The organism is Streptomyces sp. NPDC057623 (assembly GCF_042800355.1).
Taxonomy (GTDB): domain Bacteria; phylum Actinomycetota; class Actinomycetes; order Streptomycetales; family Streptomycetaceae; genus Streptomyces.
The window spans coordinates 1-57,671 of the sequence record NZ_JBHVGZ010000049.1 but is presented as its reverse complement, the minus strand read 5'-3'; the positions used below and the strand labels follow the sequence as shown (position 1 = coordinate 57,671).

Genomic DNA, 57,671 nt, shown 5'->3' with positions numbered 1-57,671 from the left:
AGGTCGCGGTCCAGTGACAGCGAGGACAGCAGCCGGTCGGCTCCCGCGTCGTACAACTGCGCGCCCTGGCCGCACACCGCGAGCCCCTGGTAGCCGAGGTTCTCCAGGATGTCCTTGCAGGCCACCGCCGGCCGTCCGGTGACCACCAGATGATGGGCGCCGGACGCGGCGACCAGGTCCAGGGCCCGTCGGGTCCGCGCGGACACCGTCATGTCGGTGCGCAGCAGCGTTCCGTCCAGGTCGGTCGCCACCACCCGGAACGCGGGCGTACGGGCCGCTACGGCGTCCCATACGACCCGGCCGGAGCGCAGCGTGACCATGGCCACGGCGTGGCCCGCGACGGGCGGCCCGTCCAGGGTCCCGGTGAACACGCCGTCGCCGTCGGCGGTCAGCGGCCGCAGGGCGGCGCCGGTGGCGGGGGGTGCCGGTTCGTCCGAGGCGAGGATCTCGGCATCGGACTCCAGCGCGGCGACCGGCACGCTCTCGTTCGTGGTGGTCCCGGCCGGTGGCGTCAGGGGTGCGTCGGCCACCAGCTCCACCCGAGCCGCTTCGGGGTGGGCGTAGCGCACCCGCCAGGTGCCGTCCGGCTGGGCTGCGAGGCGGAAGCGGCTTTCCAGCCGGGCGCTCAGGTCGGGCCGCACGGCCCGCCGGGCCAGTTGGGCACAGCGGGCGAAGTCCGCCCTGCGGTACGCCGATGTGAACAGCCGCTCCCAGGTGTCCGGGTCCAGGTCGCCGATGTCGCACCCGAGGGCGCGGGCGAGGGCGTCGGCGTCACCGCGTTCCGTCGCCGCCCGGATGATCAGGTCCCGGTGTTCGGTGTGGGCGGCGGAGGGCAGCACGTCCAGCCAGCCCCGCTCGACCAGTTCGCGGACCGGGAGCCGTGTCCGCTCTCCGCGCAGGAGCCGCTCGTAGGCCGCGAGGCGCACCTCGGCGCTGCGTGCCCAGGTGAACGAGCGGCCCAGGCGGCGGGCGTTGCCCGACAGTCGGGCGTAGGTGTCCGGGGCCGTGCGGAAGACCGTCACGGCCTCGCGTATTCGCTCCGTGAGGGCACGGGCCAGATCCTGGTCGTCGTCGCGGAAGGAACCGGGCACCGACAAGCCGGTCGCGTCCGGGTCGTCGAGGGGCCGCTGGTGACCGAAGTGGGAGGTCACCCGCTGGGCCGTGGCGACGGGCACGGCACCGCAGGCCATGGCCTCGGCCTGGGCGATGAGGAAGCCGTCCAGCTCGTACTTGGAGGGGAAGAGGCAGAAGTCTGCGCTCGCGGCCTGGCTGAAGAGCGTCTCCTCGTCGGCGAGCCGCCAGTCCAGGTGCACCTGGCCCGGGTGCCGGTCGGCGAGCCGCTGGAACGCGGCGTTCGCGACGACCGCAGGACCGTCCCCGCCGCCCCCGGTCGCGCAGCGGATCACGAACCCGACGTCCGGGTCGTCGGCCACCACCTCCTCCACGGCCCGCATCAGCTCCAACTGGCCCTTGTGATGCACCGCGTAGCGGGCCGCGTGGTAGAAGACCGGCCCGGACACGTCCAGGCCCAGCTGACGGCGGACCGCCGCCCGGTCCACGGCCTGGGGGTCGCGTGCCAGCCAGCTGTCCGCGATGCCGCATCCGCCGGCCACGAGCCGGTCCGCGCGTTCGCGCAGCCGGCGGGCGACGGGCAGTGCGGCGAACAGGGCCTCGACCGGGGTGTCCGCCCAGGTGACGTAGTGCTCGCGCTGGCCCGGGGAGACGAAGTCGATCAGATCCGCGTCGGCGGCGATCAGCGGGAACACACCGACGTGGTCCGGGCCGTGCTCGATGTGCATCCGGGTACCGGCCAGCGCCCGGGCCATGGTGGCCGCCGGGGTGTCCTCGGCGGGTGGCGGCCCGTCGAGCGCGTCGAGGTCCGCGCCGTGTACGCCGAACAGTTCCAGGAGCCGTTCCACCTGCGGCCGGTACACCTTCTGGGTGACCGGGGCGTTCGCGGCGACCGTGCTCACCGTCCGGTAGCGGTCGTCGTCGGCGAGGACCGCGGGCAGCAGGCAGTGGTAGGCGGGCTCGAAACCGTGCACGATCGCGGGCCCGTTCCCCAGGTACCGCCGCAGGAACCGCAGGCCGTCCACCTGGAACACCAGCGGCTTGAAGAACGCCAGGTCGCGTCCCTCGGTGGCCGGGGGCGGGTAGAGCCGGTCCGGCAGCAGGTCGAGGTGGGCGTCGGACAGCAGGTACACGTCCACGCCGTCCAGCCGCAGCAGATGCGCACGGGTGTCGAGGGCCAGCGGGATCTCGGCGGGCTGGTCCGGCCACACCTTGGGGTCCGGCACCAGCGGCACCGTGTGCGTGTCGCGGTAGTCGAGTTCCCGTACGTCGTACCGCTCCCCCAGCGCCTTCAGGTGGCCGTGCGCGGGAGTGATCAGGGAGACGCGGTGGCCGCGTGCGGCGTACTCGCGGGAGAGGTTCCAGACGAGCGGGGAGAGGCCGCCGCGCATCAGCCGGTCGTCGAAGCCACCGCATTCGAAGGAGAAGTTGATGATGTGCACCCGGGGCGCTCCCTCACTCCGCCGTGCTCGCGCGGGCGCAGGCCGCGCGCAGGCCGGGCAGGTCGATGAACTCGGTGTGGGTGCCGGCGCCGGCACAGGCGAACGCTCCCGACACCGACCCGGCCAGGACGCACTCGTCCATCGGCCGGCCTTCCAGGTGGGCGTGGAGGAAGGCGGTGACGAAGGCGTCGCCGGCGCCGTTGGAGTCGACCACCGGCCGCTCGGGCCGCACCGCGGGGAAGTGCCGCACCTTCGCCTCGCCGCGCACCAGCAGATGGCAGCCGGCCGCCCCGTCGGTGGCGACGACGAAGCGGGCGCGGCCCTCGTCGAGGATGCCGTGCAGCACCTCGTCGAGCCGGTCGTGGATGGCCGCGGCGCTCATGAAGACGTAGTCGGAGGAGTGGGCGTAGGTGCGGTGGTGGGGGTTGACGCCGTCCCAGTCGTGCAGGTCGGTGGAGCTGGTCAGGCCCAGCCGGTGGATGTCCTCGTACAGGTCACGGTTGTGTCCGACGATGGACAGGTGGACATGGCGCGCCCGCTCCAGGTGCGGCAGGTAGAAGGCCCGGGGCAGCCGGAGGTCCGCCGGGTGCCGGGAGTCGTAGAAGGAGAAGCGGCGGCCCTGCGCGTCGACCAGGTTGATGCCGCGCGGCGTGCCGCTCTCGGAGAGCACGTGACTGAAGTCGAGCCCGTGCCCGGCGTAGGCGGCGAGCACCGCGTGGCCCTGCGGGTCGTCGCCGAGGAAGTCGATGAACTTCGTCGTCAGGCCCAGGTTGTGCCAGCCGAGCGCCACTCCGTTGCCGGTGTGTGCCACGTAGTCGTACACCGGGGGCACGTGCAGCGAGTCGCCGGGCGGGATCCGCAGCGCGTCGACGCGCACGACGGTGTCCACACCGGCTCCGCCGACCACCAGGACGTCGTAGTTGGGCAGGCTCATGTACGGGTTCCTTCCATGACGGCCGCGGTGTCCTCGACCCGCTGCACATGTCCGTTCTCCAGGACCACCGCCGAGTCGATGTCCTGACCGGGGCGGATCACGGCGCCGGGCAGCACCACGCTGCGCCGGACCCGTGCGCCCGCCCCGACGCGTACGCCGGGGAAGAGCACGCTGTGCTCCACTCGGCCTTCGTTGACGAGGTCCGCAGGGACCAACGACGCGACCACACCGGAGGCGTCGGCCACCCAGCCGCGATCCACCTCGGGCCGGATCGTGCGGGGCATCCGTTCACTCGGAAGCGCGGCCCGAGGTCCGGCGGCGGCGAGCGTCAGATGTGCCCGGTGGTAGCGCTCGACGGTGCCGATGTCCGCCCAGTGCCCGGCCACCTCGTGGCCGCGGATGTGCTCGCCGGCCGCGAGCATCGCCGGGATGACGTCCCGGCTGATGTCGTGCTGCCAGCCGGTGCCGTCCAGTTTCTCCAGGTAGCGGTGGAGCACCTCGGCGTCGAAGACGCAGAACGCGGCGAACACCAGGTCGCTGGTGGGTTCGGCGGGCTTCTCCACGAACTCCGTGAGCCGGCCGTCGTCGTCGAATCGGACCATCCCGAACAGGTGGACCCAGCGGCGTTCGATGCGCTGGTAGGCCACGGTCAGGGCGGCCCCTGAGGCGCGGTGCTCCGCGATCAGCGGCCCGTAGTCGTACCGGTACACATGGTCGGCGTGCAGGACGAGCACCTGCTCGCGGCCCGGGCCGAAGACATGGGCGGCCTTGCGGATCAGGGCGTCCGCGGTGCCCCGCTCGGCCGGCCAGGTGCGTTCGGGCAGTTCGCCGGGGAGCGCGCCGCCCGCGGCCCGGTAGGCGTCGTCGTACGGCCCGAAGCGCACCCGGAAACCGGCCTGACGGTTCCACACCCGGTGCAGGTCGTCCATCAGCCGGCGCTCCTCGTACTGGGACAGCAGCAGCACCTCCCCCAGCCCCGAGGCACGCGCGTTGTGGAGGCTGAAGTCGATCAGTCGGCAGGTGCCGCCGTACGGGACGAGCGGCTTGAGGCGTCCGGCGCCCAGGGACCCCATGCGGCGTCCCTCGCCGCCCGCGAGCAGGACGGCGCGCACTCCTTCCCGCTCAGCCATGCCGGACCTCGTCCCAGGTGACCCGGCCGGAGGCCAGCGTCAGCAGCAGCCTGGCTCCCGGTTCGGGCGGAGGTCCCGCGAACTCGCCGGGTGCGGTGCGCCGCAGGGCGCGCACCTCGGGCAGCGCCCGGGTCGCCGTGCCGCGCACGGCGGGCGTCACCGTCTCGACCCGCTGGGCGTGCGGCAGGCGGTAGACGAGGGTGCCGTCGGGGGCGGCCGAGCAGCGCTCCCGCAGGTTCCGCGTCTCCGCTGCGGTCGCGGCGGCCGGGAAGCGGTCCACGACCTGCTCGCAGGTGGCGAAGTCGGCCCGCTCCCAGGCGGTCCGGAAGAAGCGTCGTGCTGCCGACTCGTCGAGCGGTGCCCGGCGTTCGTACGCCGCCAGGTCACCGTGCGACAGCGCCGCCCGCGTGGTGATCTCCTCGTCCTTCAGCAGGTCGAACCAGCCGTGCCGCAGGGCCCGTTCGGCGGGCAGCACGGCCGGCTCGCCCCGCCACAGCCGGCCGAACGCGGCCAGGTGCAGGTCCGCGCAGTGTTCCCAGGTGAACTGCCGGGCGACCGTCGCCGCGCGGGCCGACAGCTCCCGGTGGCGGGCCGGGTCCGCCGACCACAGTGTGACCGCCTCGCGGATGCGCGCGACGAGCGCGTCGGTGAGCAGGGGGTCGTCCTCGGTGAAGGAGCGGTTGACGGCGAAGCCGGTGCTCTCCGGCTCCGGCCGGGCGTGCAGGAAGTGCGCCATGCCCTCCTGGGCCGTGGCGACGGGCACCGCGCCGCAGACCATCGCCTCGCCCTGGGCGATGAGGAAGGTGTCCATCTCGAACTTGGACGGGAAGAGGCAGAAGTCGGCGGCCGCCGCGTACTCGAACACCCGTCGCTCGTCCACCCGCTCCGACTCCAGGTGGAGCCGTCCGCGATGGCGTTCGGCGACCTCGCGGAAGTACGGGTCGTCGAGGGGGGCGCCGGAGATGCAGCGCACCACGAAGTTGGCGGCGAGCCCCTCGCCCAGTACCCGGTCCACGGCGCGCATCAGCTCCAGCTGGCCCTTGTGGTTCAGGGCGTAGCGCGCGTTGTGGAAGAAGGTCGGCAGCGCGGGGTCCAGCCCGAGGTCCCCCAACACCCGTGCCCCGTCGACCTCTTGCGGATCCCGGGCGAGCCACTCGTCGGAGATCGCGCAGCCTCCGACGAACATCTTGTGCGCGTTCTCCCGGACGGTGCGGGCGATGGGGAGGTGCGCGAAGAGTGCTTCGAAGGGGGTGTCCCGGAAGGAGGCGTAGAAGTCGAGCTGGCCGGGTGAGAGGAAGTCGATCAGATCGGCGTTCTCCAGGACCAGCCGGTAGGGGGCGACGTGGTCGGGCGGGTACTCGTAGTGCAGATGGGTCAGTTGCTGGTACTGGCGCACCGCTTCCAGCTCCGGCCCGGCCGCGGGGTCCTCGGGCGGGAGGTGGTGTTCGGCGCCCAGGAGGCGGAGGAGTCCGCGGACCTCGGGCGCGTAGACCTTCTTGGCGATCGGCATGTTGCTCTGGACCGTGCTGACGACGAGTTTCAGCGGGTCGTCGCGCAGCGCGGGCGGCAGCAGGTAGTGGTAGTAGGGCTCGTGGGCGTGGACCAGCGCCTTCTCCTCGCCGAACCAGTGGCGCAGGAAGCGCACGCTGTCCACCTGGAAGACCAGCGGTTTGAAGAAGACCAGGTCCCGGCCCTTGGTGGAGTACGGCGGGTAGAAGGTGTCCGGGAGCCGGTCGAGCTGCTCGTTGGAGAGGAAGTACAGGTCCACCCCGTCGAGCCGGATGCGGTGCGCGGTGGTGCGCAGGCGCAGGTGCTCCTCGGCGGGGAATCCGTGCCACACGTCCGGGTCGAGGGCCAGGGGCAGTTCGTACTCGTCGGCGTAGTCGAGGTCCTCCACCTGGTACCTGCGGCGCAGGTCGTCGAGCCTGCCGTGTGCGGGGGTGACGAGGGAGACCCGGTGGCCGCGGGCGGCGAACGCCCGGGACAGGTTCCACAGGTACACCGAGGTGCCGCCCTGGAGGAAGGTGTGGTCGAAACCGCAGCATTCGAAGTAGGTCTCGATGATGTGCATGCGGGACTCGGTCACGTTCACGTCCTAGCTGGAATGGTCGAGGCCGGGGTGCGGGCGCCGAGCGTGCGGGCGTGGCGCAGGTCGATCGCGGCGTGGTAGGGACGGGCGTGGTCGATGTTGTAGGCGAGTTCGTGCAGCAGTCGGCCCAGGTACAGCAGGCGGCGCAGGGGGTCGGTGGCCGCCGTGCCGAGGAGCAGCCGCAGGACCCGCGCCCGCCAGACGTCGGCGGCGTGGAAGACCTGCCGCAGCACGGCGCGGGGTTCGGGTGGCCAGTCGTCGGCGCCGTCGAGCGCGCCCCGCATGGTGTCGAAGGAGTCGATGCCCAGGCGCCGCGCGCTCTCGAAGGCCGCCTCGTCGGCGGTGAAGTACTCCAGTGCGCGCTGGACGGCGACGAGGTCCTGTACCGGCGATTGCGCGGCCCATCCCGCGTCGTGCGGGTCGAGGGCGGGGGTGGACAGGTCGATCACGTTCATCGACCAGCTCCCGTCGTCCCGGGGCCGGCACAGCAGGTGTGACAGGTGCAGGTCGCCGTGGCAGGGTCCGGAGGCGAAACCCGCCGGGGCGGCGTCGAAGGCGGACCGCAGGTCGGCGGTCTCCTCCGCCAGGGCCGTGAAGGCCGCGGCGCGGGCGGTGGGGGGCAGGCCGATGTCCGCTGAGGCGAGTTCGGCCGTACGGGCGGTGGTCCGGGCGAGCACCTCCCGTACCGGATACGGCGGTGCGGTACGCGCGCCGAGGCCGGCGGCCAGATCGCGGTGGAACCCGGCGAGGAACCGTCCTGCCTCCCGCAGGTTCCGCTCCAGTGGGCGCAGGTGTGCCCGTACCGCGTCGTCGAGCACGTGGGGGGCCCGGGCGCCGGTCAGCTTCGGCCACAGCGAGCGCATGCTCTGCCGGAGCGGCAGGTCCAAGCCGTCGCCGGGCGCGTACCGGTAGAAGACGCCCAGGGGGTGGTGGGTGCCGTCGGCGGGGTCGACATACGTGTAGTCGCCGGCCCAGTCGGGGGTGCGGCCGGTGCCGTTCAGCAGCCGTAGCAGTTCCGGTTCGCGGACGGTCTCGTCCAGGCGCCGGTAGGTCTTGTGGACGTAGGCGGTGCCGTCGTTCTCCACCAGCGACAGGGCGTTGGAGGACCAGCCGCGCTCGAAGGGCAGCGGGCGCACCTTGCGCGCGGTGAGTCCCGCGCCGCGGAACAGCACGAGGCCGCCGCGGTCCGTGCGCAGCCGGTCCCCGGCGCAGACGGCGTCCAGTGCGGCGGCGTCGAACGCCTGTGAGCCGTGCGCCTCTTCGAGGCCGATGCCGCCCGTCAGCTGCCTGACCGGCACGAACCAGCGCTGCCCGGAGGCGGGTCCGCCGACCGCTGCCACGACCAACAGGTGGGCGGCGGCGGTGAGTTCGACGTGGTCGTCCCGCTCGAAGCGCTCGGCGCGCCGGCCGTCCTCCGGCATCCACGGGGCCGTGCGCAGCAGGGCGCCCAGATCGTCGTTCCGTATCACGCCCGGCTCAACTCCCGGTCATCTCGTATCGGTTGACGCCGCGGCGCCAGACGGTCAGGGCGAGCGCCAGGGCGCCGGCGGTCACCACCGGCATCCAGCCGAGCAGGCCGGTGGTCCCGGTGAGCAGATAGACGCTCGGCACGTAGGCGGTGAAGGCGAAGGGCAGGACCCAGGTGAGCAGGGCCTTCAGCGAGGGGTGGTAGATGTCCAGCGGGTAGGCGGAGAACTCCGACACCTGGTTGGCCGCGTACATCGCCGGCAGGCTCGTCACGGTCCAGAAGGACAGCGAGGCGAAGAGCAGTTTCACCGCGGTGTGCAGCAGGGCGCCGCACAGCACCAGCGCGGGAGCCAGGGCCCATTGGAGGGGGGTGAGGGACAGGTCCAGTTCGGCTCCGGCGTAGCCCACCAGTACGGCCCCGACGACGAGTTCGCCGAGCCCGTCGGGGTGGAAGAAGCGCTCCGACAGCAGGGAGAACAGGGGGTCGACCGGCCGGACGAGATAGCGGTAGAACTCGCCGCGCTGGATGAGCTTGCGGCCCAGTTCCCACAGCTGGTCGGTGAAGAGGTGGTCCAGGCCGCGGGGCAGCAGGGAGAACCCCAGCAGGAACAGCACCTCGTGGTACGACCAGCCACCCACGGCGGGCACCTGCCGGAACACCAGGCCGACGACCGCCGTCTGGATGCCGACCCGCACCAGGAAGGCGCCCGCGCCGAGGAAGAAGTCGGTGCGGTAGGCGGCCAGCCGGTGCAGGCCGACGCCGCCGAGGAAGAAGGAGAGCCGCAGGTAGCGCGCCATGGTGCGGGTCATCCGCCGAGCACCTCCAGCCGTCCCAGGGCGGCGCGCCACAGCGCGGCGCACAGCAGCGACAGTCCGGCTGCCCAGGCCACTTGCCGGGCCAGCAGCCACATGGCGTCGGCCCAGCCGCCGTAGCGGCCCAGCAGCAGGGTCAGCGGGCCGTCGACCATGCCGCGGAAGGGCAGGACCCGCGCGATCGTCGCCAGCGCGTCCGGCATCAGCGCGATGGGGACGAGCTGTCCGGCGAAGAAGGCGACGACGCTCTGCTTGACCATCCGCACCCCCCAGGTGTTGGTGGTGAGGAACCCGGTCATGCCGGTCAGCAGGTTCACGCAGAACGCCAGCAGCACCGAGAGCGCGGTGGAGACGGCGAACAGCAGCAGGTCCGCCGGCCTGGGCGCGGTGAGCGGGACGAGCAGGGCGAACAGGGCGAGCACCGGCAGCGCGACCAGCACGGCGTTGGCCCCGACCACGGGCAGGCAGGCGAAGAACCGCATCACCGGGTAGCTCACGGGGCGCACGAGCATGACCGCGACGTCGCCCCGGTACACCTCGGCCGCGACCTCGTCGTCCACCCGGTTGGTGTGCAGCACCTGAAGGATCTGGGCCATCAGCAGGTAGGTGGTGATGTCCCCCACGGTGAAGCCGCCGGGGCCGCGGCCGGGGGTGCCCTCGTACACGGCGCGCCACAGGAAGACGGTGACCGCCGCCCCGGCGGCCGCCGTCACGGCCGTCATCGCGAACATGGAGCGGTACTGGAGCAGGGACTGAAGGCCGCTGGTGGTGAACGGCAGATAGCGGCGGGCGCGAGTGATCATGCCGCGTCCTCGTGTGCGGGTCCGGGCACCCGGGAGCGGCCGTAGATCTCGCGCAGCACATCCTCCAGGCCGGGTTCGGGGGCGTACCAGTCGGCGAGGTCGAAGCGGTCCAGCAGGAAGGCGAGGACCTCCCGGGAGGTGTAGCGGCCGGTCGGGTAGTCGACGCGGATACGGCCGCGGTCGTCCGGTGCGGCACGCACTCCGGGAAGGCCCACCTCGATGCGCTCCCGGGCCGCCGCGGGTGCGGTGCCGTCCCGGTGGTCGAAGACGACCGAGCGGTGGTCGGCCGTGCGCAGCAGGTCGGTCAGGGTGCCCTGGTGGACGACCCGGCCGTGGTCGACGACCAGGGCGTCGTCGCAGATCGCCGCGATGTCGGCGATGTCGTGGCTGGTCAGTACGACGGTGGTGCCCAGCTCCCGGTGGGCGCGGTTGACCAGATGGCGCACCGCGTCCTTGAGCACCATGTCGAGGCCGATCGTCGGCTCGTCCCAGAACAGCACGGCGGGGTCGTGCAGCAGGCTCGCCGCGATCTCCGCGCGCATGCGCTGGCCGAGGCTGAGCTGCCGTACGGGCGTGGTGCCCAGGGCGTCGATGTCGAGGAGTTCCCGGAACAGCGTGAGGTTGCGCCGGTAGACCGGTTCGGGGATGTCGTAGATGCGGCGCAGGATGCGGAAGGAGTCGGGTACCGACAGGTCCCACCACAGCTGGCTGCGCTGGCCGAAGACGACGCCGATGGCGCGGGCGTTGCGCTGCCGGTGCCGGTAGGGCTCCAGCCCGTTGACCAGGCAGCGGCCGGAGGTGGGGGTCATGATGCCGGTCAGCATCTTGATGGTGGTCGACTTGCCCGCTCCGTTGGCGCCGATGTAGGCGGTCCTGGTGCCGGCCGGTATCTCGAAGGAGACGTCGTCGACGGCGCGTACGACGCGGTACTCGCGGGTGAAGAGGGTGCGCAGGCTGCCGCGCAGACCGGGTTCGCGTTCGGCCAGCCGGAACTCCTTGACGAGGCGCTCCGCCACGATCACGCGATCACCTTCTCGATGGCCTGTCCCAGCAGGCGTAAGCCCTCGTCGAGCAGGGCCTCGTCGAGGGTGAACGGCGGTGCCAGGCGCAGGATGTGGCCGCCGAGGGAGGTGCGCAGGCCAAGGTCGAGGGCGGTCGCGTAGACGGCGCGGGCGATGTCAGGTGCGGGGGTGCGGCCGGCGGGGTCGGTGACGAACTCCAGCCCCCACAGCAGCCCGAGGCCGCGGACCTGGCCCAGCTGGGGGATGCGGGACTCCAGGGCGCGGAGGCGGTTCTCCATGATGTCGCCGAGGACCTGGACGCGCTCGATCAGCCGGTCGCGTTCGACGACTTCGAGGGTGGCGCGGGCGGCGGCGATCCCCAGCGGATTGCTCGCGTACGTCGAGGCGTACGCGCCCGTGGTGGCGGCTTCCGGTCTGCGCAGCAGTTCGCCGCGGCCGGCGAGGACGGCGAAGGGGAACCCGCTCGCGGTGCCCTTGGACAGCATCGCCAGGTCCGGCTCGATGCCGAACCGTTCGCTGGCGAGGAAGGCACCCGTGCGGCCGCCGCCGGTCAGGACCTCGTCCGCGACGAGGAGGACGCCGCCGTCCGCGGCGGCCTGCGTGATGCGCTCCCAGTAGCCCGGGGGCGGCACGATCACTCCGGCCGCGCCGAGGACGGGCTCGAAGACCAGCGCGGAGACGTTGGGCTTGTCGGCGATGTGCCGGCACACGAGCGCGGCGCACCGCACGTCGCACGAGGGGTACTCCAGGCCGAGCGGGCACCGGTAGCAGTACGGGCTGTACCCGAGCACGCTGTTGCCGCTGAAGGACTGATGGCCGATGTCCCAGTGCACGAGCATCCGGGCGCCCATGGTCTTGCCGTGGAAGCCGTGCCGCAGTGCGCCGACGCGGTTGCGGCCGGGTGGCGCGGTCGCCTGCACCACGCGCAGGGCGGCCTCGACCACCTCCGCGCCGGTGGAGAAGAACGCGAAGGTGTCCAGGCGCTCGGGCAGCAGCCTGGCCAGCAGTTCGAGGAGTTCGGCGCGCTCGGGTGTGGCGCTGTCGTGGACGTTCCACAGCCGGCGGGCCTGTGCGGTGAGCGCCTCGACCACCTCCGGGTGGCCGTGGCCGAGGGACTGTGTGAGCGTCCCGGCGGCGAAGTCGAGGTACTGGTTGCCGTCGAGGTCGGTCAGGACGGGGCCGCGTCCCTCGGCGAAGACCCGGCGTCCGTGGACGGCCTCCTCGGAGGCGCCCGGCGCCAGATGCCGGGCCTCCCGGGCCAGTTGCTGTGTCTGCCGTTCCCGTCGCTGTGTCTGCCGGACATCTGTCACTGCTGCCCCCGTTCGTCGGCCCGACTGGGTCCGCCTGTCGGCGAACTGCGGTGTGGCACACCCCCGTTGGCGGCACGGCGCCGAGTCAAACACCGGACCCGAGCGGTTCGCAAGCTTTTGCGGGATGTTTCAGAAAGAGCTTGCGGGGTTTTGTCGACCTCTGATTGAGTCGAGGTGCTTGCGGCGACACCCACGCCTCATGCTCCGAGGAGGGACCTGTGAGGACACGCCCCCAGATCGGCCCGCCCCGCCGGAGGTCGAGGTGAAAGCACTGGTCCTGGCGGGTGGCACCGGCAGCAGACTCAGGCCGTTCACCCACACCGGCGCCAAGCAACTACTCCCGATCGCCAACAAACCCGTGCTGTTCTACGCCCTGGAGTCCCTGGCCTCGGCCGGCATCCGCGACGTCGGCATCGTGGTCGGCGCGCACGCCCGGGACATCCGCGAACTGACCGGCGACGGCACCGGGTTCGGCTTACGCATCACCTACCTGCACCAGCCCCGTCCGCTCGGTCTCGCCCACGCGGTGCTCATCGCCCGGGACTTCCTGGGCGACGACGACTTCCTGCTGTACCTCGGGGACAACTACCTCCAGCAGGACGTCACCGACTTCGCCCGTCTCGCGGCGGCCACCCCCTCGGCGGCCCGGCTGCTGCTCACCCCGGTCGCCGACCCGTCCGCCTTCGGAGTCGCGGAGGTCGACCCCGAGGGGAACGTGCTGCGCCTGGAGGAGAAGCCCGACGCCCCCCGCAGCGCGCTCGCGCTCATCGGCGTGTACGCCTTCAGCCCCGCCGTGCACGAGGCGGTACGGGCCATCACACCCTCCGCGCGCGGCGAACTGGAGATCACCCACGCCGTGCAGTGGTTGATCGACCGCGGGATGCGGGTACGCGCCGACACGACCACCCGGCCCTGGCGCGACACCGGCAGCGTCGAGGACCTGCTGGAGGTCAACCGGCATGTCCTGGACAGCCTCGAAGGCAGCGTCGAGGGCAAGGTGGACTCCCGCAGCACCCTGGTCGGCCGGGTGCGTGTGGCCGAGGGCGCGATCGTGCGCGGGTCGCGCGTGGTGGGGCCGGTGGTCATCGGCGCGGGTGCCGTCGTCAGCAACTCCAGCGTCGGCCCGTACACCTCCATCGGGGAGGACTGCCGGGTCGAGGACAGCGCCATCGAGTACTCGGTCCTGCTGCCCGGCGCGCAGGTGGAGGGGGCGTCGCGGATCGAGGGCTCCCTCATCGGCCGTGGCGCCGTCGTCCGTCCCGCTCCCCGACTCCCGCAGGCTCACCGGCTGGTGATCGGCGACCACAGCAAGGTGTATCTCCCTTCATGAACGCAACGATCCTCGTCACCGGCGGAGCGGGTTTCATCGGCTCGGCCTATGTCCGTCACCTCCTGTCCCCCGCGGCCTCGGGGGTCACGGCGGTGACCGTCCTCGACAGACTCACCTATGCCGGCAGCCTCGCCCGGCTCCGCGCGGTGCGCGAGCACCCGGCCTTCACCTTCGTCCAGGGCGATGTGTGCGACACGGAGCTGGTGGACGACCTGGCCGCGCGGCACGACCAGATCGTGCACTTCGCCGCCGAGTCGCACGTCGACCGCTCCATCACCGACGGCGGCTCCTTCACCCGTACCAACGTGCTGGGCACCCAGGTCCTGCTCGACGCCGCGCTCCGCCACGGGCTGCGCACCTTCGTGCACATCTCCACCGACGAGGTGTACGGGTCACTGCCGCACGGGGCTGCGAAGGAGAGCGACCAGCTGCGTCCGACCTCGCCGTACGCGGCGTCGAAGGCGGCCTCGGACCTGATCGCTCTCGCCCACCACCACACGCACGGCCTGGACGTGCGGGTGACCCGCTGCTCGAACAACTTCGGCCCCCACCAGCACCCCGAGAAGCTCATCCCGCGCTTCCTGGCCTGTCTGCTGTCCGGGGCCGGCGTCCCGCTCTACGGCGACGGACGGTACGTACGCGACTGGCTGCATGTCGATGACCACGTCCGGGCCGTCGAACTCGTCCGGTCGGCGGGGCGCCCCGGAGAGATCTACAACATCGGCGGCGGCACCTCGTTGCCCAATCTGGAGCTGACGCACCGGCTGCTGGAGCTGTGCGGCGCGGGTCCCGAACGGATCGTGCACGTGCGGGACCGCAAGGGACACGACCGGCGGTACGCGGTCGACCACGGCAAGATCACCGCCGAGCTCGGGTACCGGCCGCTCATCGACTTCACGACGGCCCTCGCCGACACCGCGGAGTGGTACAAGCGTCACGCGGACTGGTGGCGCCCGTTGTTCGCGGCGCTCTGAGCGTGTGGCGCTATGGGACTGTGGCGGACGGCGGTCGTCGATCCGGCGCGTGTCAGTCGGCCGTGTACCTGTCCGGCCCGCGCCGGTCCCCGGAGAGCTGCCCGTTTCGCGGACCGGCGGCGGTGGAGCCTCGTACGACCAGTTCCGGCATGAAGACGAATTCGGTGCGGGGCGGGGGCGTACCGGCCATCTCCTCCAGGAGCGCGTCCACAGCGACCTGCCCCATGGACTTGACGGGCTGTCTGATGGTGGTGAGGGGCGGGTCGGTGAAGGCGATGAGCGGCGAGTCGTCGAAGCCGATGACCGAGATGTCGCCGGGCACCCGCAGACCCTGCTGCCGTGCGGCCCGCACGGCGCCGAGGGCCATCATGTCGCTGGCGCACACGACGGCCGTGCATCCTCTGCCGATCAGGGCGGCGGCCGCGGCCTGACCGCCCTCCAGGGAGAAGAGGGAGTGCTCGACCAGGTCATGCGACTCCCCCGCGGACAGCCCCAGTTGCTCACGCAGACCGGCCAGGAACCCCTCGATCTTGCGCCGCACCGGCACAAAGCGCCCGGGCCCCACGGCAAGGCCGATGCGCCGGTGCCCCAGCTCCGCCAGATGTGCCACGGCCAGCCGCATGGCCGCGCGGTCGTCCGGGGAGACGAAGGGTGCCTCGATCGCCGGCGAGAATCCGTTGACCAGCACGAAGGGCACGCGCTGTTCGTGCAGCCGGTCGTACCGCCCGCTGTCGGCACTGGTGTCGGCGTGCAGTCCCGAGACGAAGATGATGCCGGACGCCCCTCGGTCGACGAGCATCTCCGTGAGTTCGTCCTCGGTCGACCCGCCCGGCGTCTGGGTCGCCAGGACGGGCGTGTACCCCTGCCGGGTCAGCGCCTGCCCCATCACCTGGGCCAGCGCGGGAAAGACGGGATTGTCGAGCTCCGGGGTGATCAGGCCGACGAGCTCCGCCCGACGCTGCCTCAGCGGATGCTCGTAGCCCAGTGCGTCGAGTGCCTCGAGGACGGAATCGCGGGTGCCCGAGGCCACTCCGCGCGCGCCGTTGAGCACGCGGCTGACGGTGGCCTTGCTGACGCCCGCCTGGGTTGCGATGTCGGCAAGCCGCGTGGTCATGGCATCGCACTGTACCCGTCGGCCGTCACCGCGCCCACTACGCCTGGGCATGGGGCGACTACACGCGATGCCCGCGAGTCCGGCTCCCTCGTCCCCGCCGCTCCGCCCGTCCGCAGGTGTCACAGAGCGCAGCACAATGGCTGAAACTGCTTGCAGCAAAATGCAGCAAGGTCTTTCGGTGTGCTTTTCGATCCTGTTACGTTCCTGACAACCCCGGCGCCGCGCAGAAGCGGCCGCGTGAGGCGTCCACGCCTCCGCCCATTTCCGGGACCACCCCTAGGAGTTCATATGCGGCGTGGCATTGCTGCCACCGCGCTGTTCACGACCCTGGCCATGACGACGACGGCGTGCGGCGGGAACGACGACGGTCAGGGCGGCGCGGGCGGCTCGGGCGGGGAGCTTTCGGGAACCGTCACCTTCTGGGACACCTCCAACGAGGCGGAGAAGGCGACCTACCAGGCCCTCGCGGAAGGCTTCGAGAAGGAACACCCGAAGGTCGACGTCAAGTACGTCAACGTCCCCTTCGGCGAGGCGAACGCCAAGTTCAAGAACGCGGCCGGCGGCAACTCCGGCGCCCCGGACGTGATGCGCACGGAGGTCGCCTGGGTCGCGGACTTCGCGAGCATCGGCTATCTCGCGCCGCTCGACGGCACCGCCGCCCTCGATGAGGAGACGGACTACCTCCCGCAGGCCGCGGCGAGCACCGAGTACGAGGGGAAGACCTACGCGGTTCCCCAGGTGATCGACACCTTGGCCCTCTTCTACAACAAGAAGCTGTTACGCGAGGCCGGTGTCGAGGTCCCCGCCTCCGTCGCCGAACTGACGGCGGCGGCCACGCGGATATCCAGGAAGACCGGCGCGACCGGCCTCTATCTGCGCGGCGACGACCCCTACTGGTTCCTTCCCTACCTGTACGGCGAGGGCGGCAACCTGGTCGACGCCGAGAAGAAGACCGTCACCGTCGACGACGCGGCCGGGGTGAGGGCGTACCAGGTCCTCAAGGACCTGGTGGACAGCAAGGCCGCCATCACCGACGCGTCCGACGGCTGGAACAACATGGAGAACGCCTTCAAGTCGGGCAAGGTCGCCATGATGCTCAACGGTCCGTGGGCCATCGAGGACGTCAAGGCAGGAGCCGAGTTCAAGGACGCCGCCAACCTCGGGGTCGCCCCCGTCCCGGCCGGCAGCACCGGACAGGGCTCGCCCCAGGGCGGATGGAACCTGTCCGTGTACGCCGGGTCCGAGAACCTCGACGCCTCCTACGCCTTCGTGAAGTACATGAGCTCGGCCAAGGTGCAGCAGCAGACGACCGAGAAGCTGAGCCTGCTGCCCACCCGCGCGTCCGTCTACAAGGTTCCGGCCGTGGCGGACAACCAGATGGTGAGGTTCTTCAAGCCGGCCGTCGACAAGGCCGTCGAACGACCGTGGATCGCCCAGGGCAACGCGCTCTTCGAGCCGATCCGCCTGCAGATGGCCAACGTGCTGTCCGGCAAGACCAGCCCGGCCAAGGCGGCCGCCGCCACCGGCGACGCCTATCGCAAGATGCTCAAGGACTACAAGTAGCCACGGGAGGCTGACCCATGGCTGTCGAGACCGGCCGACCGGTGGCGGAGGCCGCCGGCACACCAGACCCCCACGGCCACGGCCGGCACCGCACCGACCGCAAGGTTCCGGGCCGGCTGCGGCGGGGCCTGACCACCCACTGGTACGCCTGGAGCATGGTCGCCCCCGTGGTGGTCGTGATCGGCGTGATCATCGGATACCCCCTGGCACGCGGCGCCTGGCTGTCCCTCACGGACGCCAACGAGGCCAACGTGGAACGCACCATCGGCGTCAACCACATCCCCGCCACCTACGACCACGTCGGCCTCGCCAACTACCAGGCGATCCTCGACGACGGCGTCTTCTGGGACCGCCTCGGCTGGACCGTGGTGTGGACCGTCAGCTGCGTGGCGCTGTCCTTCGCCCTCGGCCTGGTCCTGGCCGTCATGCTCAACCGCACGTTCAGGGGCCGCTCCCTGTACCGCACCGCGCTCGTCCTGCCCTGGGCCGTGCCCGCGTTCGTCTCCGTGTTCACCTGGCGCCTGCTCTTCAACGAACGCAGCGGCCTGTTCAACCAACTGCTGGCCGGCGGCGGCTTCGACCGTATCTCCTGGCTGACCGACCCGACCTGGGCCAAGGTCTCCGTCATCGCCGTGAACGTCTGGCTGGGCGTGCCGTTCATGCTCATCGCCCTCCTCGGCGGCCTCCAGTCCATCCCCGGCGACCTGTACGAGGCCGCCGAGATGGACGGGGCGACAGCCTGGCAGCGCTTCCGTCACATCACCCTGCCCGGACTGCGGTCCGTCTCCAGCACGGTCGTCCTGCTCAGCGCGATCTGGACCTTCAACATGTTCCCGGTCATCTTCCTGCTGACGCGCGGCGGTCCGGGAGACGCCACCGAGATCCTGGTGACGTACGCCTACCGCCTGTCCTTCGTCATCAGCCCCCGCGACTACGCCGGATCCGCCGCCTGGGGCGTGCTGATCCTGCTCCTTCTCGCACTCTTCGCGACGGCCTACCGCCGCTCGCTGCGCAAGCAGGGAGACATCTGGTGACCCACGCTTCCACGACCGCCCGCAGGCACGACCGCGGCCCGCTGGCCTCGCTCGGACTGCATCTGACCCTGCTGGTCGCCTCCGTGGTCGCGGTCTTCCCGCCGCTGTGGCTGCTGATCACGTCCTTCAAGCCCAAGACGGACGCGTTCGACACCTCGCTCGTCGAGGACTTCACGTTCGGCAACTACCGCCACGTCGTGGCCGACACCGCCTTCCTGTCCTGGCTGCAGAACTCGCTGGTCGTCGTCGGCCTGACCACGGTGATCGGCGTCTTCGTCGCCGCCACGACCGGCTACGCCGTGAGCCGTTTCCGCTTCCCCGGCATGCGGCCCCTGATGTGGCTGCTCCTGCTGACCCAGATGTTCCCGGTCGCGGTGCTCATCGTGCCGTTGTACAACCTGCTCGCCGACCTCGGGCTGCTGAACCAGCCCGCCGGCCTGGTCGTCACCTATCTCACCGTCGCGGTGCCGTTCTGCGCCTGGATGATGAAGGGCTACTTCGACGGCATCCCGGTCGAGATCGACGAAGCGGGCCGGGTCGACGGCCTCACCCCGTTCGGCACGTTCTGGCGGCTGGTGCTGCCCCTGGCCAAGCCGGGACTCGCCGTCACCGCCTTCTACACCTTCATCACCGGCTGGGCCGAAGTGGCCTACGCCTCTGCCTTCATGACCGGCGAGGAGAACCTCACGCTCGCCGGGGGGCTCCAGACGTTCGTCAACCAGTACACGAGCGACTGGGGTTCGCTGACGGCGGCCGCCGTGATCATCGCCGTCCCCGCCGCCATCGTCTTCGGCATCGTCCAACGCCACCTCGTCTCCGGTCTGACCGCAGGCGCCACCAAGTCCTGACCCCCACCCATAGCAGGCAGGGAAGACATGACTCAGCACCTCGCCGAGCCCGGCACCGCCACCACACACCCCGCTCCGGGCGAACGCCCCGACTGGTGGCGGGAGGCCGTGATCTACCAGGTCTACCCGCGCAGTTTCGCCGACAGCGACGGCGACGGCATCGGTGACCTCCAGGGCATCCGCTCGCGGCTGCCGCATCTCAGGGAACTCGGCGTCGACGCCGTCTGGATCAGCCCCTTCTACGTCTCCCCCCAGGCCGACGGCGGCTACGACGTGGCCGACTACCGGGCCGTCGACCCCGCCTACGGCACGCTGCTCGACGCCGACGAGGTCATCCGGGAGGCGCACGCCCTGGGGTTGCGGGTGATCATCGACGTGGTCCCCAACCACTGCTCGGACCAGCACGACTGGTTCCGGCGCGCGCTGAGCGCGGGCCCCGGGTCCCCCCTCCGCGACCGCTTCCACTTCCGGCCGGGACGCGGCCCCGACGGACAGACGCCGCCCAACGACTGGGAGTCCGTCTTCGGCGGCCCCGCCTGGACCCGGACCGAGAACCCGGACGGCACGCCCGGCGAGTGGTACCTGCACCTCTTCGCTCCCGAGCAGCCCGACTTCAACTGGGAGCACGCGGCCGTGCGGGACGAGTTCCGGTCCGTCCTGCGGTTCTGGCTCGACATGGGCGTCGACGGCTTCCGGATCGACGTCGCCCACGGGCTGGTCAAGGCCGCCGGACTGCCCGACACGGGCCGTACCGGACAGCTGCGACTGCTCGGCACCGAGCCGCTGCCCTTCTTCGACCAGGACGGCGTGCACGAGATCTACCGCTCGTGGCGGACGGTCCTCGACGAGTACCCCGGCGAGCGCATCGGCGTCGCCGAGGCATGGACACCGACCGTCGAACGCACGGCCCGGTACGTGCGGCCCGACGAACTGCACCAGGCGTTCAACTTCCACTATCTGAGCACCGGTTGGGACGCCGGCGCGCTGCGCCGGGCCATCGACGACTGCCTCGACGCCATGCGCCCGCACGGTGCGCCCAGCACCTGGGTGCTGTCCAACCACGACGTCGTACGGCACACCACCCGCCTCGCGCCGGACGACCCCGGACAGGGGCTGCGCCGGGCCCGCGCGGCGGTCCTGCTGATGCTCGCGCTGCCGGGCTCCGTCTACCTCTACCAGGGCGAGGAACTCGGCCTGCCGGAGGTGACCGACCTGCCGGACGAGGTACGGCAGGACCCGTCCTTCTTCAAGGACCACGGACAGGACGGCCTGCGGGACGGCTGCCGGGTGCCGATCCCGTGGTCGGGGACCGGGGCGCCGTACGGCTTCGGACCCGTCGCGGGCGGACCGAGCTGGCTGCCGCAGCCGCCGGGCTGGGCGCGTCTGTCGGTCGAGGCGCAGTCCGGTGACCCGGATTCGACGCTGGAGCTCTACCGCAGCGCGCTGGCTGTGCGCCGGGAGCATCCCGCACTCGGCGCCGGCGACCGCGTCGAGTGGCTTCAGGCCCCGGACGGCGTACTCGCCTTCCGCCGTTCGGCCCGGGGCGACGGCGGCGGACCATGGCACGGCGACCTGGTGTGCACGGTGAACACGACGGGCGCGCCGGTGCCGTGGACCGTGCCGGGGCGGCCGTTGCTCAGCAGTCAGGGGTCGCTGCCCGACGGCGACGCGGCCGAGCTTCCCGCGGACACCACCATCTGGTGGGCGGTGTGACCTTCTCCCTCACGCGGGGTACCGAGACCGGTGCCCCGCGGCTCACCGACATCGCCGCCCAGGCCGGTGTCAGCGAGGCCACGGCGAGCCGGGTGCTCAACGGCAAGCCCGGCGTCGCGCCCGGCACCCGGCGGCGCGTGGTGGCCGCACTCGACATCCTCGGCTACGAGCGGCCGGTGCGGCTGCGCCAACGCAGCGCCGGTCTGGTCGGGCTGGTCATCCCCGAGCTGACGAACCCCATCTTCCCCGCGTTCGCCCAGGTCATCGAGCAGGTGCTGGCCGGGCACGGGTACACACCCGTGCTGTGCACGCAGATGCCCGGCGGATCCACCGAGGACGAACTGGTGGAGCAGCTGGAGGACCGGGGCGTCACCGGCATCGTCTTCCTGTCCGGCCTGCACGCGGACACCACGGCCGACCCCCCCCGCTATCACCGACTCGGCTCCCGCAAGGTGCCCTTCGTGCTGGTGAACGGCTACAACGAGCACATCACTGCGCCGTTCGTCTCCTCCGACGACCGGTCCGCCGTGCACATGACGGTGCGTCACCTGGCCGAACTGGGCCATGTGCGGATCGGGCTCGCCGTCGGTCCGACCCGGTTCGTGCCGTCACGACGCAAGGCCGAGGGCTTCGCCGCCGCCGTGCACGCCCTGTGCGGTACTCGGGCCGGGGAGGCGGAGCGGCATGTCGAGCGCACCCTGTTCACGGTGGAGGGCGGCCATGCGGCCGGATCGGCGCTGCTGGACAAGGGATGTACGGGCATCGTCTGCGGCAGTGACCTCATGGCCCTGGGGGTGATCCGCGCGGTGCGTGAGCGCGGCCTGGAGGTGCCGCGTGACGTCTCGGTGATCGGTTTCGACGACTCCCCGCTGATCGCCTTCACCGACCCGCCGCTCACCACGGTGCGTCAGCCCGTGCAGGCGATGGCGACCGCCGCGGTGGGCGCGCTGCTGGAGGAGATCGGCGGAAACCCGGTGCAGCGCACCGAGTTCGTCTTCCAGCCGGAGCTGGTCGTGCGCGGTTCCACGGCGCGACGGCCCGGATGATCGCACCGGGGTTGTGCCGCTGAGAGGCTCCGCAGCCGGCCCTGGTCGGGGCAGCGGGGCGGCGCGAAGGCTGCGGAGCCTCGGCTGGAGGTCCGGTCCGGTGGGCCGGGCGCGTGGACCCGGTCGGTTCTCCCGGGTCTCCGATCCGCCGGACCGGACGATGATTGAACGTAACACGAATGAAACGCTTGCGAAAGGGATTGCAGCGTTCCAACTCTCCAGTAGATCGGCGTAGTTGGCGGTACAGCACCGAATGCCGCACGTCTTGACGCAGAGGGTTGACCGATGCATCAGCGGATCGTACGGTCTCGTTTGCAAACAGTTTCTGCTGTGTTTCAGCAAGAAGCTTCAAGGGCCTGTCGGCACGGCGCGTTGCTGCGTGAGGCCTCTCGTCCGCATCTGGTGGATCAGGAGGAACGATGGCGAACAAGACCGTCGCCGCTGCACTCGCCTTGGTGGCCGGAGCCGCCGTGCTCGTCGCGTTACCGAGTAGCGCACCGGCGGCGCCCCCCGGCGACAAGGACGTCACCGCCGTGATGTTCGAATGGAAGTTCAGCTCCGTCGCCCAGGCGTGCACGAACGCGCTCGGCCCCGCCGGGTACGGGTACGTCCAGGTGTCACCGCCGCAGGAGCGCGTCCAGGGCGCGGCCTGGTGGACCGCGTACCAGCCCGTCAGCTACAAGATCGACACCCGGCTGGGCGACCGGACCGCCTTCAAGTCCATGGTGGACACCTGCCACGCGGCCGGAGTCAAGGTCGTCGCGGACACCGTGATCAACCACATGGCCAACAGCTCCGGGACGGGCTCGGGAGGCTCCAGCTTCTCCAAGTACGACTACCCGGGCACGTATTCCGTGTCGGACATGGACGACTGCACGGCGTCGATCAGCAACTACCAGGACGCCTGGAACGTCCAGCACTGCGAGCTGGGCGGACTGCCCGACCTGGACACCGGCGAGGAGTACGTCCGCAAGACGATCGCCGGCTATCTGAACGACCTGCTCTCGCTCGGCGTGGACGGCTTCCGCATCGACGCGGCCAAGCACATCGAACCGGCGGACCTCGGCAACATCAAGTCCAGACTGACCAACCCCGGCGTCTACTGGAAGCAGGAGACCATCGGCGTCGCCGGTGAGGCCGTGCAACCCAGCCAGTACACGGGCACCGGGGACGTCCAGGAGTTCAGCTACGCCCGGGACCTCAAGAGGGTCTTCACCAGCGAGAAGCTGGCCTACCTGGAGAACTACGGTGAGGGCTGGGGCTACCTCCCCAGCGGCAACGCCGCCGTGTTCGTCGACAACCACGACACCGAGCGGACCGGCGCGACCCTCACCTACAAGGACGGCGCGAACTACACCCTCGCCCATGTGTTCATGCTGGCCTGGCCCTACGGGTCACCGGACGTCCACTCCGGCTACGAGTTCAGCGACCACGACGCCGGCCCGCCCAACAGCGGTCAGGTGAACGCCTGTTACACCGAGGGCTGGAAGTGCCAGCATGCCTGGCCCGAAATAGCGAGCATGGTGGGGTTCCGCAACACCGCCGGTGACGCCGCCGTCACCAACTGGTGGGACAACGACAACAACGCCATCGCGTTCGGCCGGGGCAGCAATGCGTACGTGGTCATCAACCACGAGTCGTCCGCCCTGACCCGTACCTTCCAGACGTCGCTGCCCGCGGGCACCTACTGCGACGTACAGAGCAACCAGCCCGTCGCCGTGAACGGCTCCGGCCAGTTCACCGCGACGCTCGGCGCCAACACCGCCCTCGCCCTGCACACGGGCGCGACCTCCTGCGGTTAGGACGACTGGAACACCGCCACCGTCCCGTGGTCTCGCCCCCTGACACCGCACCGCACGCCGCAGCACGACGGCGTGCGGTGCGACCCGGCACCACCCGCGCCGCCCGCCGCCCGCGGGCGGCTCCCTGCGTGAGCCCGTTGAGGAGAAGGACTTCGTGACCGTGTCCCCGCCCCGGCGAAGAACCGCCAGAGCTCTGGCCCTGGCCCTGGTCGTCCCGTCGATGGCCGTCCTGCCGTCCGCCGTCTCACCGGCGTCCGCCACCGTCCACGACCCTCCGTCCGACGCGGTGCTGGCGCGTGAACCGGCCCGCCCCGCGCCTTCCCGCGAGCAGTTCTACCTGTTACTCCCCGACCGGTTCGCCAACGGCTCCGAGGCCAACGACCACGGCGGCCTGAGCGGGGACCGCACACGGACCGGTTTCGACCCCACCGACAAGCACTACTTCCAGGGCGGCGACCTCAAGGGGCTGACCGACAGGCTGGACTACATCAAAGGGCTGGGCACCACCGCGATCTGGATGACACCGGTCTTCAGGAACAAGCCGGTGCAGACCCTGGACGGTCACCAGTCGGCCAGTTACCACGGTTACGCGATCACCGACTTCACCCAGGTCGACCCGCACTTCGGCACCAACGCCGAACTGGCCCAGCTGATCGACAAGGCCCACGCCAAGGGCATGAAGGTCTTCTTCGACGTCATCACCAACCACACCGCCGACAACGTCGACTACGCGGAGCAGCAGTACGGGTACCGCTCCAAGGGCGCCTACCCGTACCTCGACACCGAGGGACGCCCCTTCGACGACAGCGAAGGGATGCGGCCCGTGGACGCCGACGGTCTCCCCTATACACCGCTGCCCCGCACCGGTGCCGACCGCATGGTGCCCGACTGGCTCAACGACCCCACCATGTACCACAACCGCGGAAACTCGACCTTCGCCGGCGAGAGCGCCCTGTACGGGGACTTCCTGGGCATGGACGACCTGTGGACCGAGCGTCCCGAGGTCGTCGAGGGCATGGCGCGGATCTACGAGACGTGGGTGAAGGACTTCGACGTGGACGGGTTCCGCGTCGACACCGCCAAGAACGTGAACATGGAGTTCTGGACCCAGTGGGCCACGGCACTCGACGCGTACGCGGCCCGGCAGGGGCGACCCGACTTCTTCGTGTTCGGTGAGGCGTACTCCGGCGACCCCGTCGTGATGGCCCCGTACCTGGTCCAGGGCCGGCTCGACAGCACGCTCGACTTCCCGCTGCAGGCCGCCTTTCGCAACTACGCCTCCAGGGGCGGCCCGGCGACGGACCTCTCCCATGTCCTCGCGCAGGACTACCGGTACACCACCGACAAGGCCAACGCCTACGGCGAGGTGACCTTCCTCGGCAGCCACGACATGGGCCGCATCGGCACCTTCGTCGCCCAGGACAACCCGGACGCCCAGGACGCGGAACTGCTCAAGCGGTCACGGTTCGCCCACGAGTTGCTGTTCCTGTCCCGCGGCAACCCGGTGGTCTACTCGGGCGACGAACAGGGCTTCACCGGTCCCGGCGGCGACGTCGACGGCCGCCAGACGATGTTCGCCTCCCAGGCCGCCGACTATCTGGACGACGATCAGATCGGCACGGAGCGTACGCACGCGACGGACGCCTACGACACAGGGCATCCGCTGTACCGGGCCGTCGCCTCGCTGTCGCAGCTGACGAAGAGCCACCCGGCACTGCGGGACGGGGTGCAGACGGAGCGGTACGCCGACCGCGGGCAGGGCGTGTACGCCTTCTCGCGTACGGACGCACGGGAGCGGGTCGAGTACCTGGTGGCGGCGAACAACTCCCCCGCGGCAAGGACGGTAGAGCTGGAGACCGGTTCGGCACAGACCGAGTTCCAGGGCCTGTACGGCACTTCGGCGACCGTGCGCAGTGACGCGGCCCGCGGGGTCGAGGTGACCGTGCCGGGGTTGTCGGCGGTGGTGCTCAAGGCCGAGCGCCCGCTGCCGGCACCGGAGATGATGCCGACGGTGTCCCTCAGGGCGCCGGACGCGGGAGCCACCGGTGATGTGACGATCTCCGCCGACGTGTCGGGCGGTCAGCTGAACCGGGTGGTGTTCGCCGCACAGGTCGGCGACGGTCCCTGGACGACGCTGGGTTCGGCCGATCACGCGCCCCACCGGATCACCCAGCACCTCCCCGACACGGTGCGGTCCGGAACTCCGCTGCGCTACAAGGCAGTTGTGGTCGACAGCCTCGGCCGCACCGCCGGTGACCTCGCCACCACGACCGCCGGACAGCCCCCCACCCCCGCCAAGCCCACGGTGCAGCGCAGCTACGGCGTCATCCACCACCGACGGGCCGACGGCGACCACGACGACTTGGTGCTGAGGACCTCCGAAGGCAGGACCGTGCCGTTCGCGGGCCGCGACTCCTACGGTGCCTTCGCCTGGATCCCGCCCGGCGCGGGCCCGGTCCGGTTCACCGTCGAGAAGGGCGGCGTCGCCGACGCACCGGAGCGCTCGGTCGACTTCGCCGTGGCCGGCGAGGTGTGGACCGAGGAAGGCAGTGAGACGGTCCGCACGGACAGGCCCCGCGACACCGGCCCGCCGCAGGACACCACGAAGGCCGTCCTCCACCTTCACCGGCCCGACGGGGACTACGAGGGCTGGGGCCTGCACACCTGGACCGGCTCGGCGTACCCGCCGGAGTGGAACGATCCCGTGCGGCCGGTCCGCCGGGACGCCTTCGGCCTCGTCTTCGAGGTTTCGCTGAAGGACGGCGCGCCCACTCTCAGCTACGTCTTCCACAAGAAGGAGGAGAAGGACGTCGTCGCCGACGAGGCGCTCGACTTCTCCCTGTACGGGCACGAGGTGTGGCGCGTAGCGGGCGACCCCGCCTATCTGGCCCCTTCGCTGGGCGGTGCCTTCGGCCTCGACCTCGCGCGCTCGGAAGCCACCTGGATCGGTGACGACACCGTCGTGTGGGCGGGCGAGGGCACGGGCGTCGCGAGCCAGCAGTTGGTGTACGCCCCCGAGGGCGGCCTGACGATCGAGAACGGCGCCCTGTCGGACGAGGGCCACTGGCTGCGTCTTGCGCCGACCGAGCTGAGCGAGGCACAGAAGGCCCGCTACCCCGAGTACGCACACGCCTCGGCGTTCCGGGTCGACCCACGGGACCGCGACCGCGTCGACCAGGCCCTCGCGGGCCGGCAGCTCATCGCCACCCAGCGGACGGACGGCGGTGCCCTGCTGGGCGCCACCGGCGTCCGCATCGCAGTGAACCGACCGGAAGGATCCAGCAGGTGACCGTCTCGTCCACGGAGCGCACAGACCGCGCAGGCCGAAGAACAGGCAGAGGAAGGCCAAGCGGCCGCGTGAGGGGCGCTACCGCCACGGCCGTCGTCACCGCCGTGCTGGCGACGGCACTCGGCACGGCGTCACCGGCGAAGGCGGCGCCCCGGCCGCCCGCGCCGCCGTCCGACGCCCGGCTGGCCGCCGAGCCGGCTCGCCACGACCTCACCCGGGAGCAGTCGTACTTCCTGCTGCCCGACCGGTTCGCCAACGGTTCGGCGGCCAACGACCGCGGAGGTCTCACGGGCGACCGGACCACCACGGGCTTCGACCCGACGGACAAGGGCTTCTACCAGGGCGGCGACCTCAAGGGCCTGATCAAGAAGCTCGACTACATCACGGGGCTCGGCACCACCGCGATCTGGATGGCGCCGATCTTCAAGAACAAGCCGGTACAGGGCGGCGGGGAGTCCGCCGGCTACCACGGCTACTGGATCACCGACTTCACCCAGGTCGACCCGCACTTCGGCACCAACGCCGAGTTGGCGGAGCTCATCGACAAGGCCCACGCCAAGGGCATGAAGGTCTTCTTCGACGTCATCACCAACCACACCGCCGACACCGTCACCAACACCGAGAAGCAGTACGGATACCGCCCCAAGGGCGCCCACCCCTACCTCGACACCGAGGGACGCCCCTTCGACGACAGCGAGGGGATGGCCGAGGTCGACGAGGACAGCTTCCCGTACACCCCGGTGGTGGCGGAGTCGGAGAAGAACACCAAGGTCCCGGCGTGGCTGAACGACCCCGCCATGTACCACAACCGGGGTGACTCCACCTTCGTCGGCGAGAGCGGGCTCTACGGCGACCACACCGGTCTGGACGACCTCTGGACGGAACGCCCGGAGGTCGTCAGGGGCCTGGAGACGATCTACCAGAGGTGGGTCAAGGACTTCGACGTGGACGGCTTCCGCGTCGACACGGTCCGCAACGTCGACATGCCGTTCTGGACCCAGTGGGCCACGGCGATCGACGCGTATGCCGCCAAGCGGGGCCGCGAGGACTTCTTCGTGTTCGGCGAGACCCTGTCGTCCGACCCGTCCGTCACGGCGCCGTACGTGACCCGGGGCAGGCTGGACGCCACGCTGGACTTCCCGTTGCAGAACGCCATCCGCGGCTACGCCTCCCAGGGCAAGCCGGCGAACGCGCTCTCCGAGGTCCTCGCCGAGGACTACCGCTACACCACCGACAAGGCCAACGCCTACGAGCAGGTGACGTTCCTCGGCAACCATGACATGGGCCGGATCGGGAGCTTCCTCCGTCAGGACAACCCCGGCGCTGACGACGCCGAGTTGCTGCGCCGTGACCGGTTCGCGCACGAGGTGATGTTCTTGTCCCGGGGCAACCCGGTGATCTACGCGGGCGACGAACAGGGCTTCACCGGCCCGGGCGGCGACAAGGGCGCCCGCCAGACGATGTTCGCCTCGCAGGTGGCGGACTACCTGGACGACGACCTGATCGGCACCGAGCGCACCCACGCGTCGGACGCCTACGACGAGAACCATCCGCTGTACCGGTCGATCGCCGCGTTGTCGCAGCTGACGAAGCGGCATCCGGCGCTGCGCGACGGTGTGCAGCAGGAGCGGTACGCGGACGACGGGCAGGGCGTGTACGCGTTCTCCCGCACGGGGTCGAAGGAGCGGGTCGAGTACGTCGTCGCGGTGAACAACGCCGAGCGGACGCGTACGGTCGAGGTCGGGACGTACTCGGCGGGGATGGACTTCCGCGAGGTGTACGGGTCGTCGGCGCGGGTCACCAGTGGCGCGGACAAGAAGATCACGGTGGAGGTGCCGGGCCTGTCAGCGGTGGTGCTGAAGGCCGCGAAGCCGCTGGGTTCCCCCTCGGCCAGGCCGTCGGTGTCAGTGCGGGCTCCCGCCACGGGTGCCACCGGTGACGTGGAGATCTCCGCTGACGTGGACGGCGGGCAGCTGAACAGGGTCGTGTTCGCCGCACAGGTGGGCAACAGGCCGTGGCGCACGCTGGGTTCGGCCGACCACGCGCCGTACGGGGTGACGCAGCATCTGGCGGACACCGTGCCGGCGGGAACGGCTCTGCGCTACAAGGCCGTGGTGATCGACAGCGCCGGACGCACCGCGAGCGCCACCGCCACGACCAGCGCCGGACCACCACCGGCGAAGCCCAGGCCGAACGCTGTGGACCGCGACTACGCCGTCGTGCACTACCGGCGCACGGACGGCGACTACGACGGCTGGCAGCTCAAGTCGCCTGCGGGCACCACCGACTTCACCGGCCGCGACGCCTACGGGGCCTTCGCCTGGATCAGGCTGGACGACGGGGCCGCCGACGTGGCCTACACCGTCGAGAAGGACGGCACCGCGGACGGCCCTCGACGCACGGTCGAGATCGCCAGGACCGGTGAGGTGTGGATCGAACAGGGCGAGGACGGGCAGGCGGTGACGGCGCCCGAGGGCGCGTACCCGCCGCAGGACGAGAAGAAGGCCGTCATCCACTACCACCGCGCGGACGGTGACTACGACGGCTGGGGCCTGCACACCTGGAGCGGCGCCGCGAGCCCGACGGACTGGTCCAAGCCGTTGCTGCCGGTGGGCGAGGACGCCTTCGGAGTGACCTTCGAGGTGCCCTTGGCCGACGGGGCGAAGTCCCTCAGCTACATCGTCCACAAGGGTGACGAGAAGGACCTCCCGAGCGACCGGTCGCTGGACTTCGCCGCGCACGGCAAGGACGTCTGGCTCATCGGCGGCGACAGCGGCTACCTGCTGCCGGCCGTGGGCGCTGCCCCGGACCTGGACCTCGGCTCGTCGAAGGCCCAGTGGATCGACGCGGACACCGTGGTGTGGCAGGTGAAGGCCACGGACGCCACCAGCCAGCAGCTCGTCTACGCGCCCGAGGGAGACATCACCGTCGTGGACGGCGCCCTGTCCCACGAGGGGCACTGGCTCCGGCTGACACCGGCGCCCCTCACCGACCGGCAGAAGAGCGCGTACCCGCACCTGAAGGACTACCCGGCCTTCGCCGTCGACCCACGTGACCGCGACCGGACCCGTACCGCACTGCGCGGCCAGGTCATCGCCACCCAGCGGGCCGCGGACGGGGCCCTGCTCGCGGCGACGGGCGTACAGATCCCCGGTGCGCTGGACGACCTCTACGGCGCGGCGCGGGACGCCGACCTCGGTCCGGTGTTCCGCAAGGGCCGTCCCACCCTGTCCGTCTGGGCCCCCACCGCGCGGAACGTGTCGCTCGACCTGGACGGCAGGCGGATCCCCATGCGCCGCGACGGCGGCACGGGTGTCTGGTCGGTCACCGGATCGCCGTCCTGGAAGAACAAGCCGTACCGGTACGCCGTCACGGTGTGGGCGCCGACGGCCGGAAAGATCGTCACCAACGAGGTCACCGACCCGTACTCGGTGGCCCTGACGGCCGACTCGGCCCGCGGTCTCGTCGTCGATCTGGACGACCGTTCCCTGGCGCCCGCGGGATGGTCCACCCTGCGCAAGCCCGAAGCCGTTCCGCTGAAGGACGCGCAGATCCAGGAACTGCACGTGCGTGACCACTCCGTCGAGGACACGACTGTCCCGGCGGCCGAGCGTGGCACGTACGCGGCCTTCACCGAGAGGAACTCCGCGGGCAGCAGGCATCTGCGTGCCCTGGCCGAGGCCGGAACCTCGTACGTGCACCTGTTGCCGGTATTCGACTTCTCGACGGTGCCGGAGAAGACGGCCGACCGGCAGACGCCCGGATGCGACCTGGCCTCCCACGCGCCCGATTCCGGCCGGCAGCAGGAGTGCGTGGCGAAGACCGCCGCGAAGGACGCCTACAACTGGGGCTACGACCCCTACCACTTCACGGTCCCCGAGGGCTCGTACGCGACCGACCCCGACGGCACGCGGCGCACCGTCGAGTTCCGTCGGATGGTGCAGGCGCTGAACCGGGACGGCCTGCGGGTGGTCATGGACGTCGTCTACAACCACACGGTCGCGGGCGGCCAGGCGGACACCTCGGTCCTCGACCGGGTGGTTCCGGGCTACTACCACCGTCTCCTCGCCGACGGCGCCATCGCCACCTCGACCTGCTGCGCGAACACCGCGACCGAGCACGCGATGACGGGCAAGCTGGTCGTCGACTCGATCGTCACCTGGGCCAGGCAGTACAAGGTCGACGGCTTCCGCTTCGACCTCATGGGCCACCACCCGAAGGCCAACATCCTCGCCGTCCGCAAGGCACTCGACGCGCTGACCCTCGCCAAGGACGGCGTCGACGGCAAGAAGATCATCCTGTACGGCGAGGGCTGGAACTTCGGCGAGATCGCCGACGACGTCCGCTTCGTCCAGGCCACCCAGAAGAACATGGCCGGCACCGGCATCGCGACCTTCTCCGACCGGGCGCGCGACGCCGTGCGCGGGGGCAGTGCGTTCGAGGCCGACCCGGGCGTGCAGGGTTTCGCGAGCGGCCTCTACACCGACCCCAACTCCTCCGACGCCAACGGCACTTCGCAAGAGCAGAAGGCCCGCCTCCTGCATTACCAGGACCTGATCAAGGTCGGGTTGAGCGGCAACCTGGCGCGGTTCCGCTTCACCGACACCAGCGGCAAGGAGGTCACCGGCGCCCAGGTCGACTACAACGGCAGCCCCGCGGGTTACGCGGCCGCCCCGGGCGACGCCCTCGCCTACGCCGACGCCCACGACAACGAGACCCTGTACGACGCCCTCACCTACAAACTCCCGGCGGACACCTCCGCCACCGACCGGGGCCGGATGCAGGTCCTCGCACTGGCGACGGCAGCCCTGTCGCAGGGCCCGGCCCTGTCCCAGGCCGGCACCGATCTGCTGCGGTCGAAGTCACTGGACCGCAACTCCTTCAACAGCGGCGACTGGTACAACGCCCTCCACTGGGACTGCCGGGACGGCAACGGGTTCGGCCGGGGTCTGCCGCCGGCGGCGGACAACGAGAGCAAGTGGCCGTACGCCAAGCCGCTCCTGGCCTCGGTGCCGACCCCGGCGTGCGAGACCATCAACGGCACCTCCGCCGCCTACCGGGACCTGCTGCGGATCCGTACGACGGAGAAGGCGTTCTCCCTCGACACGGCCGCGCAGGTGCAGTCGGCGCTGGCCTTCCCCCTCTCCGGCAAGGAGGAGACACCCGGCGTGATCACCATGGAACTCGGTGACCTCATCGTGGTGTTCAACGCCACCGACGAGCGCCAGGCCCAGCGGGTGAAGGAACTGAGCGGCAGCGCCTACCGGCTGCATCCGGTTCAGGCCTCCGGTGCGGACCGGGTCGTCAAGTCGGCCTCCTACACCAGGAGCACGGGCACCTTCGAGGTTCCCGGCCGCTCCGTGGCGGTCTTCAAGCGCTGACCCGACCGTTCAGGACGTTCCCGTGCCGGGCCGCCCGGCACGGGAACGTTTTGTTTTGCCGCCCCGGCACCGCTACACGCGGCGGGACACCGATCACTTTCGGTCACATCGCCGTCTTCGCCGGTTGATGGCGTCGGTGTTTTGGTGGCAGGTGTCAGTCCTGCTCTGTCGCCGCCGACGCGGCCGCGCCCGACTGCGGGCGCCCGCTCCCTTCCGCCGGGGCCGACAACTGCCGCCAGAGGCCGACAGCCCTGAGGCAGCCGTCCTGAACTGGCCATTCACGACACCGACGACCCAGCGCCAGACAGTGAAAGCCGTTCCATGATTTTGCGAAACTTGCCGCAAAACTTTTCACACCACCTTCACCGTCTCCTAGGCTGAGGCCACACGTTCATGAAGTGAAGGGAATCAGCACCATGATGCGGATCATGCGTTCAACTTTCATAGCCCTCACGGCGGCCCTGTGCGTCCAGGCGGCCTGCACGGCGGCATCGGCGGCACCTCAGGCGGCGGACTCCCGGGAATCGGCGCAGTCGACGCAGGAGCCGGTCACGGCGCCCGACTGCGTGCACCTCACCGTGGACTGGCGATACACCTTCGCCACCAACGACTGCTCCAGTACCTACACCCTCAGAGTCGTCTACCTGGACGGCACCGACGTGCCCTGCCGGACGGCGGCTCCCGGCGCCCTGATCACCTTCCCGGGGCGCGGAACCCAGGGCAACGACGTCCTGCGCGCCGTCCTGTGCGACAGCGACGCCTGACAGCACTGCTGAAAGGCTCTGCCCCTCCGGCGCCGCCCAGCCCTAGTAGGCGGCGCACTGCCAGACATGCAGTTCGTTGCCACCCAAGTCCGGAAGCGCTGTGGTGCTCGGTTCGTCGTCTCGCGCGGCCGGCAGCCGATGCCCAGACGACTGGTCAGCTCATCTGCCGACGGGCTCGCTTCACCTCACGGTCGATGGCCCAGGCATCCGCGACCGGCCCGAGGTGGCCGAGCTTGTCGGGATTGATGACCGCGCGGATGGTCTGGATCTGCCCGTCGAGCACTTCGAGGACCATGGCATGCAGGATCTTGCCGTCCCGGTCGCGGAAGATCGCGCCGGGCTGGCCGTTGATCTCGTGCGGCTCGAACGTCACATCGATCCGGATCATCAAGGGGAAGACCGTGCCCAGCACCCGGGCCACGTTCACCATGCCCATGACGGCCTTGGCCAGCTGCGGGGCCTTGCCGCCGCCGTCCCCGACCAACTGCACGTCGGCGGCCAGCAGATTCTGCAACCCGCCCATGTCCCCGTCCTTCAGCGCGCCGAAGAACCGCGTCGCCAGCTCCTGCCGCTCCTGCCGGTCCGCCGCGAACCTCGGCCGCCCAGCCTCCATATGCCTCCGCGCCCGCACCAGCAGTTGCCGGCATGCCGCCTCCGACCGCCCCACCGCCGCGGCGACCTCGCCGAACTCGAAGGCGAACACCTCCCGCAGCACGAACACCGCCCGCTCCAGGGGGCTGAGCCGCTCCAGCAGCAACAGCGCCGCCATCGACACCGAGTCGGCCAGCTCCACCGACCGCGCCGGATCCTCATACGGATCGCTCAGCAGCGGCTCGGGAAACCACGGGCCGACGTACTCCTCTCGGCGCACCCGTGCGGAGCGCAGCACATCGATCGAGATCCGTGTCACCGTGGCCGACAGGAAGGCCTTGGTCGACGTGGGGCGGGTCGATGAGCCGTCAAAGCGCAGCCATGTCTCCTGCACCGCGTCCTCGGCCTCACCCACGCTGCCCAGAATGCGATAGGCGATCGAGAACAGCAGCGGCCGTAGCTCCTCGAACTCCTCGACCTTGGCCACGCCGGATCCCCTCCCTCGAGCCCGCCCACCGGGCTCTCCTCGTCCGCACAGCCGGCTTCTTGTGATCAGCGGGGCCACCGGCAGGCCAGAGTAGTGCCCCGGCACGGGGGCCCGGTGGCCCGCAGCCGGGCCCCGAGCCAGTTGCTGATGCCGCTCAGTGGAACTGTCCGACCTCGTACGTGCCGGCCGGCTGCCGGGTGATGATGTTCAGCCGGTTCACCGAGTTCATGAAGGAGGTCAGGAGCACCAGGGCGGTGAGCTGCTCCTCGTCGTAGTGCTTGGCGGCGTTCGCCCACACCTCGTCGCTGACCCCACTGGCCGCGTCCGCGACCCGGGTCCCCTGCTCCGCCAGCTCCAGCGCGGCACGCTCGGCGTCGGTGAAGACCGTGGCCTCCCGCCACGCCGCGACCAGGTTCAGCCGCACAGAGGTCTCGCCGGCGGCGGCGGCCTCCTTGGTGTGCATGTCGAGGCAGGCGGCACAGCCGTTGATCTGGCTCACGCGCAGCGCCACCAGTTCCTGCGTCGCGGCCGGCAGGGGCAGGTCCTTGAGCGCCCTGCCCGCCGACATGAAGTACTTGAGGGCCTTGCCGGCGGTCGGGCTGGCGAAGTAGTTCAGTCGCGCGTCCATGGTGTGGCTCCTCCGTGGTCGTCAGTGGCTACACCCCCGAGACGAGATGACCCGGCCCCCTGTGACACGCACGAATGTGACCTGCGTCTCCCCCCCTGGCGCGAGCATCAGCCGCCAACAGGTGCTGCGGGTGAAGAGACCCAACCAGCAGGTCTCTTCACCCGACTTCAGCCCCAGACCCGACGCGAAGGGGCGGTTCACCGCCGAGCTGTATTTGGCGGTTGAGCAGGGCCAAAGCCCATGTCAATCGCCGTGACGGCCGGGCAGCACGGCGGCTGGCAGCAATTCGAGTGCCGTCTCAACGGCCCTCAGACGACGTCGAATTCGTTGCCCTCGGGGTCCTGCATGGCGGCGGCGTAGAGTCCCATGCCCGGCTCATCCTTGATCCGCAGCACGGTGGCACCTGCTTTGACCAGCCGTTCCACCGTGGCATTGACCCGCTGTACGCGGACGTCCAGTGGGACGTCACGGCCCCCACCGACCTTCAGGTCGAAGTGCCACCGGTTCTTGGCGACCTTCGGCTCCGGAACCTGCTGGAACCACACCCTCGGTCCACGTCCCGCGGGATCGATGACCGACTCCGGAATGTCCCCGGCACCGGCCGGCAACTCTGCCTCGGGCACCCCCGCCGCCGCCCAGTAGGCACGCCACGTGGCGTGCCCGCCCGGCGGAGGCTCAGGCACATAGCCCAGGGCCTCGGCCCAGAAGGTCACCATTCTCTGCGGATCGGAGCAGTCGATCGTCAGCTGCACTGTCATCTCCATCCTCGGAGCATCCCAGGCGGGTCTGACAGCCGATCCACCCTCGCGGCACGCCCTGATTCGACCTGCTGCACAACACCCTCGGGGGCGGGCGACGCAAACCACCTCAGGAACCCGAGCGATCAACGTCCTACGAGCACCGCACGGCTCATGACCCTGCTGCGTTGCCTGGCCACGGCGAACAGGAAGGGAGCCATGAACAGGCAGGCGGCGAAACCTCCGACGCGGATCGCGAGCGTAGTGGTGGAGGTATCGACGTTGGACGTGGCGACCGAGATCACGGCGCACAGGACATTGCCGGCGAGGACACCTCTGATGGGCCGGCTGGCGGTGGCCCGCAGTTCCTGGGCGCTGGCCCCGGGATCGGAACTCGGGTTCTTGCGGTACGCGTCCACGAGGATGAGGATCGCCGTGAGCCACGAGAATATGTTGGACCACACCTCCCCGCTGAGGGCATAGGGCAGAAAGATCGCCGCCAGGCAGGCGACCATGCACACGAGATTGACCTGTCGTACCCGGACGACGTCCTCTCTCCGCACGACGTAGAGGAGATCGAGGTTCGCTCTGGCCAATCGACCGTACGGCGCGTCGCTGTCGTCGTCCGAGAAGACCACGGCGTACTGGCTGGGCGCCTCCCGGATGTCGCTGTGGGGCCAGTGGTGGCGGTTCGAGTTGCCTGCCAGCGTGTGCGGAACCTCGCTCCTCATGTGAACGTCCGCGAGTTCGAGGCCGTCGAGCCTGGGAAGTTCCAAGCGGTTCTTGATCTGGCTGGGGAGGACCATCTCCAGGTTCACCACCACGCCGCACAACCCGAAACGCCTGACCTTGTACGGTCCCTCATAGTCGTACTGCAGCTTCTGCGACGTGCCGGAGTTCGCGTCGAGGACGGCGACGAGAGGCAGGTACGTCGTCACCGACTGAATGCGGCGGTGCTGAGGCCCGTCCGACTGGTCCGCGGCCGTCTGAAGGAGCTGACCTACCGTTTCGTGCTCCCGGTTCTGGAGTGCCGACACAAGCGACCGGGATATCTCCCCCCTGCGCGCCGGGGCCATGGTTTCGCTCCGTGGTTCCTCACCAGCCGCCTCAGTGAGCCAGGAAGACACCGCACTGGCCATGTACATCTGGGTTTCGACGACTTTCAGTGCGTGAACGGCCCAGCCGTTCGCGTCCGTCACCTCCAGTCCGTCCAACGTGTCGCCGGACTCCACCGGGAAGAGGTCCACGGGTTGGTGCGTCGCGGTGCCTGCCGCCTGGGTGTAAAGGGACGTCTTGATGCAATGCCGTACGGTGCCGGCCTCGCGGAATTCCACCTTGTGGGCGCGACTCATGACACCGCTCGGGAAGTGGGCGACCGCCTCGGCCAGGGCGAGGGCCGTGGAGACCTCCGGCAGACCGCCCTGTGCCGCGCCGGCGAGCACGGCCGGGGCAACGGCCGCGCTCATGCGTGGCATCGGCGCGAGACGCACGCTGTAGTAGGTGACCAGATCGCGGGCGAGCTGGGAAATACGCAGAGCGGCCAGGTCGTTGCTCGGTCGCGACGTCGTCAGAACTCCGTCCAGGTGAATGAGAGCCTGCTCGTCGACCTCGGCGGGCGAGGCCAAGATCGCCGACACCGAGAGGACGACTTCCGCCAGCGACTTCAAGTCGTCGCTCACACCGTCCGCTCGCGCTGTCTCCGCCGCGCCCCGGCTGGCCGCCTCCGGGTGCCCGGCCATCAGAGCGGCGTGGGAGAAGTCGGCCAGTCGGGAGAACGCGCGCCCCGGATGCGACATGGTCAGATGGTGGATCTCCTCGACGTACCAGCCCAGTGTGCCGAGTCTCAACGGATCGAGGGGCTGGTTGAAGTACCCCGCGGCCAGCCGGTGTGCCCGGTGGTAGTTGACCGGGTCCTCGTCGTGGAGTCGGGTGAGCAGGAGCTGACGAATCATGGGACGCAGGCGGAAGGCGCGGTCACCGAGCCCGCTTCGCGCTTCGACCATGGGAAGTCGCAGGATGTGTGAGCTGTCCTGGTCGATCCCCAGCGCTCGGCCGGTGTAGTCGACGATGCCGGGGTCCAGCATGCGGTACACGCTGAGCAGTTCGATCACCGATCGTTCGCCGCTCGGCAGACGGTGAAACGCAGCGAGGATCCGTTGTTCGACGATGTCGGAGTTCATTCGGTCACCCATTGCCAGCGCTGAAGTTCGACAGGAATTCGCTGATTCTGGCCGGGAGCCCGGCCGTTCCGCGCCAGATGACAGACCCGAGGCCCTTGAGGTCCTCAATGCCCGTCAGTTCGATCCATTCCTCGACGATGGCCGTGTCGAACGGATTGAGAACCAAGGTGCGGGTCCGCCTGGCAGCATCCGGGTGAGTCAGTGTCGGCACACTTCGGCCGGCCAGGAAGACGGTCACCTCGGGTGCCGCCAACAGCCCGTTCAGGAAGCCGCACAGCCAGTCACGCATGGGTTTCTGGCACTTCTCGAAACTGTCCAGGAGGAGGACCGGTGCCTGTTCCGCCCGTGCCGCAGCGAGTGTCGCGACCAGTTCGTCGGTCAGGACGGAGTTCTGCAACTTACGGTCGCCATTGACGTTGAACGCCATCTCGACGTTGGACTTCTTGATCTCCGAGTCTCTGATCACGACGGAGGGAAGTTCCGCGTACCGTTGCTGAAGGGTACGGAACGAGTCCGTACGCAGCCCCTTAACGGATGCCTCCCGCGCGATCGTGGCAAGCACATCGGTTTGGTCGTAGGCGACTGCGAGGTCCACGTAGAGGGTGATCCGGTCGGAGTGCCTGCGGTGCACCTCGGTCAATAAGGATGTCTTTCCCACGCCTTCCGCGCCCTCGAAGAAGACTGCCCGGTGAGGACCGTTCCCCCCGATGGCGCGAGCGGCATCATTCAGTTGTTCACTGCGGTCAATGTGCACGCCGGATCTCCGACCAGCCGTCTGCCGTTCTGTTCAGGCCCTTGTCACTGGGTGGGCTGGGCGGGCGGCGGATCCTCTGTTTCGCGTACCTTGATCGTGCTCTTGGTGACCTTTGAGTCGACGACCGAGGTACGGCTCCTTCTGACGACGTCGATGAGCGACCGCTTCACCTTTGAGCGCCTGAGATGGACTTCGTGGGCTTTGAGTTCCGGATCGGCATGACTCTCCACCTGGACGCTTCCCGGTCCCACCTTCAGGTTCTTGAACCGTTTCCGAACGGCTATCACGATGACTACGAGTGCCACTACTCCGCAGACAATGAGCACTACCTGCCAGGTTTCGATGGCCATACCCGCCCCCCGAGTGTTGTACGGCGAAGCTCAGGATGGCACAAAGGCCGCTTTCGTGAGGAGAGTTGCGACAACACAGAGATTCATCGAAAGGTCAGCGTTCCTTGGGAGCCGGAGATGCTCGCCATGACAGGGGTGTTACCGACGATGGAGGTATGGAGGGCCGCTTTGATACCTGTGCTGTCATCATCACTGCCGCGAGCCGCCCATGCACGACCGCCGGGTGATGGACACAGCTCGCCCGGACGTCCGTCGACTGCCCCATCGCCCAGGTGGCGAAGGCAGGCCGTCGCGAACGGAGGCGAGCAGACGCCAGACCTGTGTGTGGCCGAGCGAGGGGAACCGGGACCAGGCCGTCACCGTGTGTGTGGGGACCTCGTTGGTGCCACTTCTCCGATCCACTACGGGTCCGTCTCCGGGGTGATCATGCGCCGGCCCAGCGTCGTGGAGCACGGCTCAGCCCGGGCGACGAGGAAGGGTCAGTCATGCTCGGACAGCGCACAGGGGCGCAGGTCATCGATTCCGCTCCGCCCCTCCATGGCGATGGAGGCATCGCCCGAAGCGAGAGGCGAGGGCCCCCTGGATGTAGCCCGCGGACCGGCCGCCTCCCCCCGCCCACACACTCACCGCCGCCCGTCGACGAGCTGATGCCGTAGAAAGGCTGCGTCGCAGGTCTCGGCCAGGTGGTCGACTCCCATGACCCCGTCGGGACGGCCGCCCACGACGTGGCCGATCTTCGCTGCCCTCGGCCCCACCATGGACATCGGCGTCCGGCTGCCCGCCAGGTCGTCACCCACAAGGAACCGAGGCTCCAGCGGCCCTTCCTCGGCGCGACGACGAGCGGGCACCCTGCGGTACGCCTGGGTGCTCGCTTGTTGCGCTGTGAGTGCCGGAGCACACTGAGCACATGGAGCCCGCGCGTGAGGACCATGACCGTGCGCTGGTGGAGCAGGCCTTTCGCCAGGCGACCTTCTCGATGTCGATCTTCGGTACGGACCAGCGCTACCTCAGGCTCAACGACGAGTCCTGCCTGGTCATGGGGGTCGAGGAAGACGCGCTGCGCGACCAGATCTACCCCTACGGCGTTCCAGCGGACGTGGATCAGCAGGGCATGCTTCAGGCACTGCGGGACGTGGCCGCGACCGGCAAGCCTGCCTACTACGAGAGCTTCACCAGGGCCCCGTCCGGCATCCGGGAGCACGCCTGGAACGTGAAACTCTGGCCCATCCGTGGCGCCGCGGGTGACGTGTGCGCGGTGGGCATGGCCGCCTTCGACAGCAGCGAGCAGCACTGGGCGCGACAGCGCCTCGCGGTGCTCGACGAGGCGGCGGTCGGCATCGGCAGGAACCTCGACCTCACCCGTACCGCGCAGGAACTCGTCGACCTCGTGGTACCACGGTTCGCCGACTTCGCCAGCGTGGACCTGTTCCAGCCGGTGATGGAGGGCGACGAGCCCACGTCGGTCGACGGCTGGGCCGACCTCGTCACACTGCGCCGCGTCGCCCACCTGTCGCTCGAATCCGGCACGCCGGAAGCCGTGATCGAACTGGGTGGAACGGACCGCTACCCGCCGCACTCACCGCTCGTGCGGGCGCTACGCACCGGGCAGGCGGTACTCAGCGCCGGCAGCGACCCGGACCTCGAACACTGGTTGCAGGCCGTGCCCGCACGGGCCGCGAAGCTGCGCGAAGGCAGGGCACGGGGCGTGACCGTCACATCGCTTCTCGCGGTCCCGCTCATCGCGCGCGGCACGACCCTGGGCGTCGCGACCCTTCTGCGCACCAGGCCGGACCCGTTCAACCAGGACGACGCCACACTGGCCAAGGAACTCACCGGGCGGGCGGCCCTGTGCGTGGACAACGCCCGCCGTTACACCCGTGAGCGCACCACCGCGCTGACTCTCCAGCGCAGTCTGCTGCCGCGCGGCTCGGTCCGGCAGTCCGCCGTGGACGTCGCCTGCCGGTATCTGCCCGCCGACGCACGTGCCGGCGTCGGCGGTGACTGGTTCGACATCATTCCCCTCTCCGGCGCGCGCGTCGGTCTCGTGGTCGGTGACGTGGTCGGCCACGGCATCCAGGCGTCGGCGACCATGGGCCGACTGCGTACGGCCGTCCAGACCCTGGCCGACGTCGACCTTCCGCCCGACGAACTCCTCGCGCACCTGGACGACCTGGTACTTCGGGTGACCGCCGACGACGACATCGGCGATCGCACCGGGGCCGACGGGTCCGGCGCGATCGGCGCGACCTGCCTGTATGCCGTCTACGACCCGGTGTCGCGCACGCTCACCACCGCCAGCGCCGGGCACCCGCCGCCCGTGGTCCTGGAGCCCGGAGGCACCGCCCGCGTCCTCGACGTCAACGCCGGCCCCGTCCTCGGTGTGGGGGGTCTGCCCTTCGAGGCCACCGAGGCCGAACTGCCGGCGGGCACGCTCGTCGCGCTGTACACGGACGGTCTGGTGGAGGCCGCCGACCACGACCCGGACACCGGGATCGCTCAGCTGCGTGAGGTGCTCGCGTCCTCCGCCACCGCGCTGGAGAGCGGCTGCGACGCGGTCCTCGGCGCGTTGCTGCCGGAGCACCCCCGCGACGACGTGGCCCTCGTCCTCGCGCGCACGAGAGCGCTGGACGCCGGTCAGGTCCAGGTGTGGGACCTGACCGCCGACGTGGAGCGGGTGGCCGAGGCTCGTCGGCTCGCCTTGACCCAACTGGAGGCGTGGGGCCTCGAAGAGACCGCGTTCGTCACCGAACTCGTGGTGAGCGAGCTCGTCACCAACGCCATCCGCTACGGCGCCGAGCCGATCCAGCTACGTCTCATCCACGACCGGACCCTCATCTGTGAGGTCTCCGACAGCAACTCCACATCACCTCACCTGCGCCGGGCCCGCACGTTCGACGAGGGCGGCCGTGGGCTGCTGCTGGTCGCCCAGCTCACCACCAGCTGGGGCACGCGGCACACAGCGACCGGCAAGACGATCTGGGCGGAGCAGGCACTGCCTTGACTGCCCGCTCCGCTCCCGCTCACCCCCTGGCTCGTGGTCGACCTCCGCCGTGGTGTTGGGGGGCACCTCGATGCGCAGCTCGAAGTTGTAGAAGGCGTCGTTGGTCGAAGACCCCAGACGCCGGGTTGCGGCTGCTTCAAGCTGACGGGCCGCAGCGCATCGACGATCTTGAGCGGCTCCGCGGTTCGCCAGGCCAGTTGGGTAACGTTTTCCACGATGTGCGCCAGACCCTGGAGTCGCGGTCGTGTGACGTCAAGGACCCGTGCGCCCACGATGACCGCAGAGCATGAGCAGAGCCGGGAGGACCGCTGAACAAGGTCACGATTCGGGACGTCGCCGAGGCCGCACGGGTGTCCCAGTCCACGGTGTCCAACTACTTCCACAAGCCTCGCAAGCTTTCGGACGCCACCAGGGAGCGGATTCGCCAAGCGGTGGAGACGCTCGGGTTCGTGCCCAACGACGCCGCGCGCATGCTGCGCACCGGGGCGAGTCCGGTCATCGGCTACGTGGCGTTCGAACTCGCCAGCGCCACCACGCCGGAGATCGCCACCGCCATCGAGCAACGCGTGTCCGCCGAGGGCATGTATCTGCTGATGGCCAATGACGCCGGTTCGCGACAGCGTGAGCGTGAGTACCTCCAGCTGTTCGAGCAGCAGCGGGTGGCGGGGATCATCATCGCGCCGGTCGGCGAGGTGGAGGACGAACTGGCACGCCTGCGCCGACGCGGAGTCGCCAGCGTTCTGAGTGCCCGGCGGGCGGTCTCCCCCTCCCAGGCGTCCGTGTCCATCGATCATGTCGCCGGTGCCCGGCTCGCGGTCCGCCACCTCGTCGGACTCGGCCGCCGCAGGATCGGGTTCGTCACCTCCTCCCTGGATCTCCAGCAGATCGCCGACCGTCAGCGCGGGGCGCTGTCCGTGATCGAGGAGGTGCCTGACGCCACCCTGGAGCTCATCTCCGTCCCCGAACGAACCGTGGAAGCCGGCATCGCCTGCGCCAACCGCCTGGCCGACCGCGCTGCCGCCGACCGGCCCGATGCGCTCTTCTGTGTCAACGACCTGCTGGCCATCGGCATCATCCAGTCCTTCGTGGCGGGCCGGAAGATCCGCGTCCCCGAGGACATCGCGGTGGTGGGCTATGACGACATCGAGTTCGCCCAGTCGACGATCGTTCCCCTGAGCACGGTGCGAACGCCGCACGCACAACTGGGAGCAGCCGCGGCGCAGCTGCTGTTCGACGAGATCGCCGCCCTGCGTGTCCCCGCCGGCGAAGGGGGCGGGCGGGTGACGCCTCAGGTCGAGTTCGCCCCCGAACTGGTGGTGCGCGACTCGTCCGCCGGAGCCTGAGCGCCGGAGCCCGTGCCGAGTCCCGCGCCACGTTCAAGACCTACTCGGAGGGTCGGCCGAGCTCTGGAGGTCGGTCCTGGCCCCGCCCACCGGAACCGGGCGGGGCCAGGCAGAGGTGTCAACGCACGGTACTCGTCAGGGAATAGTGGCCTGACGGCAGCTGGAACGAGGCCGTGCTGTCCGCGTGCCCGAGCAGCCGCACGCCGTCCACCCGAGCCAGCGGGGTTCGCCCTTCTCGGACGGAATCCGCGGAGAGAGCCGGGACACGCAGGGTGGCCCGGCTGTTCGCGGGAACGGTCACCTCGTAGGCGAGGGTCTTGCCGCCGTCCTCAAGCCTCCACTCACTGCGGATCTCGCCGTACGGCGACTCGTGCGAGCCCCTGACGTGCGTGATCCTCCCGGTCGGATCCAGGTGCGGTTGCAGGACGAAGTCCTTGAAGCCGGGGCCGGCCGGATCGGGCGCGATGCCGGCCATGTAGGCGTACATCCACTCCATGATCGCGCCGTAGGCGTAGTGGTTGAAGGAGTTCATGCTGACCGGGCCGAAGCCGTCCGTCTCGGAGTAGGAGTTCCAGCGCTCCCAGACCGTGGTGGCACCGTTCTTCACCGAGAACAGCCAGGACGGCATGGCGTCCTGGTGGAGCAGTTCGTACGCCAGGTCGGCGCGGCCCTCGTCGGTGAGGACGGGGGCGAGGACGTTCACGCCGAGGAAGCCGACGGACAGCGTGTTCTCGGCGTATCTGACGCGGCTGCTCTTCGGGTGGGCCGCCTTGTAGGCCGCGTCGTTGCCGATGTTGTCCGCCAACAGGCCGACCAGAGTGCCGCGTTGGGCCTCGGTGTCGTAGAAGCCGAGTTTCAGCACCCACAGCAGGGCTGACTGCGTGTTGTCCTCGGTCTTCTCGTCGGGATCCGCGCCCGGTTCGATCGGTGACGCCTCGCCGAGGCTGGACTTCACGGTGACCGTTCCGCCCTCGGTGCTGAGGTACTTCTTGACGAACGCCTTCTTGATGTCGGCGAAGAGCTGTCCATAGGTCACCGCCTCGGTCGGGCGGCCGATGGCTCGGGCCATCTTCGCCATGAGGTGGGCGACATAGCCGTAGCAGACGTCGCTCATCAGCTGGGCGCTGGTCTTCTGCGGGGCGAGCCAGTCGCCGGTGAGGGAGCCCTGGCCGGCGTAGGTGTCGCCGGTCTGCTGCCGGATCCAGTCGAGGTAGCGGGTCATGGCCGGCCAGCTGTGCTCGACGAAGGCCGGGTCGCCGGTCATCTGCCACAGGGTCCAGGGCAGGATGACGCCGGAGTCCGCCCAACCGCTTCCACCCCCCGGGAAGTTGTAGCGACCGCCCGGTGCGACCCCGGTGAACTGGGCCTTGTCCATGCCGTAGATGGTCTGGGAGTCGACGGTCGTGTCCTGGAAGTGGCTGAGGAAGGGGCCGGCGGAGGCGTTGTACAGGCCGGTGGCGGCGAAGATCTGTGTGTCGCCGGTCCAGCCCAGGCGTTCGTCGCGCTGTGGGCAGTCGGTGGGCACCCAGAGGTAGTTTCCGCGCTGGCCCCAACGGATGTTGCTGATCAGCTGGTTGGTGTCGGGGTCGTTCGTGGTGACGGTCCCGATCTCCTCGGTCGCGGAGGTGGCGACCTTGCCGGTCAGGCCGGTGACCGTCACTGTTTCGTCCGCGGTGACGGACACGTAGCGAAAGCCGTAGAAGGTGAGGGAGTCCTGGTGGGTCTCCCCGCGCCGGTCGCCCTTGAGGATGTACGTGCTGGTCGCCTTGGCGCTGCGAAGGTTGGCCCGGTAGAGGGAGCCTTCGGGACCGTCCGCGCCGGCGCTGCTGTCGTTGAGCATCTCCCCGAACCGGAAAACGACTTGGGCGCCCGCCGGGCCGCGCAGACTGTAGCGGGGGATGCCGACCATGTTCTGGCCCAGGTCGAAGAGGGCGGTGTCCCCGGCGCCGATGGTGACCGGCGTGGAGGGCGCCTTGTGCGGGTCGGTCACCGTCCGGTCGGGGTCGACGACGATCCGGCCCTTGCCTTCCCCGGTGGCTCCCGTGAACACGGTGATCGACTGCGGTCGGCGGTCCCAGCGGCTCATCAGGCGGGCGGTCTCGGCCGGGTAGGCGAGGAGCTGTGCATCCGGGTACTTGGTCTCGAAGGGGACGCGTGTGGTGTCCGACCAGCCGGTGTCGTCGAAGCCGACCGACGTCCAGCCCGGCAGTTCCCTGCGCGCGTCGTAGGTCTGGCCGTCGTAGATGTCGTCGGCCCGGTAGGGACCGGTGTCGGTGGCCTTCCACGAGCCGTCCGGCCGGGTGACGACGGACTGGGTCGTCCCGTCGGTGTAGCGGATCAGCAGCTTGGCCTTGAGGGCCAGGGCGTTGCCGTTCTCGGAGTAGTAGGTGCTGCCGTCGGAGACACGGCCGTTGTACCAGCCGTTGCCGAGCACGGCAGCAAGAGTGACGGCCGGCTCCCGGGCGACGAGGTGCGTGACGTCGTAGGTGAGGTAGTTGACACGCGCGTCGTAGTTGGTCCAGCCCGGGGGCAGCAGTTCGAGGGTGGTCTCGCCGTCCTGCGGGACGGTCACACGGTGGCCGCTGACGAAGGCGTCGTACACTCCGAGCGCGGAGATGTACAGCCGTGCTTCGCGAACCCGGCCCTTCAGTGGTACCTGCGTGCGCAGCATCGGCGCGCCGGGCGAGTTGGGTCCCTTCCCCCGCATCCCGATCCACTGCGCGTCGTCCCAGCCGGTGACGCCGTCGGTGCTCATCAGGCCCGTCTCGAACCAGGCCACGGGGCCGCTGCCGATCCAGCGGCCCGCGGTGTCCCAGACGGTGACGGTCCAGTAGTAGCGGGTCGATGCCTTGAGAGGCTTGCCGCCGTAGCGGACGGCCACGGACTCGGAGGAGCGGACCCGGCCGCTGCTCCAGACGTTCGCGCGGTCACCGGTCAGCTTGCCGGGCGAGCCGGCCACGTGGATCTCGTAGGCGCCCTGGGCTCGCCCGCGTCCGGCGGACCGCATGCGCCAGCCGAAGCGGGGCTGCGCGGCGTCCACGCCCAGCGGATCGGTGCGGTGTTCCACGGTCAGTCCGTACACCGCGCCGTCCTCTCCAGGGTGCTTCGGCCCGGCCTGCGTGGTCGGGACGGCCTGCGTGGTCGCGACGGCCGTCGCCGCGAGCACGGTCCGGCGGCGGGGGCCCGTCCATTGTCTGCCGGCATCGTCACTCTCCTGGTTCTCGGGCCCGTGGTCCTGTGCGTCACGTACCGCATCACTCACACCGTCCTCCCTTCGGTTGCGACGCCACACTCACGAGCCGGTCCTGTACTCGGTGTCCATCTCCTTCAGGACGGTCCGCGGTGTCGACTGCCCGCTGAAGATCTCCTGAAGGCCGCTGAGCATGGTCTGCTGCACCTTGGCGTTGGGCCAGAGCTGGTCCATGAACGGCACGGTGCGGTTCGCCTGGATGAACTTCGACAGCTCCGTGAGCGACGGGGCCGCCGCGAAGCCCGTGTCCGGGAGGGAGGGCAGTCCGCCCTGCTTCTCGGCGAAGAGGTTCATGCCCTCGGGCGACATCACGAAGTCCACGAACCTCAGGGCCAGTTCCGGGTTCTTCGCCTTGGCGTTGACGCCGTAGCCGGCGCCCGCCGCGGCCGGGATGATGGTCCGGGACGGATCATCGGTCGCCGGAAGCGCCCTGAGTGTGAAGGTGCCCTGCGGGTTCTTTCCCTTGAGGAGGGCGATCACCCAGTTTCCCTGGATGATGCCCAGGGTTTTCCCGGTGGCGGCGAGTTGCTGGCTGGACTCGTAGTTGGTGCCCAGCGGGTTCTTCTGGAAGCAGCCGCTCTTCTCCATTGTCAGGTACTTGCCCAGGGCGGTCGTCCAGGGTGACTTCGCGAACGTGGCCTGTCCGGCCTGCATCTTCTGGACGAATTCGCGGTCCTGGCTGTAGACGGTCGTGGCGACCAGGGCGTATTGCACCAGCTGGGTCACCCAGTTGTCCTGGATGCCCAGCGCGAAGGCGGGCGTTCCCTTGGCCTTGGCCGCCCGGCAGAAGTCCAGAAGCTTCGTCCAGGTGTCCGGCGGGGTGAGACCGGCCTTGGCCATGGCCTGCTCGTTGTAGACGGCGCCGATGCCGTTCTGCCCGAAGATCGCGTTGTACGTCTTCCCCTCGTACTGGGCGACGCTCTTGATCGCGTCGGGCATCTTCGCCGCCCATGCCTGGTCGGAGAGGTCACGCAGGTAGCCCGGCTTGGCGAGGACCTGGTTGGCGGCGGGGTTGCCGTTGCCCGGCCACACCGACATCACATCGGGTGCGGTGCCTGAGGAGAGTTGGGTGCGGATCTGCTGCTGGTACTGGTCGGCGCCGCTGGTGGTGTAGCGGACCTTGACGCCCGGGTTCGCCTTCTCGAAGGCCTTGACGACGTCCTCGACCGAGCCCTGGTCGATCGAGGCCAGCGTCAGGGTCTGGGAGCCACCCCCGGAGTCGTTCGCCTTCGTGCCGCCGCTACAGGCGGCCAGGAGAGCGGCGGCTGTGACGGCCGCGACCAGAGTCATGGGAGTACGTGTCTTCATCTTGTCCCCCTCGGGGAAGTGGCAGTGGGCGTGGGGTGAAGGACGGGAGCCGGGGTCATCCCCGCAGCCCTCCCGTGAAGCCGTTGATGATGCTGCGCTGCAGCAGGAAGTAGACGATCAGGACGGGCAGGACGCTGATCACCAGGGCGGCGAAGATGAGGTTCCAGTCGGTGACGTACTGCCCTACGAACCCGGCGATCGCGACCGGCATGGTCTGCTGGGCGCTGCCGCTCAGATACAGCAGCGGGGTGAAGAAGTCGTTCCACACGGCCACCGTGTTGAGCACCAGCGCCGTCACCGTGACGGGCTTCAGCATGGGCAGCACCACGCGCCGGAAGGCCTGCAGCGGTGTGCAGCCGTCGATCAGGGCCGCATCCTCGAAGTCACGGGGCAGCGCGCGCAGGAAGCCGACGTACAGGAAGACCGTGAACGGCACTTGCAGCCCGGAGTGGAAGAGAACCAGCGCCCAGGGGGTGCCGAGCAGACCCAGGTCGCGCATCGTCTGGTAGAGCGGCAGTGAGGCGAGCTGGAAGGGCAGCACCAGCCCCAGCAGGACGAGCAGATACGTGCCCCGCGACCAACGGGCCGTGATCCGGGCCAGCGGATACGCCGCCAGGGAGGACACGGCGAGTACGACGGCGACACTGAACACCGTCACCAGCAGGCTGTTGGCCAACGCGCCGCCCAGCGAGCCCTGTTGCCAGGCCTGGGTGAAGTTGTCCAGGGTCGGCGAGCTGGTCGGCCGGATCGGTGAGGAGGTGTCGGATGACGGACGTACGGCCAGGTTGACCAGGACGTACAGCGGGAAGGCCACGAACAGTGCGGCGGCGATCATCGCCAGTTCCAGGGCGAGCGTGCGGGGGCGGTAGCGGTTCATGACGCGGCCTTCTCGTTGCGGGAGAGCAGCAGGTACTGGCCCGTGGAGGCGACCGCCACGATGATGGTCAGGACCACCGCGAGGGCGATGCTGTAGCCGAACTCGCCGAGGGTGAAGGCGTCCTTGTAGATGAGGGTCGACAGGGTGTCGGTCGCGTGGCCGGGCCCCCCGCCGGTCAGGGCGTACACCTGGTCGAAGAGTTTGATACCGCCGATGATCGACAGCATCAGATTGATGGTGAGGGCGGGGGCCATCAGCGGCCTGGTCACCGACCAGAACCGCCGGACCGGGCCGGCGCCGTCCATCGCAGCGGCCTCGTGTACCTCCTTGGGCACCGACTGGAGCCCGGCCACGAAGATCACCATGGAGTATCCGGCGTACTGCCACACGACGACTCCGACGACGGCCCAGAGGGCGAGGTCGGGATCTCCCAGCCAGTCCTGCTGCCAGCCGCCGAGCCCGACCACGCCCAGAAGACTGTTCACGGCGCCGTCCGGGCCGAGCAGGTTGCGCCACAGGTAGGCGGTCACGATCTGGGCGACCACCGCCGGGGCGAACAGGAACACCCTGAGCAGGTTCCGGGACTTGATGGCCGAGTTGACGCCGAGGGCCAGCGCCAGTCCCACCGCGTTCTGTGCGACCGTGATCGCCACGGCGATCAGCAGGGTGTGCCAGACGGCCTGCCGTGCGTCGGCATCGGCGAGCATGTCGGAGAAGTTGCCGAGACCGACGAAGGAGAAGTCGCGGCTCAGGCCGTCCCAGTCGGTGAACGCGTAGTACACGCCGCGGACACTCGGCACCAGGACGACGAAGGCGAACAGCAGCAGCGCCGGCAGCATGAACCACCAGGGCGGCGCGTTGCGGGACCGGCGGACACGTGCCGCCGGGGCCGGACCCGGGAGTGGGCCGCGGTCCGGAAGCCGGTCGTGCGGAGCGAGGATCACGGGTGGACCTACTTCCTTGAAACGTTTCACACAGTCGCCGGGGCAGGCTCGGTCAGCTCGACGCAGAAGCGGGAGCGGTATCGGCTGCCGGCACGCGGTGAGGTGAAGTCCGGCGTCGGCGACCCGCCACCGGAGGCCAATTTGGGTAACGTTTCCCACGGGGTGTTGCCAGACCCTAAAGAGCCTCCACCGTGACGTCAAGATGCCGCACAAGCTGGACCCGTGTTACGCGACCTGGGCTGTGAGGAGCCTCGCGAGCAGACGCGGACAGAAGTCGTGGCTACCCTCGCCGGGGCGTCCACTCGTACACTCCCTCGACAACGTTCCCCATCATCGGAAAGGGCGCCGGATGGAGCCGCCAGCACCGCAGCGCCGTGTCACCATCGTCGATGTCGCACGGCACGCCCAGGTGTCCACCACCGCCGTCTCGAAGGTGCTGCGCAACGCCTACGGAGCCAGCCCCGAGATGCGCGCGAAGGTACGTCGGGCCATCGACGACCTGGGATACCGGCCCCTCGCGGCCGCCCGGGGCCTGCGCGGCCAGACGTACACCATCGGCGTGATGCTGCCCGACATCCGCAACCCCTTCTTCCCCGAGATCCTCGACGGGATCACCGACCACCTGGCGGACACCGACTACCAGGTCTTCCTGGGGCCCGGCGGCTGCAACAACGAGAAGGCGGAAGCACGCGTCACCGACGCCATGATCGACCGCGGGATGGACGGCATCGTCCTGATCGCACCCGTGTCATCGCGCTCCCGTATCGAACGCATCGCCTCCGCCGTACCGACCGTGGTCGTCGGCCGCCATGGGCATTCCGCGGTGTACGACACCGTGACGGACGACGACGTCGCGGGGGCGTCCCTGGTCGTCGGCCATCTCGCCGCACTGGGACACCGGCGGATCGCCCACATCGAGCATCGCGAGACCGACGCGGCGCGCATCGCGGAGATGCCCAACGCCCAGCGCGCGGACGGCTATCGGCGCGCCATGCAGGCCCTCGGCCTCGCGGAGGAGATCGATGTCGTCTCCACCAGCTACACCCAGCAGGGCGGCTACGAGGGGGCCAGGCAGCTGCTGGCTCGTCCTCGACGGCCCACGGCCGTCTTCGCCGGCGCGGACATCGTCGCCATGGGGGTGCTGGAGGCCGTCACCGAGGCCGGGCTGTCCGTTCCCGGTGACATCTCGTTGGCCGGTTACGACAACACGGCCTTCGCGGCCTTCGGTCCCATCTCGCTGACGAGCGTCGACCAGGCGGGGCACGATATCGGCTCGAACGCGGCGCGCCTCCTGCTCGAACGGATCGCCGATCGTCAGAAGACACCGGTACAGGTCAAACTCTCGCCCACGCTGGTACCGCGCCGCACCACGGCCGCTCCCCGGGCATAGACCGGCAACACCTGGACGAGAAGGCCGCGTTCAACCATTCAGTTGAACGCGGCTCACTCGGGCTCCCATGGCCGGGGACGAGGGGCTTGGCGTAATCGGGAGGCAGCACGGGCCCGGGATGCGGAACACTTCGCCGGGTGATCGTGATGCATCCCGTCCTGGAGATATACGCACCTGACGGCTTCGACCTCTGGCCTGTCGCCGAGATCAAGTCGTTCGGCCGGCTGCCCCTCAGCGGTGAGCTCTCGCCCGCCGAGGTCGGGACGGCCATGATGCGCATCGCCGGCTGCAATGACATCGACCCCGACGGCGATCGGCCACCGCGGCCTGCCGCCGCACTTGACTCGTTCCTTCACGGACTGCTGACATTCGACAACCTCTTCGCGGCCGGCGGCCTGCGGGTCACCGACCACTCCACAGGCGTCACCTTCCTGCCCGGTTGCTGTGATGGGCTGGAGGACTGGCGCGACTGGTACCAGTTCGTCGACGGCGGCAGCCTGCTCCGTTTCGGCCACGACCCCGTGTCACCGGTCGCGGAGCGCTTCGGCGACACCGTCCGGCTCACTGTCGACGCCGAGCAGAGCGACAGCCCGGTGATCGAACTGTCCGTCGCCGAGCTCCGCGACCTGCTCGCCGGTGCCGAGCGCGACCTGGCCGACTTTCTGGCGCTGGCAGCCGATTGGTCCGCAAGGCACCTGCCCGGCCATTGCACCGCCGTCACAGCTGCCCTCGCCCGCGTTCTCGACCTTCCCACGCCGGCCATGCCACCGGAGCCGTAGGACGGCACTGGTTCGCCGGCCGCGAAGGCGGGCCCCTGGACAGCAGCGAACTCGCCGGTAGCCGCTCTGGCCCGGACGGCCCATCAAGGGCACCGGCGTCCAGCCGCCCGCCCGCTTCACTCGCCCAGCAGTCGGCGCAGCCAGCGGATCCGGGCCTCGCGGGCCTCCACCGAGAGGACGGCCTGCGGTACCAGGCTGTCGAACCCGTGGAAGCCGCCCGGCCACACATGCAGTTCGGCGACGCCGCCCGCCTGCCAGATGCGGCTCGCGTAGGCGATGTCCTCGTCGCGAAAGGTCTCGGCCGAGCCGACGTCGATGAACGCCGGAGGCAGACCCGACAGATCCCCGGCGCGGGCTGGGGCGGCATAGGGCGAGACATCGCCGGTTCCGCGCGCCTCGCCCAGCAGCGCGCTCCACCCGGTCTCGTTGGACGTGCGGTCCCACACACCCAGGCCCGCCATCTGGTGGGCGGACGGGGTGTCGTTGCGGTCGTCGAGCATCGGGCACATCAGCACCTGCCCGATCACGCGCGGGCCGCCCCGGTCCCGGGCCAGCAGAGCCACCGCCGCGGCGAGTCCGCCTCCCGCGCTGCCGCCCGCGAGAATGACGCGGTCCGGATCGCCGCCGATCTCCTTGGCGTGCTCGACCGTCCACAGCAGGCCCGCGTAACAGTCCTCCACCGGGGCCGGGTGCGGATGCTCGGGAGCGAGCCGGTACTCCACTGACACCACGACCAACCCGAGCTCCTCGGCCCAGTCGAGCGGGGTCCCCAACCGGTGGCTGCCCGCCACCATGCCGCCACCATGGATGCTGTAGACGATCGGGCGTCGATCAGCCGCGCTCGTGGGCCGGCAGATCAGCAGCGCGACATCGGGCGCATCCGGCGGCCCGGGCACGACCCGCTCCTCGACCTCGAAGAGACCGTCACAGGCCAGCTCCTCGTTCGTCGGAGGCACGAACGAGCCACCGTTCATCTGCCGCCCGGCCGGAATCATGTCCGGGGTGATCGTGGGGGGCAGTGCTTCGTGGATCGCCTCGAGATGTGCGGCGAGCTCCGGGTCGAAGGGGGGTGGAGTCATGACCATCGGGGACCTCCTGGTAGCTGGTACGCGGACGTGGCCTGCGCCGTGCCACGTCCGGCTCCCGGATCGGCGGAACAGACCAGCCCACTGCTTGCGCGGCCCCGTCGGGGAAGGAGACGGACAACCCCCGTCCCGAGCCTGGATGAAGGCACGCCGTCGACCCCGGACAGGGGCGTAGGCGCCGCCGTTGCTTCGCGCGTGATGGATCACGCAGCCGGCTGCCGGGGTATCGCGGGTGCGGGCGTGACCGGTGCCATCGGCTTTTGGGTCGACAGGGCCGCCTTGGGCAGGTGGGGCACCCAGACCAGACCGATGAGCGCCGCGACCAGCATCAGGGCGAGGAGCAGGCCGAAGAACAGCTGGGTGTGGCCGAGCGCGAAAGCGGGCGTGCCCAGCGCCGCAAATCCGGCGACGGCCCGGGTGAAAGCCATCGTCACACCCTGGGCTGTGGCCCGCAGCAGGGTGGGGAACAGCTCCTGGGACCAGACCTTGTAGATGGACTCGCCTGCGAATGAGTTGCCGAGGCCGGAGATGAGCATGACGGCGACAAGGGTGAACCTACTGGGACCGAGCAGCGCGGGAAGCAGCCAGGCGATCACGATGAGGGCGGTTCCGGCGGCGAACCAGGCATGCCTGGCGGGCCGGTCGACGACCCGCATGAACAGCAGGCCGGCGAGGAAACCTATGGGCAGTCCGAGGAGGGTCAGCTGGGAGAACTGGGCGACCTCTCCGTTGGCGAGCGCGGTCCACAGGAAGGTGCCGAACTGGCCGAGGGTGTTCGCACCGAGGTTCCAGGTGGCGTAGTACAGGCCGGTGGCGAGCAGGGCGTAGACCGTCGGTGCCCGGAAGAGATCACGGACGCCACTGAACTCGTTGGTCTCCGAGACCGCCGTGGGACGCGCGTCGGCGGCCCTGCGGGCGGCCGCCCATTCGGCCGACTCCCTGAGGGTGAGACGCAGCAGCACCACCACAACCGCCACGACCAGCAGGTGGGCGAAGAGGATTCGGCCGCCGAGGATGCCCTGCGCCCCCATGAAGGAGCTCAGCCCCAGCACGACCACGATGCCGGCGAGCCACAGCATGCCGGAGAACACGACCATGGTGCCCTTCTTGCCCGGCGGTGCCTCCTCGTTGACGAGCGCGAGCGACACGGGCAGGTCCGCGCCGATGGCGAGACCGGTCGCGATGACTCCGGCGTACAGCAGGGCAGGTCCGCCAGCCACGAGGAGTAGCAGGACGCCTGCGGCGTAGAGGACGAGGGAAAGGGTGAAGACCTTCCGGCGGCCGAACCGGTCGCCCAGTCGGCCGCCGAAGAGCGCACCGGCCGCGAACGCCAGCGTCTGCAGGCCGAGCAGGGATGCGATGGTGCCGGCGCCGAGCTGGAGCGGCCCGGCATAGTAGCCGCCGATGGCGATTCCCGACGTGACCAGGGCCGCGGCGTCCAGATAGGAGGCCATACCCGCGAGGATCGCGGTCTTCCACGGGCTTCTCGTGGCGTCCTTGATGCCGGACACGAGTCCTCCTCTACGAGCACCGGGAAGGGCTGACAAACCTGGCGGCCTGGCTGCGAGTCGTCCGGACGACGGTGAGGCCAGGCAGTGAGCTTTACCGCTCCGGGCGAGAGGTACCCACCCGTCTCACTTACGCGTGCCAGTTAAGTGATCTGGCGGGTAAGCTAACGGCGGCCGTGGGCTTTGACAAGAGGTGCGACTGAGGGCGGCGGGTGACCGGGGTGTCCGGCGGCAGGCGGGTGACCAGCGCGGATGTCGCGCGGGAGGCCGGGGTTTCCCGCGCGACAGTGAGTTATGTCCTCAACGACGTTCCCCATCAGAAGATCCCCGAGGCCACGCGACAGCGGGTGTGGGACGCCGCCGCCCGGCTCGGCTATTCACCCTCGGCCGCGGCTCGGGCCCTGCGCACCGGGCGCTCGGAGATCGTGCTCGGCCTGCTGCCGGACTGGCCGATCGAGCATGTCATCGGACGACTCATCCAGCAGCTGACCAACACCTTCGCCGAGAACGGGCTGACCTTCGTGGTGCACTCGTCAGCTCATCCCGCGCGCCCTCTGCGGGACATCTGGAAGGCCATGACCCCGGCGGCCGTGTTGGCCCTCCAGGAGTTCGACGACCGGGAAGCCGACGAGATGCGGGCGGCAGGGATCGAGGTGGTCATGGCGATGCACGGGTCGCTCCGGGGTGAGCCCCGGCCTCCGCTGGTGTCCGAGCAGCCGATCGGCGCACTGCAGGCACGGCACCTCGCCGCACCCCATCGCCGGCTCGGCTACGCCTACCCCGATCTGCCGGGACTCGACGTCCTGGCCCAGCCGCGACTGGACGGCGTCCGCAAGGTGTGCGCCGAGCTGGATCTCCCGGAGCCGGATGTCCGGACGGTACCCCTGGACGCGCCGGGCGCCGCCGAAGTGGTGAAGGCGTGGCTGGCGTCCGACCCACCGGTCACGGGCATCTGCGCGTTCAACGACAATGTCGCCCTCGCCGTGCTCGCAGGCTTGAGCCACCTCGGGCTGCGCGCTCCGCAGGACCTGGCCGTGATCGGCGTCGACGACATCCCGGGCGCATCGCTGGCACACCCACCGCTCACCACGGTCGTCCGCGACACCGACGCCATCGCACGGGGCCTGGCCCGCCGCGTCGTCGACACGCTGGCCGGAAAGGAGATCCCCGCCGCGCCCGTCCGGGACGACCTCCTGCTCCGCGTCCGGGAATCCGCCTGACCGGCGCGCGCTGGTCCTTTTGAGAATCGGCGGCCCGCCCCTGCTCAGCTGCTGCGGCCTCAGCTTGATCCTCTCGGGGAACCTGAGCGACAAAATGGCTCCCGCGACCTCACTGCGGGGTTTGTCCCGCCCGGGCGACTGCACTCAGCGCGTCTCGCGCACCACTGCAACGCCCCCGGCGGGAACGGTGACCGATCCGTGGACGGATGTGCCGGTGAGGAGTTCCACACCGCGGGCGGGGATTTCGGCGCCGGCTCCGGAGTGGTCGATCAGGAACAGGTAGTCCGCGTCGGTCCCACTGCGCCGAACGGCCTCGACGCCGTCAGGTGAGGTGGCGAGGACGGGACGGACGCCGGCCTCCTCCCGGATACGGCCGAGCAGCGCCGCCAGCGTGGCCGGGTCGGGTCGGGTGGCCAGGTACCAGGCGGTGCCGGTGCCGTGGGCGTTCCTCGTCACGGCCGGTACGCCGGCCAGTGGCCCGTCGCTGTAGGTGGCGATGGCTTCGGCGCCGGTGAGCCGGACGCGTTCGGACCACAAGGTGGCGGTGGCGTTCTGGGGAACCTGGCCCATGAGTTCTCGGGTCTCGTCGGGGAGCAGCGGGAAGAGTTCGTCCGTCACCACACCGAGGGCGTCCCGGAACGCGCCGGGGTATCCGCCGAGCCGGACGTGGCAGTTCTCGTCGACCGCGCCGCTGTGGAAGCCGACGGCCAGGGTGCCGCCGCGCTCGGCGAAGGACGTGAGGTTGGCGGCGCCGGCGTCGTCGATCAGATAGAGGCTGGGGGCGAGGACCAGGCGGTAGGGGGAGAGATCCGTGTCGGGGCGTACGAAGTCGACGGCCACGCCTGCGCGCCACAGCGGTGTGTACCAGTCTCGGACAAGATCCTGGAAGCGGAGTTCGGAACTGGGCTGGGAGGGGAGTTCCAGGGCCCAGCGGGCGTTCCAGTCCCAGACGATGGCCACGTCTGTCGCTACCGTACTGCCGCGGACCTCGGCCAACGCGTCCAGGTCCGCGCCGAGTCGGACGACGTCCCGCCAGATCTGGCTGTCCGTGCCCGCGTGCGGCAGCATCGCCGAGTGCCACTGCTCGGCACCCGCCTTGGCGGCCCGCCACTGGAAGTAGGCGATGCCGTCGGCGCCGCGCGCGACGTGAGCCAGGGCGTTGCGGCGCATCTCGCCCGGCTGCTTGGCCCGGTTGACGGGCTGCCAGTTGACGGCACCTGTGGAGTGCTCCATCAGCAGCCAGGGTCCGCCCGCCATGGAGCGCACCAGGTCGCCGCAGAGAGCGACGTCGATCTCCGACTCCGGGTCGGTGGAACGCAGATAGTGGTCGTTGGAGACGATGTCCAGCTCGGGGGCCCAGCGCCAGTAGTCCAGTGCCTCGATGCTGAAGTTCACCATGAAGTTGGTGGTGGCGGGGATGCCCGGTGCGGCGTGGCGAAGCACGTCGCGTTCGGCGGTGAACAGCGAGAGCAGTTCGTCCGAGCAGAAGCGGCGCCAGTCCAGCTGGTGGGCCGGGTTGGGGTCGGCTCCGGTGGCGCGGGGCGGCAGGATCTCGTCCCAGTCGTAGTACCACTGACTCCAGAAGGCCGTGCCCCAGGCGTAGTTGAACGCCGCCAGGTCGTCTGCGTACCTGGCGCGCAGCCAGCGCCGGAAGGCGGCCGCACTGGTGTCGCAGTAACAGGCGGCGTTGTGGCAGCCGTACTCGTTGTGCACGTGCCACATGGCGACCGCCGGGTGGTCGGCGTAACGTCGACCGATCTCGCCCGCGATGCGCAGCGCCGCGGTCCGGTAGGCAGGGCTGGACGGGCAGAACGTCTGGCGGCTGCCGTACGACAGGCTTCGGCCATCCCGGTCGACGGGCAGCGCCTCGGGGTGGGCGCGGAAGAACCAGGCGGGCGGGGCGGCCGTCGGAGTGGCGAGGTCGGCGGCGATGCCGTTCGCGTGGAGCAGGTCGAGGATCTTGTCCACGTGGGAGAAGTCGTACACGCCCTCGGCGGGTTCCAGCAGGGCCCAGGAGAAGATGCCCACGCTGACCATGGTCACGCCTGCCTCGCGCATGAGGAGCATGTCCTCGGCCCAGACCTCCTCGGGCCACTGCTCGGGGTTGTAGTCGCCGCCGTAGGCGATTCCGGGCAGGCGAAGGCGGCGTTCGGTACTCACTGGTGTTGCTCCGGGAGGTAGCAGGAACAGTTGACTTGAGGGGGTGTCAGCCCTTGTTGGCGCCGAGGGTGAGGCCGCTGACGAACTGGCGCTGGAGCACGAAGTAGACGATCAGCGTGGGGATCGCGGTGAGCAGGGCG

The 57,671-nt window shown here is 69.9% G+C and carries 38 protein-coding genes and 3 pseudogenes (1 of these 41 running past the window's edge); 16 read left to right on the top strand and 25 right to left on the bottom strand.

Annotation, left to right across the window (positions count from 1 at the left end):
* The 9 genes in view from ACFU95_RS35320 to ACFU95_RS35280 are tightly spaced (at most 13 nt apart) and all read right to left on the bottom strand, a layout consistent with a single transcriptional unit that may run on beyond the window.
* A protein-coding gene (locus ACFU95_RS35320; RefSeq protein ID WP_383836520.1) for an HAD-IIB family hydrolase crosses the window boundary here: on the bottom strand, positions 1-2,513 show its 5' portion. It extends 544 nt beyond the left edge of the window; 2,513 of the gene's 3,057 nt are visible here — the first part of the coding sequence; the start codon lies at positions 2,511-2,513; its stop codon lies off the left edge, out of view.
* Between the two features lie 13 nt (positions 2,514-2,526).
* Positions 2,527-3,447 (bottom strand): carbohydrate kinase family protein, encoded by a 921-nt coding sequence (locus ACFU95_RS35315; RefSeq protein ID WP_383836517.1) that lies wholly within the window; start codon positions 3,445-3,447, stop codon positions 2,527-2,529.
* Positions 3,444-4,577 (bottom strand): sugar phosphate nucleotidyltransferase, encoded by a 1,134-nt coding sequence (locus ACFU95_RS35310; RefSeq protein ID WP_383836514.1) that lies wholly within the window; start codon positions 4,575-4,577, stop codon positions 3,444-3,446. The genes ACFU95_RS35315 and ACFU95_RS35310 overlap by 4 nt, the downstream gene beginning before the upstream one ends.
* Positions 4,570-6,663 (bottom strand): glycosyltransferase, encoded by a 2,094-nt coding sequence (locus ACFU95_RS35305; RefSeq protein ID WP_383836512.1) that lies wholly within the window; start codon positions 6,661-6,663, stop codon positions 4,570-4,572. Before ACFU95_RS35305 ends, ACFU95_RS35310 begins: the two co-directional genes overlap by 8 nt.
* Before the next feature lie 2 nt (positions 6,664-6,665).
* Complete coding sequence (locus ACFU95_RS35300) at positions 6,666-8,135, bottom strand: hypothetical protein (protein WP_383836509.1); 1,470 nt, start codon at positions 8,133-8,135, stop codon at positions 6,666-6,668.
* 7 nt (positions 8,136-8,142) lie between these two features.
* Complete coding sequence (locus tag ACFU95_RS35295; protein ID WP_383836506.1) at positions 8,143-8,943, bottom strand: ABC transporter permease; 801 nt, start codon at positions 8,941-8,943, stop codon at positions 8,143-8,145.
* Positions 8,940-9,749 (bottom strand): ABC transporter permease, encoded by an 810-nt coding sequence (locus tag ACFU95_RS35290; RefSeq protein WP_383836503.1) that lies wholly within the window; start codon positions 9,747-9,749, stop codon positions 8,940-8,942. The genes ACFU95_RS35295 and ACFU95_RS35290 overlap by 4 nt, the downstream gene beginning before the upstream one ends.
* The gene (locus tag ACFU95_RS35285; RefSeq protein WP_383836500.1) at positions 9,746-10,771 is read right to left on the bottom strand and encodes an ATP-binding cassette domain-containing protein; all 1,026 of its coding nucleotides are present in this window, start codon (positions 10,769-10,771) and stop codon (positions 9,746-9,748) included. The genes ACFU95_RS35290 and ACFU95_RS35285 overlap by 4 nt, the downstream gene beginning before the upstream one ends.
* A complete protein-coding gene (locus ACFU95_RS35280; protein ID WP_383836497.1) occupies positions 10,768-12,081 on the bottom strand; it encodes an aspartate aminotransferase family protein in 1,314 nt (437 codons plus the stop codon). The genes ACFU95_RS35285 and ACFU95_RS35280 overlap by 4 nt, the downstream gene beginning before the upstream one ends.
* 262 nt (positions 12,082-12,343) lie before the next feature.
* On the opposite strand from ACFU95_RS35280, the gene ACFU95_RS35275 reads away from it, so the two are divergent.
* Both ACFU95_RS35275 and rfbB read left to right on the top strand, forming a co-directional pair.
* A complete protein-coding gene (locus tag ACFU95_RS35275) occupies positions 12,344-13,411 on the top strand; it encodes a glucose-1-phosphate thymidylyltransferase (protein ID WP_383836494.1) in 1,068 nt (355 codons plus the stop codon).
* On the top strand, positions 13,408-14,385 hold the full coding sequence (gene rfbB / locus ACFU95_RS35270; RefSeq protein ID WP_383836491.1) for a dTDP-glucose 4,6-dehydratase: 978 nt from the start codon (positions 13,408-13,410) through the stop codon (positions 14,383-14,385). Before ACFU95_RS35275 ends, rfbB begins: the two co-directional genes overlap by 4 nt.
* 52 nt (positions 14,386-14,437) lie before the next feature.
* Here the strand turns inward: rfbB and ACFU95_RS35265 are convergent, their stop codons facing one another.
* On the bottom strand, positions 14,438-15,499 hold the full coding sequence (locus ACFU95_RS35265; RefSeq protein ID WP_383836488.1) for a LacI family DNA-binding transcriptional regulator: 1,062 nt from the start codon (positions 15,497-15,499) through the stop codon (positions 14,438-14,440).
* Positions 15,500-15,787: 288 nt separating this feature from the next.
* On the opposite strand from ACFU95_RS35265, the gene ACFU95_RS35260 reads away from it, so the two are divergent.
* The 9 genes and pseudogenes from ACFU95_RS35260 to ACFU95_RS35220 all read left to right on the top strand — a co-directional run bounded on the left by ACFU95_RS35260 (position 15,788) and on the right by ACFU95_RS35220 (position 32,939).
* Entirely contained in the window at positions 15,788-17,062 is a 1,275-nt protein-coding gene (locus tag ACFU95_RS35260) for an extracellular solute-binding protein (protein WP_383836485.1), read from the top strand.
* Positions 17,063-17,079: 17 nt separating this feature from the next.
* Positions 17,080-18,096 (top strand): carbohydrate ABC transporter permease, encoded by a 1,017-nt coding sequence (locus ACFU95_RS35255; RefSeq protein ID WP_383836482.1) that lies wholly within the window; start codon positions 17,080-17,082, stop codon positions 18,094-18,096.
* Positions 18,093-18,944 carry a sugar ABC transporter permease gene (locus tag ACFU95_RS35250; protein WP_383836479.1) on the top strand — a complete coding sequence of 284 codons (852 nt, stop codon included), beginning with the start codon at positions 18,093-18,095 and terminating at the stop codon, positions 18,942-18,944. The genes ACFU95_RS35255 and ACFU95_RS35250 overlap by 4 nt, the downstream gene beginning before the upstream one ends.
* A gap of 27 nt (positions 18,945-18,971) precedes the next feature.
* Positions 18,972-20,657, top strand: a complete 1,686-nt coding sequence (locus ACFU95_RS35245; RefSeq protein WP_383836476.1) for a glycoside hydrolase family 13 protein — start codon at positions 18,972-18,974, stop codon at positions 20,655-20,657.
* Positions 20,645-21,703 (top strand): LacI family DNA-binding transcriptional regulator, encoded by a 1,059-nt coding sequence (locus ACFU95_RS35240; RefSeq protein WP_383836473.1) that lies wholly within the window; start codon positions 20,645-20,647, stop codon positions 21,701-21,703. Before ACFU95_RS35245 ends, ACFU95_RS35240 begins: the two co-directional genes overlap by 13 nt.
* A gap of 419 nt (positions 21,704-22,122) precedes the next feature.
* A pseudogene (locus ACFU95_RS35235) lies at positions 22,123-23,502 on the top strand (alpha-amylase family protein); the annotation flags it as partial.
* A 223-nt stretch (positions 23,503-23,725) separates the two neighbouring features.
* A pseudogene (locus tag ACFU95_RS35230) lies at positions 23,726-26,764 on the top strand (alpha-amylase family glycosyl hydrolase); the annotation flags it as partial.
* A gap of 134 nt (positions 26,765-26,898) precedes the next feature.
* Positions 26,899-32,175 (top strand): pullulanase-type alpha-1,6-glucosidase, encoded by a 5,277-nt coding sequence (gene pulA, locus ACFU95_RS35225; protein WP_383836594.1) that lies wholly within the window; start codon positions 26,899-26,901, stop codon positions 32,173-32,175.
* A gap of 428 nt (positions 32,176-32,603) precedes the next feature.
* On the top strand, positions 32,604-32,939 hold the full coding sequence (locus ACFU95_RS35220; RefSeq protein ID WP_383836470.1) for an alpha-amylase: 336 nt from the start codon (positions 32,604-32,606) through the stop codon (positions 32,937-32,939).
* Between the two features lie 154 nt (positions 32,940-33,093).
* Here ACFU95_RS35220 and ACFU95_RS35215 read toward each other — a convergent pair whose 3' ends face one another.
* The 7 genes from ACFU95_RS35215 to ACFU95_RS35185 form a co-directional block, all read right to left on the bottom strand.
* Entirely contained in the window at positions 33,094-34,017 is a 924-nt protein-coding gene (locus ACFU95_RS35215; RefSeq protein ID WP_383836467.1) for an RNA polymerase sigma-70 factor, read from the bottom strand.
* 154 nt (positions 34,018-34,171) lie between these two features.
* On the bottom strand, positions 34,172-34,645 hold the full coding sequence (locus tag ACFU95_RS35210) for a carboxymuconolactone decarboxylase family protein (RefSeq protein ID WP_383836464.1): 474 nt from the start codon (positions 34,643-34,645) through the stop codon (positions 34,172-34,174).
* 308 nt (positions 34,646-34,953) lie between these two features.
* Positions 34,954-35,409, bottom strand: a complete 456-nt coding sequence (locus tag ACFU95_RS35205; RefSeq protein WP_383836461.1) for a VOC family protein — start codon at positions 35,407-35,409, stop codon at positions 34,954-34,956.
* Between the two features lie 119 nt (positions 35,410-35,528).
* Positions 35,529-37,562, bottom strand: coding sequence for a hypothetical protein (locus ACFU95_RS35200; RefSeq protein WP_383836458.1), 2,034 nt, complete (start codon positions 37,560-37,562; stop codon positions 35,529-35,531).
* Between the two features lie 4 nt (positions 37,563-37,566).
* Positions 37,567-38,316 (bottom strand): AAA family ATPase, encoded by a 750-nt coding sequence (locus tag ACFU95_RS35195; RefSeq protein WP_383836455.1) that lies wholly within the window; start codon positions 38,314-38,316, stop codon positions 37,567-37,569.
* Positions 38,317-38,360: 44 nt separating this feature from the next.
* Complete coding sequence (locus tag ACFU95_RS35190) at positions 38,361-38,666, bottom strand: hypothetical protein (protein ID WP_383836453.1); 306 nt, start codon at positions 38,664-38,666, stop codon at positions 38,361-38,363.
* 623 nt (positions 38,667-39,289) lie between these two features.
* Positions 39,290-39,463 (bottom strand): hypothetical protein, encoded by a 174-nt coding sequence (locus ACFU95_RS35185; RefSeq protein ID WP_383836451.1) that lies wholly within the window; start codon positions 39,461-39,463, stop codon positions 39,290-39,292.
* Between the two features lie 110 nt (positions 39,464-39,573).
* Here ACFU95_RS35185 and ACFU95_RS35180 point away from each other — a divergent pair, with 110 nt between their 5' ends.
* Complete coding sequence (locus tag ACFU95_RS35180) at positions 39,574-41,667, top strand: SpoIIE family protein phosphatase (RefSeq protein WP_383836448.1); 2,094 nt, start codon at positions 39,574-39,576, stop codon at positions 41,665-41,667.
* A 308-nt stretch (positions 41,668-41,975) separates the two neighbouring features.
* Positions 41,976-43,010 carry a LacI family DNA-binding transcriptional regulator gene (locus tag ACFU95_RS35175; protein ID WP_383836591.1) on the top strand — a complete coding sequence of 345 codons (1,035 nt, stop codon included), beginning with the start codon at positions 41,976-41,978 and terminating at the stop codon, positions 43,008-43,010.
* Between the two features lie 118 nt (positions 43,011-43,128).
* Here the strand turns inward: ACFU95_RS35175 and ACFU95_RS35170 are convergent, their stop codons facing one another.
* The 4 genes from ACFU95_RS35170 to ACFU95_RS35155 form a co-directional block, all read right to left on the bottom strand.
* On the bottom strand, positions 43,129-46,176 hold the full coding sequence (locus ACFU95_RS35170) for a family 78 glycoside hydrolase catalytic domain (RefSeq protein WP_383836588.1): 3,048 nt from the start codon (positions 46,174-46,176) through the stop codon (positions 43,129-43,131).
* 126 nt (positions 46,177-46,302) lie between these two features.
* Positions 46,303-47,568, bottom strand: coding sequence for an ABC transporter substrate-binding protein (locus ACFU95_RS35165; protein ID WP_383836445.1), 1,266 nt, complete (start codon positions 47,566-47,568; stop codon positions 46,303-46,305).
* 55 nt (positions 47,569-47,623) lie between these two features.
* Complete coding sequence (locus tag ACFU95_RS35160; RefSeq protein WP_383836442.1) at positions 47,624-48,445, bottom strand: carbohydrate ABC transporter permease; 822 nt, start codon at positions 48,443-48,445, stop codon at positions 47,624-47,626.
* Positions 48,442-49,389, bottom strand: a complete 948-nt coding sequence (locus ACFU95_RS35155; protein ID WP_383836439.1) for a carbohydrate ABC transporter permease — start codon at positions 49,387-49,389, stop codon at positions 48,442-48,444. Before ACFU95_RS35155 ends, ACFU95_RS35160 begins: the two co-directional genes overlap by 4 nt.
* A gap of 349 nt (positions 49,390-49,738) precedes the next feature.
* Between ACFU95_RS35155 and ACFU95_RS35150 the strand changes: the two genes are divergently transcribed.
* Positions 49,739-50,779, top strand: a complete 1,041-nt coding sequence (locus ACFU95_RS35150) for a LacI family DNA-binding transcriptional regulator (protein ID WP_383836436.1) — start codon at positions 49,739-49,741, stop codon at positions 50,777-50,779.
* Between the two features lie 137 nt (positions 50,780-50,916).
* The gene (locus tag ACFU95_RS35145; RefSeq protein WP_383836433.1) at positions 50,917-51,558 is read left to right on the top strand and encodes a hypothetical protein; all 642 of its coding nucleotides are present in this window, start codon (positions 50,917-50,919) and stop codon (positions 51,556-51,558) included.
* Positions 51,559-51,674: 116 nt separating this feature from the next.
* On the opposite strand, the gene ACFU95_RS35140 is transcribed toward ACFU95_RS35145, so the two are convergent.
* Together ACFU95_RS35140 and ACFU95_RS35135 are read right to left on the bottom strand one after the other, a co-directional pair.
* Positions 51,675-52,643, bottom strand: coding sequence for an alpha/beta hydrolase (locus ACFU95_RS35140; protein ID WP_383836430.1), 969 nt, complete (start codon positions 52,641-52,643; stop codon positions 51,675-51,677).
* 203 nt (positions 52,644-52,846) lie between these two features.
* Positions 52,847-54,154: an MFS transporter gene (locus ACFU95_RS35135; RefSeq protein ID WP_383836427.1), complete on the bottom strand. Its 1,308-nt coding sequence runs from the start codon at positions 54,152-54,154 to the stop codon at positions 52,847-52,849.
* Between the two features lie 209 nt (positions 54,155-54,363).
* On the opposite strand from ACFU95_RS35135, the gene ACFU95_RS35130 reads away from it, so the two are divergent.
* Complete coding sequence (locus tag ACFU95_RS35130) at positions 54,364-55,371, top strand: LacI family DNA-binding transcriptional regulator (protein ID WP_383836424.1); 1,008 nt, start codon at positions 54,364-54,366, stop codon at positions 55,369-55,371.
* A gap of 144 nt (positions 55,372-55,515) precedes the next feature.
* Here ACFU95_RS35130 and ACFU95_RS35125 read toward each other — a convergent pair whose 3' ends face one another.
* Complete coding sequence (locus ACFU95_RS35125) at positions 55,516-57,531, bottom strand: beta-galactosidase (RefSeq protein ID WP_383836421.1); 2,016 nt, start codon at positions 57,529-57,531, stop codon at positions 55,516-55,518.
* Positions 57,532-57,577: 46 nt separating this feature from the next.
* Positions 57,578-57,671: pseudogene (locus ACFU95_RS35120) on the bottom strand (carbohydrate ABC transporter permease); the annotation flags it as partial.

Coding starts and splice junctions, on each gene's coding strand:
- ACFU95_RS35140 (WP_383836430.1), bottom strand. CDS start 52,643: ATGGTCATGACTCCACCCCCCTTCGACCCGGAGCTCGCCGCACATCTC.
- ACFU95_RS35220 (WP_383836470.1), top strand. CDS start 32,604: ATGCGTTCAACTTTCATAGCCCTCACGGCGGCCCTGTGCGTCCAGGCG.
- ACFU95_RS35260 (WP_383836485.1), top strand. CDS start 15,788: ATGCGGCGTGGCATTGCTGCCACCGCGCTGTTCACGACCCTGGCCATG.
- ACFU95_RS35205 (WP_383836461.1), bottom strand. CDS start 35,409: ATGGAGATGACAGTGCAGCTGACGATCGACTGCTCCGATCCGCAGAGA.
- ACFU95_RS35210 (WP_383836464.1), bottom strand. CDS start 34,645: ATGGACGCGCGACTGAACTACTTCGCCAGCCCGACCGCCGGCAAGGCC.
- ACFU95_RS35295 (WP_383836506.1), bottom strand. CDS start 8,943: ATGACCCGCACCATGGCGCGCTACCTGCGGCTCTCCTTCTTCCTCGGC.
- ACFU95_RS35180 (WP_383836448.1), top strand. CDS start 39,574: ATGGAGCCCGCGCGTGAGGACCATGACCGTGCGCTGGTGGAGCAGGCC.
- ACFU95_RS35255 (WP_383836482.1), top strand. CDS start 17,080: ATGGCTGTCGAGACCGGCCGACCGGTGGCGGAGGCCGCCGGCACACCA.
- ACFU95_RS35265 (WP_383836488.1), bottom strand. CDS start 15,499: ATGACCACGCGGCTTGCCGACATCGCAACCCAGGCGGGCGTCAGCAAG.
- ACFU95_RS35245 (WP_383836476.1), top strand. CDS start 18,972: ATGACTCAGCACCTCGCCGAGCCCGGCACCGCCACCACACACCCCGCT.
- ACFU95_RS35150 (WP_383836436.1), top strand. CDS start 49,739: ATGGAGCCGCCAGCACCGCAGCGCCGTGTCACCATCGTCGATGTCGCA.
- ACFU95_RS35290 (WP_383836503.1), bottom strand. CDS start 9,749: ATGATCACTCGCGCCCGCCGCTATCTGCCGTTCACCACCAGCGGCCTT.
- rfbB (WP_383836491.1), top strand. CDS start 13,408: ATGAACGCAACGATCCTCGTCACCGGCGGAGCGGGTTTCATCGGCTCG.
- ACFU95_RS35315 (WP_383836517.1), bottom strand. CDS start 3,447: ATGAGCCTGCCCAACTACGACGTCCTGGTGGTCGGCGGAGCCGGTGTG.
- ACFU95_RS35160 (WP_383836442.1), bottom strand. CDS start 48,445: ATGAACCGCTACCGCCCCCGCACGCTCGCCCTGGAACTGGCGATGATC.
- ACFU95_RS35310 (WP_383836514.1), bottom strand. CDS start 4,577: ATGGCTGAGCGGGAAGGAGTGCGCGCCGTCCTGCTCGCGGGCGGCGAG.
- ACFU95_RS35190 (WP_383836453.1), bottom strand. CDS start 38,666: ATGGCCATCGAAACCTGGCAGGTAGTGCTCATTGTCTGCGGAGTAGTG.
- ACFU95_RS35165 (WP_383836445.1), bottom strand. CDS start 47,568: ATGAAGACACGTACTCCCATGACTCTGGTCGCGGCCGTCACAGCCGCC.
- ACFU95_RS35200 (WP_383836458.1), bottom strand. CDS start 37,562: ATGAACTCCGACATCGTCGAACAACGGATCCTCGCTGCGTTTCACCGT.